The organism is Sphingosinicella sp. LHD-64 (assembly GCF_031157375.1).
Taxonomy (GTDB): Bacteria; Pseudomonadota; Alphaproteobacteria; order Sphingomonadales; family Sphingomonadaceae; genus Allosphingosinicella.
Genome location: NZ_JAVIFV010000001.1, coordinates 901,949 through 957,390, shown reverse-complemented (window position 1 = coordinate 957,390; position 55,442 = coordinate 901,949). Strand labels below are relative to the sequence as shown.

General features: G+C 67.3%; 56 protein-coding genes and 2 pseudogenes (2 of these 58 running past the window's edge). 28 read left to right on the top strand and 30 right to left on the bottom strand.

The window, feature by feature from the left end:
* Positions 1-82, top strand: partial view of a hypothetical protein gene (locus RCO27_RS04580; RefSeq protein ID WP_309001451.1) — the 3' end only. 341 nt of this gene lie to the left of the window's left edge; only the last 82 of its 423 coding nucleotides appear in the window; the start codon falls outside the window, past its left edge; it ends in the stop codon at positions 80-82.
* A 10-nt stretch (positions 83-92) separates the two neighbouring features.
* A complete protein-coding gene (locus tag RCO27_RS04575) occupies positions 93-914 on the top strand; it encodes a pyrroline-5-carboxylate reductase (RefSeq protein ID WP_309001450.1) in 822 nt (273 codons plus the stop codon).
* A gap of 17 nt (positions 915-931) precedes the next feature.
* Here the strand turns inward: RCO27_RS04575 and RCO27_RS04570 are convergent, their stop codons facing one another.
* Genes RCO27_RS04570 through RCO27_RS04560 form a run of 3 tightly spaced genes read right to left on the bottom strand, consistent with a single transcriptional unit; the run spans position 932 to position 3,455 of the window.
* Positions 932-1,327: a hypothetical protein gene (locus tag RCO27_RS04570; RefSeq protein WP_309001449.1), complete on the bottom strand. Its 396-nt coding sequence runs from the start codon at positions 1,325-1,327 to the stop codon at positions 932-934.
* Between the two features lie 55 nt (positions 1,328-1,382).
* Positions 1,383-2,414, bottom strand: coding sequence for a proline racemase family protein (locus RCO27_RS04565; RefSeq protein ID WP_309001448.1), 1,032 nt, complete (start codon positions 2,412-2,414; stop codon positions 1,383-1,385).
* A gap of 15 nt (positions 2,415-2,429) precedes the next feature.
* Positions 2,430-3,455, bottom strand: coding sequence for an Ldh family oxidoreductase (locus RCO27_RS04560; RefSeq protein ID WP_309001447.1), 1,026 nt, complete (start codon positions 3,453-3,455; stop codon positions 2,430-2,432).
* A gap of 198 nt (positions 3,456-3,653) precedes the next feature.
* On the opposite strand from RCO27_RS04560, the gene RCO27_RS04555 reads away from it, so the two are divergent.
* The 4 genes from RCO27_RS04555 to RCO27_RS04540 all read left to right on the top strand — a co-directional run bounded on the left by RCO27_RS04555 (position 3,654) and on the right by RCO27_RS04540 (position 10,971).
* Positions 3,654-6,611 (top strand): TonB-dependent receptor domain-containing protein, encoded by a 2,958-nt coding sequence (locus tag RCO27_RS04555; protein WP_309001446.1) that lies wholly within the window; start codon positions 3,654-3,656, stop codon positions 6,609-6,611.
* 62 nt (positions 6,612-6,673) lie between these two features.
* Complete coding sequence (locus RCO27_RS04550; RefSeq protein ID WP_309001445.1) at positions 6,674-8,323, top strand: amidohydrolase family protein; 1,650 nt, start codon at positions 6,674-6,676, stop codon at positions 8,321-8,323.
* Between the two features lie 90 nt (positions 8,324-8,413).
* Positions 8,414-9,088, top strand: a complete 675-nt coding sequence (locus RCO27_RS04545) for a GntR family transcriptional regulator (RefSeq protein WP_309001444.1) — start codon at positions 8,414-8,416, stop codon at positions 9,086-9,088.
* An 83-nt stretch (positions 9,089-9,171) separates the two neighbouring features.
* Positions 9,172-10,971, top strand: a complete 1,800-nt coding sequence (locus RCO27_RS04540; RefSeq protein WP_309001443.1) for a DUF885 family protein — start codon at positions 9,172-9,174, stop codon at positions 10,969-10,971.
* Positions 10,972-10,978: 7 nt separating this feature from the next.
* On the opposite strand, the gene RCO27_RS04535 is transcribed toward RCO27_RS04540, so the two are convergent.
* Positions 10,979-11,701 (bottom strand): GNAT family N-acetyltransferase, encoded by a 723-nt coding sequence (locus RCO27_RS04535; RefSeq protein WP_309001442.1) that lies wholly within the window; start codon positions 11,699-11,701, stop codon positions 10,979-10,981.
* A 161-nt stretch (positions 11,702-11,862) separates the two neighbouring features.
* Here RCO27_RS04535 and RCO27_RS04530 point away from each other — a divergent pair.
* A pseudogene (locus tag RCO27_RS04530) lies at positions 11,863-12,345 on the top strand (transcriptional regulator); the annotation flags it as partial.
* 1,156 nt (positions 12,346-13,501) lie between these two features.
* On the opposite strand, the gene RCO27_RS04525 reads toward RCO27_RS04530, so the two are convergent.
* The 4 genes from RCO27_RS04525 to RCO27_RS04510 all read right to left on the bottom strand — a co-directional run bounded on the left by RCO27_RS04525 (position 13,502) and on the right by RCO27_RS04510 (position 16,188).
* Positions 13,502-14,326, bottom strand: coding sequence for a TfuA-like protein (locus tag RCO27_RS04525; protein ID WP_309001441.1), 825 nt, complete (start codon positions 14,324-14,326; stop codon positions 13,502-13,504).
* Positions 14,326-15,489 carry a YcaO-like family protein gene (locus RCO27_RS04520; RefSeq protein ID WP_309001440.1) on the bottom strand — a complete coding sequence of 388 codons (1,164 nt, stop codon included), beginning with the start codon at positions 15,487-15,489 and terminating at the stop codon, positions 14,326-14,328. The genes RCO27_RS04525 and RCO27_RS04520 overlap by 1 nt, the downstream gene beginning before the upstream one ends.
* Positions 15,458-15,712: a hypothetical protein gene (locus tag RCO27_RS04515; RefSeq protein ID WP_309001439.1), complete on the bottom strand. Its 255-nt coding sequence runs from the start codon at positions 15,710-15,712 to the stop codon at positions 15,458-15,460. The genes RCO27_RS04520 and RCO27_RS04515 overlap by 32 nt, the downstream gene beginning before the upstream one ends.
* Before the next feature lie 116 nt (positions 15,713-15,828).
* The gene (locus tag RCO27_RS04510; protein WP_309001438.1) at positions 15,829-16,188 is read right to left on the bottom strand and encodes a hypothetical protein; all 360 of its coding nucleotides are present in this window, start codon (positions 16,186-16,188) and stop codon (positions 15,829-15,831) included.
* 513 nt (positions 16,189-16,701) lie between these two features.
* Between RCO27_RS04510 and RCO27_RS04505 the strand changes: the two genes are divergently transcribed.
* The 6 genes from RCO27_RS04505 to queE all read left to right on the top strand — a co-directional run bounded on the left by RCO27_RS04505 (position 16,702) and on the right by queE (position 21,313).
* The gene (locus RCO27_RS04505; RefSeq protein ID WP_309001437.1) at positions 16,702-17,061 is read left to right on the top strand and encodes a hypothetical protein; all 360 of its coding nucleotides are present in this window, start codon (positions 16,702-16,704) and stop codon (positions 17,059-17,061) included.
* Between the two features lie 123 nt (positions 17,062-17,184).
* Positions 17,185-18,372 (top strand): aspartate aminotransferase family protein, encoded by a 1,188-nt coding sequence (locus RCO27_RS04500; RefSeq protein WP_309001436.1) that lies wholly within the window; start codon positions 17,185-17,187, stop codon positions 18,370-18,372.
* 52 nt (positions 18,373-18,424) lie between these two features.
* A complete protein-coding gene (locus RCO27_RS04495) occupies positions 18,425-19,345 on the top strand; it encodes an Hsp33 family molecular chaperone HslO (RefSeq protein ID WP_309001435.1) in 921 nt (306 codons plus the stop codon).
* A gap of 82 nt (positions 19,346-19,427) precedes the next feature.
* The gene (locus RCO27_RS04490) at positions 19,428-19,838 is read left to right on the top strand and encodes a hypothetical protein (protein ID WP_309001434.1); all 411 of its coding nucleotides are present in this window, start codon (positions 19,428-19,430) and stop codon (positions 19,836-19,838) included.
* A 162-nt stretch (positions 19,839-20,000) separates the two neighbouring features.
* On the top strand, positions 20,001-20,690 hold the full coding sequence (queC, locus tag RCO27_RS04485) for a 7-cyano-7-deazaguanine synthase QueC (RefSeq protein WP_309001433.1): 690 nt from the start codon (positions 20,001-20,003) through the stop codon (positions 20,688-20,690).
* Entirely contained in the window at positions 20,687-21,313 is a 627-nt protein-coding gene (gene queE, locus RCO27_RS04480; RefSeq protein WP_309001432.1) for a 7-carboxy-7-deazaguanine synthase, read from the top strand. Before queC ends, queE begins: the two co-directional genes overlap by 4 nt.
* On the opposite strand, the gene RCO27_RS04475 is transcribed toward queE, so the two are convergent.
* From RCO27_RS04475 to lipB, 4 genes are all read right to left on the bottom strand, one after another.
* On the bottom strand, positions 21,310-22,011 hold the full coding sequence (locus RCO27_RS04475) for a hypothetical protein (protein ID WP_309001431.1): 702 nt from the start codon (positions 22,009-22,011) through the stop codon (positions 21,310-21,312). The two genes, queE and RCO27_RS04475, sit on opposite strands and share 4 nt — an antisense overlap.
* Positions 22,012-22,128: 117 nt before the next feature.
* The gene (locus RCO27_RS04470) at positions 22,129-22,395 is read right to left on the bottom strand and encodes a hypothetical protein (protein ID WP_309001430.1); all 267 of its coding nucleotides are present in this window, start codon (positions 22,393-22,395) and stop codon (positions 22,129-22,131) included.
* Positions 22,396-22,557: 162 nt separating this feature from the next.
* Positions 22,558-22,815: a hypothetical protein gene (locus RCO27_RS04465; protein WP_309001429.1), complete on the bottom strand. Its 258-nt coding sequence runs from the start codon at positions 22,813-22,815 to the stop codon at positions 22,558-22,560.
* Positions 22,816-22,905: 90 nt separating this feature from the next.
* Positions 22,906-23,622, bottom strand: a complete 717-nt coding sequence (gene lipB, locus RCO27_RS04460; protein ID WP_309001428.1) for a lipoyl(octanoyl) transferase LipB — start codon at positions 23,620-23,622, stop codon at positions 22,906-22,908.
* Positions 23,623-23,663: 41 nt separating this feature from the next.
* Between lipB and RCO27_RS04455 the strand changes: the two genes are divergently transcribed.
* Complete coding sequence (locus tag RCO27_RS04455) at positions 23,664-24,491, top strand: hypothetical protein (RefSeq protein WP_309001427.1); 828 nt, start codon at positions 23,664-23,666, stop codon at positions 24,489-24,491.
* Between the two features lie 94 nt (positions 24,492-24,585).
* Positions 24,586-25,527: a hypothetical protein gene (locus RCO27_RS04450; RefSeq protein ID WP_309001426.1), complete on the top strand. Its 942-nt coding sequence runs from the start codon at positions 24,586-24,588 to the stop codon at positions 25,525-25,527.
* Here the strand turns inward: RCO27_RS04450 and RCO27_RS04445 are convergent.
* The gene (locus RCO27_RS04445; RefSeq protein WP_309001425.1) at positions 25,524-26,105 is read right to left on the bottom strand and encodes a GNAT family N-acetyltransferase; all 582 of its coding nucleotides are present in this window, start codon (positions 26,103-26,105) and stop codon (positions 25,524-25,526) included. The two genes, RCO27_RS04450 and RCO27_RS04445, sit on opposite strands and share 4 nt — an antisense overlap.
* Before the next feature lie 152 nt (positions 26,106-26,257).
* On the opposite strand from RCO27_RS04445, the gene RCO27_RS04440 reads away from it, so the two are divergent.
* Positions 26,258-27,088, top strand: coding sequence for a hypothetical protein (locus tag RCO27_RS04440; RefSeq protein WP_309001424.1), 831 nt, complete (start codon positions 26,258-26,260; stop codon positions 27,086-27,088).
* Positions 27,089-27,130: 42 nt separating this feature from the next.
* Here RCO27_RS04440 and hemF read toward each other — a convergent pair whose 3' ends face one another.
* Both hemF and RCO27_RS04430 read right to left on the bottom strand, forming a co-directional pair.
* Entirely contained in the window at positions 27,131-27,994 is an 864-nt protein-coding gene (gene hemF, locus RCO27_RS04435) for an oxygen-dependent coproporphyrinogen oxidase (protein WP_309001423.1), read from the bottom strand.
* On the bottom strand, positions 27,991-28,449 hold the full coding sequence (locus RCO27_RS04430) for a tRNA (cytidine(34)-2'-O)-methyltransferase (protein WP_309001422.1): 459 nt from the start codon (positions 28,447-28,449) through the stop codon (positions 27,991-27,993). The genes hemF and RCO27_RS04430 overlap by 4 nt, the downstream gene beginning before the upstream one ends.
* A 229-nt stretch (positions 28,450-28,678) precedes the next feature.
* Here RCO27_RS04430 and petA point away from each other — a divergent pair, with 229 nt between their 5' ends.
* The 5 genes from petA (at position 28,679) to RCO27_RS04405 (ending at position 32,635) form a co-directional block, all read left to right on the top strand.
* Positions 28,679-29,248 carry a ubiquinol-cytochrome c reductase iron-sulfur subunit gene (petA, locus tag RCO27_RS04425; RefSeq protein ID WP_309001421.1) on the top strand — a complete coding sequence of 190 codons (570 nt, stop codon included), beginning with the start codon at positions 28,679-28,681 and terminating at the stop codon, positions 29,246-29,248.
* 12 nt (positions 29,249-29,260) lie between these two features.
* The gene (locus RCO27_RS04420) at positions 29,261-30,559 is read left to right on the top strand and encodes a cytochrome b/b6 (RefSeq protein ID WP_309001420.1); all 1,299 of its coding nucleotides are present in this window, start codon (positions 29,261-29,263) and stop codon (positions 30,557-30,559) included.
* Between the two features lie 16 nt (positions 30,560-30,575).
* The gene (locus tag RCO27_RS04415) at positions 30,576-31,436 is read left to right on the top strand and encodes a cytochrome c1 (protein ID WP_309001419.1); all 861 of its coding nucleotides are present in this window, start codon (positions 30,576-30,578) and stop codon (positions 31,434-31,436) included.
* Between the two features lie 26 nt (positions 31,437-31,462).
* Positions 31,463-32,002, top strand: coding sequence for an adenine phosphoribosyltransferase (locus RCO27_RS04410; protein ID WP_309001418.1), 540 nt, complete (start codon positions 31,463-31,465; stop codon positions 32,000-32,002).
* A gap of 75 nt (positions 32,003-32,077) precedes the next feature.
* Positions 32,078-32,635, top strand: coding sequence for a hypothetical protein (locus RCO27_RS04405; RefSeq protein WP_309001417.1), 558 nt, complete (start codon positions 32,078-32,080; stop codon positions 32,633-32,635).
* A gap of 10 nt (positions 32,636-32,645) precedes the next feature.
* Here the strand turns inward: RCO27_RS04405 and RCO27_RS04400 are convergent, their stop codons facing one another.
* A complete protein-coding gene (locus tag RCO27_RS04400; protein WP_309001416.1) occupies positions 32,646-33,095 on the bottom strand; it encodes a MaoC family dehydratase in 450 nt (149 codons plus the stop codon).
* A gap of 149 nt (positions 33,096-33,244) precedes the next feature.
* Here RCO27_RS04400 and RCO27_RS04395 point away from each other — a divergent pair, with 149 nt between their 5' ends.
* Complete coding sequence (locus tag RCO27_RS04395) at positions 33,245-34,996, top strand: bifunctional metallophosphatase/5'-nucleotidase (RefSeq protein WP_309001415.1); 1,752 nt, start codon at positions 33,245-33,247, stop codon at positions 34,994-34,996.
* 8 nt (positions 34,997-35,004) lie between these two features.
* Here RCO27_RS04395 and RCO27_RS04390 read toward each other — a convergent pair.
* A pseudogene (locus RCO27_RS04390) lies at positions 35,005-36,211 on the bottom strand (ectonucleotide pyrophosphatase/phosphodiesterase).
* Here RCO27_RS04390 and RCO27_RS04385 point away from each other — a divergent pair.
* Positions 36,162-36,299: a hypothetical protein gene (locus RCO27_RS04385; protein WP_309001927.1), complete on the top strand. Its 138-nt coding sequence runs from the start codon at positions 36,162-36,164 to the stop codon at positions 36,297-36,299. The pseudogene RCO27_RS04390 and the gene RCO27_RS04385 overlap by 50 nt on opposite strands.
* Positions 36,300-36,352: 53 nt before the next feature.
* Here RCO27_RS04385 and ychF read toward each other — a convergent pair whose 3' ends face one another.
* Positions 36,353-37,453 carry a redox-regulated ATPase YchF gene (gene ychF, locus RCO27_RS04380; RefSeq protein WP_309001414.1) on the bottom strand — a complete coding sequence of 367 codons (1,101 nt, stop codon included), beginning with the start codon at positions 37,451-37,453 and terminating at the stop codon, positions 36,353-36,355.
* Between the two features lie 118 nt (positions 37,454-37,571).
* On the opposite strand from ychF, the gene RCO27_RS04375 reads away from it, so the two are divergent.
* Positions 37,572-40,004: a zinc-dependent metalloprotease gene (locus RCO27_RS04375; RefSeq protein ID WP_309001413.1), complete on the top strand. Its 2,433-nt coding sequence runs from the start codon at positions 37,572-37,574 to the stop codon at positions 40,002-40,004.
* Here the strand turns inward: RCO27_RS04375 and RCO27_RS04370 are convergent, their stop codons facing one another.
* The 4 genes from RCO27_RS04370 to lptF are packed head-to-tail and all read right to left on the bottom strand — an operon-like array spanning position 40,005 to position 44,164.
* On the bottom strand, positions 40,005-41,522 hold the full coding sequence (locus RCO27_RS04370) for an oligosaccharide flippase family protein (protein WP_309001412.1): 1,518 nt from the start codon (positions 41,520-41,522) through the stop codon (positions 40,005-40,007).
* Between the two features lie 4 nt (positions 41,523-41,526).
* Entirely contained in the window at positions 41,527-41,859 is a 333-nt protein-coding gene (locus RCO27_RS04365; RefSeq protein ID WP_309001411.1) for a YnfA family protein, read from the bottom strand.
* A complete protein-coding gene (gene lptG / locus RCO27_RS04360) occupies positions 41,856-42,950 on the bottom strand; it encodes an LPS export ABC transporter permease LptG (protein ID WP_309001913.1) in 1,095 nt (364 codons plus the stop codon). Before lptG ends, RCO27_RS04365 begins: the two co-directional genes overlap by 4 nt.
* Positions 42,950-44,164: an LPS export ABC transporter permease LptF gene (gene lptF / locus RCO27_RS04355; protein WP_309001410.1), complete on the bottom strand. Its 1,215-nt coding sequence runs from the start codon at positions 44,162-44,164 to the stop codon at positions 42,950-42,952. Before lptF ends, lptG begins: the two co-directional genes overlap by 1 nt.
* A 113-nt stretch (positions 44,165-44,277) precedes the next feature.
* On the opposite strand from lptF, the gene RCO27_RS04350 reads away from it, so the two are divergent.
* From RCO27_RS04350 to RCO27_RS04340, 3 genes are all read left to right on the top strand, one after another.
* Complete coding sequence (locus RCO27_RS04350) at positions 44,278-44,760, top strand: DUF2141 domain-containing protein (protein WP_309001409.1); 483 nt, start codon at positions 44,278-44,280, stop codon at positions 44,758-44,760.
* Positions 44,760-45,734, top strand: a complete 975-nt coding sequence (locus RCO27_RS04345) for a diacylglycerol kinase family protein (protein WP_309001408.1) — start codon at positions 44,760-44,762, stop codon at positions 45,732-45,734. Before RCO27_RS04350 ends, RCO27_RS04345 begins: the two co-directional genes overlap by 1 nt.
* Positions 45,735-45,817: 83 nt before the next feature.
* Positions 45,818-46,246 (top strand): hypothetical protein, encoded by a 429-nt coding sequence (locus RCO27_RS04340; protein ID WP_309001407.1) that lies wholly within the window; start codon positions 45,818-45,820, stop codon positions 46,244-46,246.
* Between the two features lie 43 nt (positions 46,247-46,289).
* On the opposite strand, the gene RCO27_RS04335 is transcribed toward RCO27_RS04340, so the two are convergent.
* From RCO27_RS04335 to RCO27_RS04300, 8 genes are all read right to left on the bottom strand, one after another.
* Entirely contained in the window at positions 46,290-47,042 is a 753-nt protein-coding gene (locus tag RCO27_RS04335) for a MerR family transcriptional regulator (protein WP_309001406.1), read from the bottom strand.
* An 81-nt stretch (positions 47,043-47,123) separates the two neighbouring features.
* Positions 47,124-48,155 carry a hypothetical protein gene (locus RCO27_RS04330; RefSeq protein WP_309001405.1) on the bottom strand — a complete coding sequence of 344 codons (1,032 nt, stop codon included), beginning with the start codon at positions 48,153-48,155 and terminating at the stop codon, positions 47,124-47,126.
* A 1-nt stretch (position 48,156) separates the two neighbouring features.
* Entirely contained in the window at positions 48,157-49,461 is a 1,305-nt protein-coding gene (locus RCO27_RS04325) for an outer membrane beta-barrel protein (protein ID WP_309001404.1), read from the bottom strand.
* The gene (locus RCO27_RS04320) at positions 49,440-50,639 is read right to left on the bottom strand and encodes a glycosyltransferase (protein ID WP_309001403.1); all 1,200 of its coding nucleotides are present in this window, start codon (positions 50,637-50,639) and stop codon (positions 49,440-49,442) included. The genes RCO27_RS04325 and RCO27_RS04320 overlap by 22 nt, the downstream gene beginning before the upstream one ends.
* Positions 50,640-50,727: 88 nt before the next feature.
* Entirely contained in the window at positions 50,728-50,982 is a 255-nt protein-coding gene (locus RCO27_RS04315) for a hypothetical protein (protein WP_309001402.1), read from the bottom strand.
* A gap of 16 nt (positions 50,983-50,998) precedes the next feature.
* A complete protein-coding gene (locus RCO27_RS04310) occupies positions 50,999-52,387 on the bottom strand; it encodes a hypothetical protein (RefSeq protein ID WP_309001401.1) in 1,389 nt (462 codons plus the stop codon).
* Positions 52,388-52,410: 23 nt separating this feature from the next.
* Positions 52,411-53,790 (bottom strand): GumC family protein, encoded by a 1,380-nt coding sequence (locus tag RCO27_RS04305; protein ID WP_309001400.1) that lies wholly within the window; start codon positions 53,788-53,790, stop codon positions 52,411-52,413.
* 30 nt (positions 53,791-53,820) lie between these two features.
* Complete coding sequence (locus tag RCO27_RS04300) at positions 53,821-54,792, bottom strand: glycosyltransferase family A protein (protein WP_309001399.1); 972 nt, start codon at positions 54,790-54,792, stop codon at positions 53,821-53,823.
* 192 nt (positions 54,793-54,984) lie between these two features.
* Between RCO27_RS04300 and RCO27_RS04295 the strand changes: the two genes are divergently transcribed.
* Positions 54,985-55,442, top strand: partial view of a glycosyltransferase family 25 protein gene (locus tag RCO27_RS04295; RefSeq protein WP_309001398.1) — the 5' portion only. The gene runs 295 nt beyond the window's last position; 458 of the gene's 753 nt are visible here — the first part of the coding sequence; the start codon lies at positions 54,985-54,987; its stop codon lies off the right edge, out of view.

Genomic DNA, 55,442 nt, shown 5'->3' with positions numbered 1-55,442 from the left:
ACTTCCGCCTGTCCTGAGCGAAGTCGAAGGGCCCGCCCCGAGCCCCGCCGAAGGGCGTGACGCGGGCGGCCGATCGCAGTAACGGAGCCGCCATGGCTGATCCCCTCCTTCCCGGACCGCTCTGGCTCGCCGGCTGCGGCAACATGGCGGGTGCGATGCTGGCGCGCTGGATCGAGGAGGGTATCGATCCGGCCCATGTCAGCGTGATCCGGCCGAGCGGTCGCCCGATCGGAGAGGGCGTTCGCGTCACCACCGATTATCCCGAGGATGAAGTGCCGGCGATCGTGCTGCTCGGCATGAAGCCCTACCAGCTCGATGTCGTGGCGGACGCGCTGGCGCCAATCCTCGACGAGGAAACGATCCTCGTCTCGATCCTCGCCGGCGTCGAGCTGGCGTCGCTCAGGATGCGTTTTCCGGTGCCGCGGACGATCATTCGGGCGATGCCGAATTTGCCCGTTCGCCTCGGCAAGGGGGTTATCGGTCTCTTCAGCGACAGCGACGATCTGGCCGCGCGCAACCTCACAACCGGCCTGATGGCGCCGCTCGGCCATGCCGAATGGTTCGATGACGAGACCTTGTTCAACCTCGTCACCACCCTGGCGGGAAGCGGCCCGGCCCTTGTCTATCGTTTCATCGACGCGCTGGCCGAAGGTGGCGCGAAGCTGGGCTTCCCGAAAGACCGGGCGCTGCATCTCGCGCTCGCAACCGTGGAGGGAGCCGCCATTCTTGCCCGATCCGCCAATACCGACCCGTCCGAACTCGCACGGCAGGTGACGAGTCCTGGCGGGACGACCGAGGCCGGCCTCAAGGTCCTCGATTCCGACGGTGCGCTGAGCGATCTCGTCGTTCGCACGCTCGAGGCGTCACGCCGCCGCAGCCTCGAGATCGCGGCCGAGGCACGCCGGAAGGAATAGCGCCGCGATCGGAGTTGCTATTGCGGCTTGCGCGGCGGCTTGCCTCCGCCGGGGCGGCTGCCTCGCGGCGTATTCCGGTGCCCGCCCGGCTTGCGCGGACCATTGGGTCTCGGTCGCCGGCCATCCTCCCGTCCGCCGGTTTGCGGCCGTGTCGGCGCGGCGCCCGGTCCCGACCCGATCGAAACCGAATAACCTTCCTTCAGCAGCCGGTTGAAGCCGCTCCGGACGCTGGCGGTGATCGCCGCCTGCAGCGCCGGCGGCAGATCGGCGAAGGTCGTGTTGGCATGGATCGCGCCCAGATCGCGGAGCAAGATATTCGGCACGCCCTTCGACGCATCCTTGAGCGCGACGATCGCATCGGTGACGGCGGCGAGCAGGACTTCCTGCATCACCTCGGTGGCGGACTTCGGCATAGGGTCCTCTAACCTGCTCCTGGGCGCGAGGCGATAGCGAACAGGCGCAGGGTCATCAGGCGCATCCGTCACGGCCTGCGACATCCCGGAATGTCTTGGGCAGCGTGAATCCGCCACCAAGTTGGTCATCGGGCTCGATGTCGAACACCGCCGTGCCGCTGTGGTGGGACCTGCCCGATACGAGCACGCGCACGGTGCCGTCGATGGGTTCATCAGCCCGGGTGACGCATCCGGAAAATCCGATTCCCGTCGGGCCGAAGAAAAGGCGTTCCTGCCCCGGTCGGATCAGGCCGAGCGCGTGGTCGCGCGCCATGCGCGCCGTCACCCCGCTGCCCGTCGGGCTGCGATCGATCTGCCCATCGGCGAACACGCACAGATTGTAGGTCGGTGCGGGTGGCGCGGCGTCATCGGTGAGGATGGTGCCATAGAGGAAACCGAGATCCTCCGCGTCCGGGTGGACGATGTCGAGCGCGCTGCGGGCGGCGTCGGTCAGTGCCGTCGCGGCCGACACCAGCCGCTCGAACGGTGCGTCGCAGAAGGACAGGCCGAGGCGGCTGGCCGGCAGAACGGCGTAGAAGGCGCCGCCATAAGCGAGATCGAATCGCACCGGGCCGAGGCCCGGCACCGCGATCGCGACGTCGCGGCGGCTGAGGAAGGCGGGGACGCTTATGAACGCGGTGCGGTGGACGATACCGTTCTCCACGGCGCAGCGTATCTCGACCAGACCGCAGGGAAGCTCGATGCAGAAGCGGGTCTCGGGCTCTGCCACCGGGACCCGGCCCGATTCCACCAGCCATCTGCCGAGCGCGATCGTCGCATGGCCGCACATCGTGCTGTAGCCTTCGCCGTGGATGAACAAGGCCGCGAAGGCGGCGCGCGGGTCCGTCGGCGCGACCGGAATGACGCCATACATGCCCGCGTGCCCGCGCGGCTCCAGCACCAGCATGCGCCGCAGCGCGTCGTGCCGGTGCATCGCTTCCCGGCGTTTCTCGAGAATGGTCGCGCCCGGAAGGTCGGGATAGCCGTCGGTGACGATCCGCACCGGCTCTCCGGCAGTGTGCATGTCGGTCACGCAAAGGCGTTGCATCGTTGCCTGGTCCCCTCAATCCGCATCGGCATCGAACAGCGCCTCGATCTCTGCGATCAGGCGCGCGGGCACCTCGACGCCTTCGACGAGGCTGCGCGCCCGTGCCCGATAACGGCGCTCGGATGGGAGGCGCGCCCCCTGCCCGGCAATGCCATCGAAAAGCTGCTCGCCGCGGGCGAGGTGTTGCGCCGCCGCGCTACCGAGAAAACCGCTCGGATCGATGGCGATGATGAGTTCGCCGCCGATCGGTGAGGCGCCCGCACCGCCATCGGCCACAAGCGATTCCACGCTCGTCATGTCGCCGATGAGCGGTCCGGCGATCAGCTCCACCATGGCGGCCAGTGCCGATCCCTTGTGGCCGCCGAAGGTCAGCATCGCGCCGGCCAGCGCCTGCGCGGCATCGGTCGTCGGGTTGCCCTCGGGATCCAGCCCCCAGCCCAGCGGGATCGGCTGACCCTCCCGCCGGTGCAGCTCGATCTCACCCCGTGCCGTCACGCTGGTGGCGAGATCGAACACGAAGGGGTCGCCGCCGGGCCGTGGCCAACCGAAGGCGATGGGATTGGTTCCGAAAATCGGGGTCGTCCCGCCGGCCGGCGCGACCCAGGCATGGCTCGGCGTGAAGGCGAACGCGACCAGACCGTCGCGCGCCAGCGCCTCGACTTCCGGCCAGAGCGCCGAGAAATGAACACAGTTGTTGATGCCGAGGCCGGCCAGGCCATATTCCCGCGCCTTGGCGGCGAGCACCGGCGCGCCCGCTTCGAACCCGATCTGGGCAAAGCCGCCCCCGCAGTCGACGCGAACGAGTGCGCGGGCGACATCTCGAACGACGGGTTGGGCATCGCGCGTCACCTTGCCGGCGCGAACCGTGCGCGCGCAGACCAGCAATCGATAGAGTCCGTGGGCCGCGCAGCCGTCGCGTTCGCCGGCGACGATCGTGACGGCGACCGCAGCCACCTGCCGTTCGTCCAGGCCGAGCCGGACCAGGGCGGATTCCGTGAGGTTCCGCACCTCGTCGAGGCTCATTCGTATCTTGCCGTCCATCGTTCGCTGGTCTCCACAATCGTATACTAGAGGGTGCCGATCAGTCTTGTATTGGCCTTTCCCCCTCCATTCGAATCGAGAGGATTTTTCCCTGAGAACTCGGCCCCCGACATATCCCTAATTGACAGGCTCTCTCTTGTGTATATCGTATTTTGTATACGAATCTGCTGCCACGTAGCAGCTGCAAGGGAGGAACATATGCGACGGATCGTGCGCGATGGGGTTTCGCGTCTGCCTGCCATTCTGCTGTCTTCGGGCCTCTTCTGGGGCGCCGCGGCCGGAATATCCGCGCCGGCTGTCGCCCAGGAGGCGGCAACGCAGCCGCCCGACAGCATCGCGCCCAGCGGCAACGTGAATGCCGAAGGCGACACCGGCACCATCGTCATTACCGGTTCGCGCCTCGTCCGCACCGATCTCACCGCGCCCAGCCCGACCACGATCGTGGGCGAGGCTGATATCGAGCTCTCGGGCAACGTCACGATCGAGAACACGCTGAACGAGTTCCCGCAGCTCGCGTCGGGCAACACGTCCAGCGTCAACAATGGCGGCGGCTCGGGTGTGCTGACTGCGAACCTGCGCGGTCTCGGCGCCACCCGCACCCTTGTCCTCACCAACGGGCGGCGCTTCATTCCGGCCAATTCCGATGGCCTGGTCGACTTGTCGACGATCCCCGATGCGCTGGTCGAGCGGGTCGAGGTGATCACCGGCGGCGCCTCTGCGGTCTACGGTTCGGACGCGATCGCCGGCGCGGTCAATTTCATCCTCAAGAACGACTTCGAAGGGCTGGAGGTCAGCTATCTCTACGGCCAGACCTTCCGGGACGATGGTGCCTCGCACAAGATCGACGCGACCTTCGGCACCAACTTCTCCGACGATCGCGGAAACATCGTGCTGTCGGCCTCCTACACGAAGCGCGATCCGGTGTTCCAGGCGAACCGCGACTTCGCGCAGGTGCCGCTGGACACCATCAACGGCGAGCTCGTGCCGGGTGGCTCGGGCAACGTGCCCGGCACGCGCATCGGCCTCAGCTCGGCGCAGCTCGCGCAGCTCGTCGGCGTCAACCTCACGCCCGACGGGCCCTGCACCAATCTCAACAGCATCGTCTTCCGCGAAAATGGCGTCCCGGGCGCCTATTGCACGCCCGAGAACGCCTATAATTATGCCCCGTTCAACTACCTGTTGCGCCCGCTCGAGCGCATCCAGGTCTCCGGCCTCGCCCGCTACGAAGTGGCCGACAATGTCGAGCTGTTCACGGAGATTTTCTACGTCAACACCCGCAACAACACCGTGCTGGCGCCGGAATCCTTCGCGCCGCTGACGCCGGGAGCGCCCTCGCAGACGCTGCTCGTCCCCAACTACGCCACCAATCCGGGCCTGCAGGCGGCGGTCCGGAATTTCTTCGTCAACAATGCCGCGATCTTCGATCCGGACGGCGATGGCACTGCGGCGGTCGTTGGCGCGGCGCGCCGCGCCGATGAGCTCGGCACCCGCGATTCCTTCTACGAGCGCAACTCGATCAACATCACCGCCGGCGCGCGCGGCAATTTCGATCTGCTCGGGGGCCCGTGGCGGTGGGAGGTCTTCTACCAGTATCAGCGCAACCGTGCGGACACGCGGCTCGAGAATTTCATCTCGCTGACCCGGCTCAGCCAGGGCCTCGACGTCGTGGTCAACGGCGCCGGCCAGGTCGTCTGCCGCAATGCGAATCTCGGCTGCGTGCCGGTCAATATCTTCGGCTACGGCTCGATCACGCCGGAGGCCGGGCGGTTCATCACCCCGCCACGCGTCAGCGACGAGCTGTTCACCCGTCAGGTGGTCGGCGCGTCGTTGAGCGGTGCGCTGTTCAACCTGCCGGCGGGTCCGGTGGCGGTGGCCGCAGGCGTCGAGGCGCGCCGGGATCAATATGATTTCAACCCGAGCCCGCAGGACCTTGCCGGCGAATATGGTCCGGGATCCCAGGCTGCGACCGGCGGGCGTTTCAACCTCATGGAGTTTTTCGGCGAAATGCGTGTCCCGATCCTGTCGGGACAACCCTTTGCCGAAACGCTCGCGATCGAAGGCGCTGTCCGCTACTCGGACTATTCGACGATCGGCGGCGTCTTCACCTGGAAGGTCGGCGGCGAATATGCGCCGGTGAGCTGGCTGCGCTTCCGCTCCGCCTACAATCGCGCGATCCGGGCGCCCACGCTCAACGAGCTGTTCCAGCCGATCGCGACCGGCTTCTCCTCGGGCGAGGACCCCTGCATCGCCTCGCGCCAGCCGACGGCCGCGCAGCAGCAGCTCTGCATCGCCCAGGGCGTGCCGGCGGCGGACCTGCCGACCTTTACGCAGGCGGGACTCGGCTTCCTCGTCCGCTCGGGCGGCAATCCGAACCTGCAGGAGGAGCGGTCGAAGACGTTGACCGTCGGCGCGGTGATCCAGCCGCCGTTCCTCGACCGGCTCAACATCACCGTCGACTATTTCAAGGTCCAGGTCGACAATGCGATCGCGACGATCAATGCGAACCAGACGATCAACGACTGCTTCGCCAATCTCGACATCAACTCGACCACCTGCCAGGCGATCTTCCGCCTGTCGAACGGCCAGATCGACTTCGTCTCGACCCAGCTCAGCAATATCGGCTCGCTCAAGGTCGAGGGCATCGATGCGCAGGCGGACTACCGCATTCCCTTGGGCGCCTTCGCCTCGATCAACGGCCAGAGCGCGTCGCTCAACCTCCAGGCCGTTGCGAGCTGGCTGTTCGAACGTTCGACCCAGGTGCTCAGCAACCAGGCACCGCTCGACTGCGCCGGCTATTTCGGCGGCGGCTGCACCGGAACCGGGGTGTTTGCGACGCCTGACTTCAAGCTCAACCTGTCCGGCACCTACAACAGCGGACCGGTCACGGTCAGGCTGCAAGGCCGGATGATCGACGGGCTGGAGCTGCGTCCGAACGTCACCGCAGCGGTCGAGGAGGTCGGCGCGCAATGGTATTTCGATCTCGCCGGGCGGGTGCGGATCGGGGGAAATTTCGAATTGTTCGGCGGGATCGACAATCTTTTCGACAACAAGCCGCCGATCCTCGGTACCGCATTGTCCGGCGACGCCAATACCGACGTGTCGCTCTACGACGTGATCGGCCGGCGTTTCTTCATCGGGGGCACGGTCACCTTCTGATCCCTCCCTGGGCGCCGCTCTTCCCCGAGAGCGGCGCCGCTTTCTCGTAACAGGAGCCGGCCATGCTTTCCCTGCGCCCGACCATCCTTCGTCCGCTCTGCGCCCTCGCGCTGCTCGCCGCCGGCACCGCCATCCCCGCATCGGTCGGGGCGGAGGCGGGCCAGGCCGTTCCCGACCCGATCCCGGCCCGTACCCAGGGCGTCGGTCCGTTCGCGCGCACCGTTCTGCGCAACGTCACCATCGTCGACGGCACCGGCGCGCCCCCGCGTGGTCCGGTCGACCTCGTCCTGGAGAACGACCGGATCGCGGAGATCCGCTCGATCGGCACGCCGGGGGCGATCAACGAACAGCTGCGCGCCGCGCCCGGCGACCACGAGATGGACCTGACCGGCTATTATGTCCTGCCCGGCTTCGTCGACACCCACACCCATCTCCATACCCTGAGCGACGGCCAGCACGTCCCCTCCGACTATATCCTGAAGCTCTGGATGGGGCATGGCGTCACCTCCGTGCGCGACGTCGGCAGCGGCGGCCGGCCGATCGAGTGGCTGGCGGACGTCGCCCGCCGCAGCGACCGCAACGAGATCGTCGCGCCGCGCATCGACATCTATCCGATGTTCCACGACATCCTCGACCGGCCGGTCAACGACCCCGAGACCGCGCGCCATGCGGTACGCGAGGCGAAACGGCGCGGCGCGGCCGGCATCAAGTTCATCGGCGGCGCCGAGGATGTGCTCTTCGCCGCGCTCGACGAGGCGGAACGGATCGGCCTGCGCACCACCATGCACCATGCCCAGCCGGTCGTCGCCTATGCGAACGTGCTCGACACCTCCGCCCACGGGCTCGACTCCATGGAACATTGGTACGGGCTGCCGGAGGCGATGTTCGAGGACCGGCAGGTCCAGGCCTTCCCGGTCGATTATGTGAACGACGACGAGCAGATGCGCTTCGGCGAGGCCGGCCAGCTCTGGGCGCAGACCGCCGCCCCCGGCTCGCCCGCCTGGGAGCAGGTGATGGACACGCTGCTCGAACGCAATTTCGTGTTGAGCCCGACCTTCACCGCCTATTTGACCAGCCGCGACTTCATGCGGATGAGCCGGGCGACTTGGCATGACGACTATACGCTGCCGGCGCTCTGGGACTGGTACCGGCCGAGCCGGGTCAACCACGGCTCCTACTGGTTCGACTGGACCACCGAAAACGAAATGGCCTGGCGGCAGAACTACCGCCTGTGGATGCAGTTCGTGAACGAATATAAGAACAGGGGCGGCACTGTCACGGTGGGCAGCGACAGCGGCTACATCTACAATCTCTACGGCTTCGGCTACGTTCAGGAGATGGAGCTGCTGCGCGAGGCCGGCTTCAGCCCGCTGGAAGTGATCCACGCAGCAACGCAGGCCGGCGCCCGTGCGCTGGGGCACGAGGACCAGGTCGGCACGATCCGGGCCGGGCGCAAGGCGGACCTCGTCATCGTCCAGGGCAATCCGGTGGCGAATCTGCGCCTCTTGTTCGGCACCGGCTCGTTGCGCCTCAACGACGAGACCGGCCAAACCGAGCGCGTCGGCGGCGTCGCCTATACGGTCAAGGACGGCATCATCTACGACGCCCGCCAGCTCCGCGCGGAGGTCCGGGCGATGGTCGCCGCCCAGCGCGCCGAGCGGAACATCCCGCCCGGGCCGATGGTCATCGAGGCGGCAGATCATACGCGCTGATACCGAGTCCTTGTCTCCATGCCGGACAAATCTCGGTCGAAATCGTCACGATCTTCACGACAAGGGGGCAAAAGCCGCTATGATCGGCCCATGAATACTGCCCTGGGCACCGATGCAATTGTCGTCCGCAATCTTTCCGACCAGCTCGTCGAGCTGGTGCGCAACCGCATCCTGAGCGGCGAGGTACTGCCGGACAGGCCGATCCGGCAGGAGCTGCTCGCCGCGCAGCTCGGGGTCAGCAAGATTCCATTGCGCGAGGCGCTGACCCGCCTCGAGCAGGAGGGGCTGCTCCGCGCCGAGGCCAATCGCGGCTATTTCGTGAGGGCGCTAAGCGCCGAAGAGGCCGAGGAAGTCTTCGCCCTGCGGCTGCAGTTGGAGCCGGACGCGGCGGCGCGTGCCTCCCACAACGCTACGCCGAACGACCGCAAGGCCGCGTGGGAAACGCTGGAGACGCTCGACCGGGTGACGACCGAGCATGGCGAAGGCGTCGGCGCGTTCAACCGCGCCTTCCACCTTGCCCTGATCCGCCCGTGCCGCCAGCCGATCACGATCGGCATCCTCGAACGCCTGCACGTCCTGTCCGAACGCTATGTGCGCAAGCATCTCGAGCCGCTTGGCCGGGACGAACGCGCCAATGACGAGCACCGGCTGCTGCTCGAAGCCTGGCTCGCTGCCGACGACGCCAAGCTGGTGCAGCTGCTGCGCATCCATATCGGCCAGACGCTCGAGGATCTGCGCCGGCAGCTGTCCGGCCGCGGAAATTAGCGTGATACGCTCAAGACACCCTTGACAGCCGGTCTCTTTCGGGATCGTATTCAGTATACGATTCTAGAATGAGGAGCTGAGCTATGCGCGAGCGTGTCGCCGTCCATCTTCTGTTGGCTTCGGTGTGTCTGGGATTGCTGCCGGGGAACGGCGCACTTGCCCAAACGGCGGGCGCACAGGGCACTGCCACGGCGCCGAGCCGCGCCGACGAGCGGCTCCGCGCGCTCTACAACGCCGAATGGGCATGGCGGCAGAACGAGCTCGGCCAGCTGGAGGGCTCCGGCCCGGGCGCGCTCGCCGATCATCTCCCGAAGGTCGATGCGGCGTCGCAGGCGGCGCGGCTCGCCTATTGGGAGAATGTGCTGCGGCAGCTCGACGCCATTCCGGTCGACCAGCTGTCGCCCGAGGAGAAGATCAACGCCGCCGTGTTCCGCGCCTCGATCGAAGGTCTGGCGAACGACGTGCGCTTCAAGATCTACGAGGCGCCGTTCAACGCAGACACCTTCTTCTGGGCGGGGATCGGTCCACGCCAGGGCTTCGACAATGCCGAGGAATATCGCCGCTATATCGGGCGCCTGTGCGATATCCCCCGCTATTTCGACGAGAATATCGCCAACATGCGCACCGGCCTGGCGCGCGGCTTCAGCGTGCCCCGCGTTTCGGTGACCGGGCGCGACGCGACGATCGAACCCTATCTCGCCGCCGACGAGACCAGCCCGCTGTTCCGCGCGTTCACCCATATGCCGTCAAACATCCCGGCGGCCGAGCAGCAGCAGCTCCGCACCGAAGGCCTGGCCGCGATCCGCGAAGCGGCGGCGCCCGCCTATCGCGCGCTGCTCGATTTCATGCGCAACGACTATATGCGCCAGACGCGCACCGCGATCGGCGCCTCCGAGATGCCGGACGGCGAAGCCTATTACCAGGCGATGATCCGCAAGTTCACCACCCTTGAGATCACCCCGCAGGAAGTCCATCAGACCGGTCTTCGCGAAGTCGCGCGCATTCGCGCCGAGATGGAGCAGGTGATGCGCCGGGCGAACTTCACCGGCACCTTCCCGGAATTCCTCCAGTTCCTGCGCACCGATCCGCAATTCTATGCGAAGACGCCCAACGAGCTGCTCGGCTATGCCTCCTATGTCGTGATGCGGGCGCAAGGGCAGCTCAGGAACATCATCGGCACGCTGCCCCGTTACCGCCACGGCATCATTCCGGTGCCGGACGAGCTTGCCCCCATCTACACCGGCGGCCGCGGCGGCCTGCAGAACTGCATGTTTAACACCTACAATCTGCCGGCCCGCCCGCTCTACACGCTGCCGTCGCTGGCCCTGCACGAATGCACGCCGGGCCACAGCTTCCAGGCGGCGCTGGCGCTGGAGGGGCCGAATCGCCCCGCGTTCCGCCAGGAGACCTATTTCTCCGGCTATGGCGAAGGCTGGGGCCTCTACACGGAGTGGCTCGGCACCGTCATGGGCATCTACCAGACCCCCTACGAGGATTTCGGCCGCCTCACCTACGAGATGTGGCGCGCCTGCCGGCTGGTGGTCGATACCGGCATCCACCAGTTCGGCTGGAGCCGCGATCGCGCGCTCGCCTATCTTCGCGACAATACCGCGCTTTCCGAGCATGAGATCACGACCGAAGTCGATCGCTACATCGCCTGGCCCGGCCAGGCGGTCGCCTACAAGCTCGGCGAGATCACCATCCGCCGCCTACGCGCCGAGGCCGAGCAGCGGCTCGGCACGCGCTTCGACCAGCGCGGGTTCCATGACACCATCCTCGGCCTCGGCTCGGTGCCGCTGCCGGTGCTCGAGGAGCAGGTCCGCGCCTGGATCGCCAGCGTCGAGAACGCGCCGGCGACCCCGGCCGGCCGGACCACCGGCTGACCGGCGCTCAGCGGCAGAACAGCCCGGCGCCGTAGCCGCGATAGTCGCAGTACCGGAAGAAGCGGAAGCCGAGCTTCGCCGCGACGCGCAACGACGCCTGGTTGTCGACATGGATGAGGCACACGGTCGATTGCAGCGCAGGCTGCGCCTCGACGGCCTCCACGACGGCCGCCGCCGCCTCGGTCGCGAAGCCGCGCCCGCGGAATTCGGAGGCGATCGTCCAGGTCATTTCGGGAACGGCATCGAAGTCCGGGCCGAGATTGCGCTGGAAGGAGGAGCCGCCGACCAGGCCGGCAAAGCGGCCGCTCGCCTTGTCCCGGACGGTGAAGACGCCGTAGCCGGCCACCAGCCAGTGCCCGACATGGCGCAGCAGCAGGTTCCACGCCTCGTCGGCCGTCATCGCGCCGCGCTCGGAATAGCGGAACATCGATGCATCCGCCGCCATGCGTTGCAGTGCGTGGAAATCCTCCAGCGTCGGCATGTCGAGCGCGAGGCGCGGCGTTTCGATCCGGCGCGGGAAGCGCGGCGCGGTGAGGCTCGGCGCCAGCCGCGGCGGTATGGCGATCGGCGCGGCAAGCGCCGGACGCGCTTCATCCCCGTTTCGGGCGGGCGCCGAGTCGTTGTTCGCCGGGCCATCGGCGGGCAACGGGCCCCGGCCGAACAGACGCGTCCAGGGCGGACCCGCAATCGCCTGGCCAGCGGCGTCGTCATTGGCGGCCCACTCGTTCACGGCCGGGCCACCTGAACGCGCGAGAACTTGGCAGCGGCTGGCGGCGCCGGCGGCGACGGCGCAGCGGTAAGTACGGGCGAAGGGTGAATGCAAAACAGCCTCCCTGGGTGCAGAATCAGGATCACGCCCAGCAGCAGGGCGAGTGCGATCGGCTTGGCGACATGGTCGAAGCTACGGCGGTCCATGACGGCTGGATAGCCGTGGGAGAGGCGGCGATCCTGAGGGGGGGCTGGAAAACAACCTCCCAGATTCTTTCCAGATTCCCGCCAGGCCCCACCATTCTTGCACCTCCGTCGCACCCAAATATGATAGGAGCCGGTGTCGCGTCGTCGGAGGCCCGGTTCATGTCGGCAGAGTTCGATCGCGAATGCGACCTCAGTTTCGGCGATTTCACCATCGTCCGCACCGACGAACGGCTCGTCGGGCCGAACGGGCCGGTCAAGCTCGGCCGCAAGGCGTTTCGCCTGCTGCTGATGCTCGCCGAGCAGGACGGCCAGCTGCTCACCAAGGACGCGCTGTTCGCGTCGGTCTGGGATGGGACGATCGTGACCGAGTCCGCCCTGACCTCGGTCATCAAGGAGCTGCGCCGGGCGCTCGACGACCCGTCGAGCAAGCCGCATTATATCGAAAGCGTGTACGGCCGCGGTTACCGCCTGCTTCCGGAGGTGACGCGGCAGTCTGCCCAGGCGCCTCCGCGGATCGTCAGGACCGCCGAGGCCCAGCGTCTGGGGCGGGCCCCGTTGCTCTACGTGCCGGCCTTCGACGATACCGCCATCGCCGAGACGGATCCCCATCTCGGCGCGGTGCTGCAGGAGGAGGTGCTGATCGCGCTTTCGCGGTTCCGGGACATCCGCCTGGTCTCCGACATGGATATGGCGCCGGGCGTGGACGGCGGCTCCGGCGAGAGGGACTATCGGCTGTCCGTCCGGCTGCTCCGCCATGGCGAGGGCATCCAGGCCTTCACCCGCATATCGCGCCTGCCGACCGGGGCGATCATCTGGGCCGATCAGATACTGCTCGAACAGCAAAGCTTGTCGCGCGGCGCAGAGGAGCTGACCCGCAGCGTAGCCGGTGCCGCTCTGCCCCGCCTCTACGACGACGTACTGCGCAATCTGCCCCTTCAGCCCGACGACGCTTACGATCACTATTTCACTGCGCGGCTAAGAATGCTCCGCCTCAATACCCTCGAGGAGGCGCGCGACCTGGCGTCGGCGTGGGAGCGGCTGATAGCGATCCATCCCGATCTCGTTCAGGCCTATCCACCGCTGATCCGTTTGTACAATACCGACTTTTGCTTCACCGGTCTCGGCGCGACGGGGGAGAGCGAGCGTCGCCGAGCCTATGAACTGGCGCACAAGGCGATCGCAATAGACCCCACGGAATCGCACCTCCATACGGTGAAAGGCTGGTGCCATTTATGGGCAGGCGAAGCGGCGCCAGCGCTCCAGCATTTCGATGAAGCATTCCGCATCAATCCCTACAGCCAGATTCGGCTGGTCGAGGTGGCGACCGGCCTGATGTTTCTTGATGAGCTGGATCGCGCGGCCGAGCTGTTGAGCCGCTGCCGAAGCCTGACGCTGTTCGCCACCGAAGGGCCGCGTGAGGAAGAGGGTCTCCTTTATCTCCTGCACCAGGAGTTCGCTACGGCCGCGGCACGGCTGGCGCTGGTAGCGCAGCGAACCATCTCCAGCGATCTCTATGCGCTCCTCGCTGCGGCTGGTGTTGGCGCAGCCGATGCGCCCGAGCGCGCTCGGGCCTGGCGTAGTGCCGTGGCGGCGCGTTGGTGCGGCTCGGGAGAACTCAGTGAGGAACAGCTTCTCGACTGGGTGCTTCGCTTCCATCCCTTCCAGCAGGAGGCCCGCCGTGAGTGGGTGCTCGGGCTGTTGAAACGGGTTCTGAAGGAAGCCACGGCGGAGCAATCCCGCATTCTTGTGCCAGCGCCTCGAGAAAGGCCGTCCTCACCAGCGGCGGGCGGATCGGAGGGATAGCTGAGTTATCCAATGCCGCGGCGATGCAGGCTTGCGCGTCGAGCCGCTTTTGCGACATTTGCCCGTCGCGCAACCATGCCCGAAGGCGCGCCTGTACAACAGTTGGAATGCCGGACGCGGCAATGAGGCCCTCCCAGCAACGCTCGATATAATGGATCTCTCCAGCGGCGATCAGCAATGACCGGGCATCCTCCAGCAAAAGCATTCGGTCGCGAAGGGCTCGGCAAAGGGTCGCCCGAACGTCCACCAGCGGAATGGAAACCGGGCGCCATCCCGCGTCGGCGGGACCATGAATGAGAGCGACCTCATCATCGCCAACGATGCGACCGCTGGCATAAGCTCGATAGATCGAGCCGACGCCGATCATGCCCAACGCCGCCATTTCCGCTGCGCGCAGCGCGCCGATGCTGCTTGCCCCGAGAATCCGGACACCCTCCGATAAGAGCAAAAGAATCTCTTTGTGCCGCACCGCCGGGCGATGGTCGAAATAGCCGTCGATCAGGCAGACGGTCAGCTCCGGACCGGCATCGAGGCGCAGCAAGTCACCCGCTTCCGCCGGCGGACACCATTCGACGCCATAGACGCCGGCGCGGTCCTCCGGTGGCAGGGAAGGGCCAGCAAAGGCGACGACCGTCATCAGGCCGCTCGGCGGCTTCGGGTTAGCGAGCCGAGGCCGGGCACGAAAGCCTTGGTCACGACGATCCCCTCCAAACCCTCGCTGAGCATCTTCACGGCGATTTGCCTGTAGCCATGCATCGCCAGCTCCTCCACGATGGCCTCCCAGCTCGAATGCGAGACTGTAAATTCACGCCATGGCTGTAATCGGATGCGCCTTCCGGCCCCCGCCGGCTTCTCCTCTCGGGCTGAATAGTAGGACGGCAATATGTCATCCCGCACTCCGGCGATCAGGGTGAGGCGGGACTGAATTGCCTCGGCAAGTGCCTTGAAAAGCGCGACTTCCGCGTCCGGATGGGCCGACGTGCCATGGAACCGGCGATATTGCGGCCCGAATTCTTCCTGCGCTCCAATGGCGCAGCAAAAGACCGGCACGCTGGTAAAGGACGGCACGGGATAACAGTCCAAGGCGACGTTGAAGGACCGAAAACGGTCTCTCCACGCCTGAAACCAATCGAAGGGTACTGTCGACAAGTCTATAGCGTCGCAAACTGGCATTGCCGTCGCCGATCTTTGCCACGCTCCGACCGCGTCGCGCTCGATGAGCTCCAGGACAGAGGTTTGGAGAGCAGCGCTATGGGTCGGACCGGCCCCCAGTCCCGAGCTGGAGCGATCGAATGGGCTCGGCAGGCCCTTCGTGTAGTCCAAAGAGACCACCGCTTGAGGGATATAGAGAGCGTTGCCAGTTATCGCGTCGGTTGTTCTGCACCATTGGATCGCCGCTTCATCCGGAAGGACGACATCGCGACTGCTGCAGAAATCTCCGATTTCCGCAGCAGTTTGCGACGCGGGCAATTCGTCGAAGCGACTGACCGGGCCATCGGCTTGGGCATTTTCGGCGCAATGGCTTTCGATAGCTTCGCAAAGAGCGCCGATCTTCGCGGCTATTGGCGATGCGCCTTTGCCCTGATGCACGCTGAGCGCGCGTCCGGCTGGGCGCACCGCCTGCCAGACAGGCAAAGACAACCGGTCAAGGCCGGTGATATCGGCAAGTCGCGTCACACCGCATTTTTCGGATGCGGCCAGCACATGCTCGAAGAAGGCCGAGTCCGCGAAGGCCGCCGGCCCAAAATCAGAGTGCCGCGTGTCGCTATCAGCTGAAGAGCGGTGGTTCTGTATTGGCAAATGTCGCGGACGGCGATTCGGTGTTAGCAAACGTCATTGATGGCGGTTCAGTATTCGCGAACGCCGCTGATGGTGGCTCGGTATTCGCAAACGTCGCCGACGGCGGCTCAGTGTTAGCAAACGTTACTGAAGGAGGTTCCGTGTTGGCGAAGGATATGGATGCTGCGCCGCCATCTAATATCTCCGCTGCATCCATTAGTTCGTTTGGATCGGGTGCGCTCATCCTTCTCTCCTCACCGATACAAATCCACAGATGACATTTATCAATGAATAGTCTCTGTTGCCGCCCATGGAATTTCATCGGCTGTGGCAGCGACTCGCTTCATAGCACACTTTTACTCACAATGTGTTCGGCGGCGGATCCGTTTGGGCAAACTGCAGTCCAAGCGGCGGACCTCCCACCATCCGCAGCGCCATGCCGGCCTGCTGGGGTTGTTGCAGCGCCACGTCCTGCGTCGGGCTGGCGGAGAGGGGCTCCTCCAACAATGTGGCCCGCAGTCCGCCGCTGCCGAGCATGGTTTGCAGCTGCGTGACCGAGGCCTGCTGCTGCTGAGTGATGTCCGGGTGATTGGGATCGTATTCGAGCACGGCGAGCGTCAGATAAAGCTTCCCGTCCTTCTCGATCAGGAATTGCGGCTCCGCCAGCGCCGCCCTGGCCGCGGCTCCCGTCCCGACATTGACGACTCTTCCTGCCATCATCTTACCTCCCCGAAAAATTGAATGATAGAAGAACGGAAGAATGGAGTAGTAGCATGGACGTGTGCCGGCCGATAGCCTTTCGCTATCGACAGCATTTCGTGATCCGCCGGAAAGCTGGGCATACTGACGATCTCGACCGGACGGGCTCTCCACTGCCGAGCATCTCGCTCGGTGGCTGCGCCTCGGTGTCCTCGGGATCATATTCGAGAACAGCGAGTGTCAGATAGAGCTTGTCGCCGTGCTCAAGCACGAATTGTGGTTCGCCAAGCGCAGGCGTGACTGACGTGCTGACATGGACGGTCCGCGGATCAGTCGACATTCCAGCGTCCCCCTGGGTTCGGTCCGACTCTAGCACAGGCCCGCGGCCGGGTGCGACCGATTCGTCCCGAGGTGGAGCGGGACGGGTTCGTTCATACAAATTGCGACATTTATGAACGGACTCTGTCGGCGGCATTCAGCCGGCGGGCAGCGCCCGCGGGGTAGAAGCGCGTCAGTTTTGAAGGAGGAGTATCCATGCGTAAGGTTCTTGTTTCCATCGCGCTGGCCACCGCCACGATCGGCTCGACTGCCATCGTCGCGTCGCCGGCCGTCGCCCAGCCGGCATGGCGTCTGCACCCCGGCGCCAATCGCCAGATCCAGCAGGACATCAACCAGCTCGATCGCCGGATCACTCGCGCCGAGCAGCGCCGCACGATCTCGCGCCGCGAGGCGTTCGGCCTGCGCCGCGAGGCGAACGACATCCGCCGGCTCTATGCCCGCTATTCGCGCAACGGGCTCGACCGGCGCGAGGTGCGCGATCTGCAGAGCCGCGTGAATACCGTCCATGCGCGCCTGCGCTACGAACGCCGCGACTGGGACCGCTGGCGGGGCTAAACGCTGACAAGGGGCCCCGCGTTCGTTGACGCGGCGCCCTCAAAATCCCTATAGCGGGGAGCGAAAGGCGGCCTGTTTGCGCGGGCCGCCTTTTTCCCTTGGCCCGCTAGAGGATTTTCAGAAATGACCATCACCCCGCTCATGCCTGTCTATCCGCGCTCGCCGGTGCGGCCGGTGCGAGGCGAAGGGGTCTACCTCTATGGCGAGCAGGGCGAGAAGTATCTCGACTTCGCCAGCGGCATCGCGGTCAACCTCCTGGGCCACGGCCATCCGGTCCTCACCGGGGCGATCCAGGACCAGGCGGCGACGCTGATCCACGTCTCCAATCTCTACGGCAGCCCACAGGGCGAGGCCTATGCTCAGCGCCTCGTCGACCTCACCTTCGCCGACACGGTGTTCCTGACCAATTCGGGTGCCGAGGCGGTCGAGTGTGCGATCAAGACCGCGCGCCGCTACCACCATCATCACGGTCGTCCCGAGAAGCACGAGCTGGTCACCTTCGCCAACGCCTTTCACGGTCGTACGCTGGGCACGATCAGCGCGACCAACCAGGAGAAGCTGCGCGACGGCTTCGCGCCGCTGCTGCCGGGCTTCACGGTCGTCCCGTTCGACGATCTCGATGCGGTGAAGGCCGCGATGGGCCCGCACACCGCCGGCTTCCTGATCGAGCCGATTCAGGGCGAAGGCGGCATCCGCCCGGCCAGCCCGGAGTTCATGAAGGGTCTGCGCCAGCTCGCGGATGAGAACGACCTGATGCTCGTCCTCGACGAGGTCCAATGCGGGTTCGCGCGCACCGGCAAGATGTTCGCGCACGAGCATTACGGCATCACCCCGGACATCATGGCGGTGGCCAAGGGCATCGGCGGCGGCTTCCCGATGGGCGCCTGCCTCGCCACCGAGAAGGCGGCGGCCGGGATGGTCGTCGGCACCCACGGCTCGACCTATGGCGGCAACCCGCTTGCCTGCGCTGCCGGCCAGGCGGTGCTCGACGTCGTCGCCAATGACGACTTCCTCGCCCACGTCACCCGAATGGGCGAGCGCCTGCGCGGCGCGCTCGAGCAGATGATCCCCAATCACGACCATCTGTTCGAGGGCGTGCGGGGCATGGGCCTCATCCTCGGCATCAAGATGAAGAGCGACAGCCGCGCCTTCGTCACCCACCTGCGCGAGCACGGGCTGCTCACCGTCGCCGCGGGCGACAATGTCCTGCGCGTGCTGCCGCCGCTGGTGATCGAGGACGCGCATGTCGCCGAGTTCGTCGAGAAGCTTTCCGAGGCGGCGCGGCAATACGAGGTGCCGGCCGCCGCCTGACCTGCCTGGCCGCGCCTATTGAACCCGGCCGGTTCGTCGCCACATCGGCTTCATGGCTTCTGAACCCGTTTCCCACGCGGCGTCGGCTGCAAATGTCGATGTCGCGATCGGCTTCGCGCTGCCCGGCAGGCACGCGCGCGGCCGCCTCGTGCGTCTCGGGCCCGTGCTCGACGAGGTGCTGTCGGCGCATGCCTATCCGGCGCCGATCGCCCGCATCCTTTCGGAGGCGCTGACCCTGACCGCGCTCCTCGGCGCGATGCTGAAGGACGCGGGCGGGCAGCTCACGCTCCAGGCCCAGACGGAGGCGGGGATCATCGACCTGCTCGTCGCCGACTACAGGAATGGCGAGCTGCGCGGCTATGTCCGCTTCGACGCGGAGCGCCTTGCGGAGACCGCGGTGCTGCCCTCGCTCGTCGACCTGTTCGGCAAGGGCTATCTCGCCGTCACGTTCGACCAGGCAGTGTCGAACGAACGCTACCAGGGCATCGTGCCGCTGGAGGGCGAAAGCCTCGCCGAGGCAGCGCAGCATTTCTTCAGCCAGTCCGAGCAGATTCCGAGCCTCGTCCGGCTCGCGGTCGACGATACCGGCCATGTCGCGGGCGGTATCCTCCTCCAGCATCTCCCCGAGGGTGAGGAGGGACGCGAGCGGCTGCACACCCGGCTCGACCATCCGGAATGGGACCATGTCCGCATTCTCGCCGAGACGGTCCGCGAGGGCGAACTCACCGACAGGGCGCTGTCGCTCGAGACCCTGCTCTGGCGGCTGTTCCACGACGAGGAGGAGGTGCGCGTGCTCGCCGCCCAGCCGCTCGTCCGCGGCTGCCGGTGCAGCGCGGAGCATATCCGAAGCGTCATTTCCCGTTTCGCGCCCGAAGAGCGCGCCGAGATGATCGACACGGAAGGCGTCATCAGGGTCGATTGCGAATTCTGCTCGCGATCCTTTCCGATCCGGCTGAGCGATCTGGAGGTCTGAGGAATCGATTCGCTCAGGAATTTTTGCTAGGGCGCCGGGGCCGGGTGGTGGGGGCAGACCGGCCGCTTCATGGGAGTGGCTGATGATCGACATGTGTTCCTTCGTCCGGATGGCGTTCCTGCTGGGTCTCGGCGCATTGGGCGCCAGCTCAGCCGTCCCCCAGGGGCGCGGAGCCCTTCCGGTGCTCGATCGGCTGGAGGCCGGGCAGTGGGAGCTGCGCACACCCAGCAACAGCCGGATCGCGGCCATCTGCCTCGGCGATCCCGGCCAGCTGGTTCAGCCGCGGCACCAGGGCACGGACTGCCCCCGGACCCTGATCGGCAGTGACGACCGTTCGGTGACCGTCCGCTATTCCTGTCCCGGCACGGGTTCGGGGCGGACGGTCGTGCGCGTCGAAACGCCGCGGCTGGCACAGATCGACAGCCAGGGCCTCGACCGCGGCATCCCCTTCGCAGTCCGGGCGGAGGCTCGCCGGATCGGCGCCTGCAACTAGGAAATCTGCGTTAACGCCCTGTTTACCAAGGATTTGCTAGGGAGGCTGCGTGCCGTGTGGGCACGCTTTCCTCCCTAGACAGGCGAAAGCCTGAACTGGGCCGCTCCCTCACCAGGGGAGCGGCCCGTTCTTTTCCGGCGCTACATCGCTATATGGCCGCGCATGAGCGACAAACCCCTTGCGGTGGTCCTGCTCTCGGGCGGACTCGATTCGATGGTGGCGGCCGGCCTCGCGCGCGAGGCCGGCTTCCGACTGCTCGCGCTCACCGTCGACTACAATCAACGGCATCGGGTCGAGCTCGAAGCAGCGGCGCGGATCGCGGCGGCGCTGGGTGCGGAGCGGCACATCGTGCTGCCGCTCGATCTCAGCCGCTTCGGCGGATCGGCGCTGACCGACGACATCGCCGTACCGAAGGCCGGGGTAGAGGCGGACGTGATCCCCGTCACCTACGTACCAGCCCGCAACACCATCTTCCTCTCGCTCTGTCTCGGCTGGGCCGAAGCCGCAGGCGCACGCGACCTGTTCATCGGCGTCAACGCGCTCGATTATTCCGGCTATCCAGACTGCCGACCCGATTTCATCGCCGCGTTCGAAACGATGGCGAACGTCGCGACCAAGGCTGGGGTGGAGGGCGACCGCTTCACCGTTCACACGCCGCTGATCGCGCTCTCCAAGGCCGATATCGCGCAGGAGGCGGAGCGGCTCGGGCTCGACGCCGGCATGAGCTGGTCCTGCTACGATCCGACGCCCGACGGCGCGCATTGCGGCCTGTGCGATTCCTGCCGGCTGCGCGCCAAGGGTTTCGCCGCGGCCGGCCTTCCCGATCCCATCCGCTATGCGGCGACGCCATGAGCTACGCCGTCAAGGAGATTTTCCTCACCCTCCAGGGCGAAGGGATGCAGGTGGGGCGACGCGCCGTCTTCCTGCGCCTCGCCGGCTGCAATCTGTGGAGCGGCAGGGAGCAGGATCGAGCCACGGCGCAGTGCAGGTTCTGCGACACCGATTTCGTCGGCATGGATGGCGAGAATGGCGGTCGTTATGCGGCGGACGCGTTGTCCGGAAAGGTTGCCCAGCTGTGGGCTGAAGGTGAGCATCCGCTTGTCGTCGTGACGGGCGGCGAGCCCTCCCTGCAACTCGATGCCCGACTGATCGAGGCGCTTCACGCGCGCGGTTTCGAGGTCGCGATCGAGACCAACGGCACCTTGCCGGCGCCGGACGGGCTCGACTGGATCTGCGTCAGCCCCAAGGCGGGCACCGAGGTGGTCCAGCGCTCGGGCAACGAACTCAAGCTGGTCTGGCCACAGCCTGGAATCGATCCGGCGGCGCTGGCCGGCTGGGATTTCGACCATTTCCTGATCCAGCCGATGGACGGCGCCGACCGCGATGCCGCGCTTCGCGCCTCGATCGACTTGGTGATGGCCAATCCGGCCTGGCGGCTCAGCCTTCAGACCCACAAGCTTCTCGGCCTACCCTAACGCCGTCGCTCCGCGCGCTGGGCCTCGCGCTGGTCGCGTTCGCACTGGCGGCGTTCGCGGCGATCCTGGATCGACGAGCAGTTCCAGGCGAGGTTCACCGGCGCCAGCGCGATCGGCATGCGGGTGAAGGTGTAGGCGTCCTGCACCGGCGTCAGGCTGCTGCGAAGCGCACGGACCCGGTTGACGCCGACAGTGTAGAACTCGCCCTGGCGCGCGGCGAGCAACTCGCGGCCGATCTTTGCCGCCGTCTGGCAGAAGCCGAGCTGCGCCTGGAGCGTCGAGAAATTGTTGTAGGTCTGGGTCGAATAGTCGTCGAAGCGGCGCGGGCCGGTACGACCGTGGACGCGGCGGAAATAGCCTTCCAGCGCGGTATAGGCGGCGGCGAGCTCGCGGGCGTGGTGGCCCAGGATGCCGTTATAATTGTCGACGGTGCGCAGATAGGGCGAAAACTGGCACTGCAGCGCCGCCACGTTGAGGCCGGAGCGCAGGTTCCAGACCAGATGGGCACGATATTCGGCCGGAGTCGCGCCGGGCAAAGGAATGCCCACCATCGGATCGCTCGGCTCGATCGGGGCGGTCGGGAAGTTGGGATCGTAGAGCAGGACCTGGGCCGCGGCCGGCGCCACACCGGCCAAACCGAGCGCAGCAATCAGCGCCAGTGATGCGGCCTTGAGGCGCGATTTCAAAGACTTGCCCATGGCTCCCTCCCACCTTGGCCACACCCTAGCAAGGCGCGTGCCCCGGCCCTATCGGCTGCGGACGCGTTCGCCGCGTCCGTACCACGTTTCGTCGGCGCCTGTCCCGGCGCCGCGCCGTCACATGCCCGCGACGTTGCTGTCGACCGTCTCGCCGCCGGTGTCGCCGCCGCTCGTCTCGCCGAGCACGTTGCCGTCGGCCTCGCCGACATTGGCCGTCGGAAGGGGCTCGACGACGTTGGTCACCGATTCCATCGCGCTGGCATCGTTGCCCGGCGTGTCGAGCATCAGGTTGCTCTCGAGGTCGTTGGCGGCGCCGGCATTGACCGTGGTCTCGCTGCCGCCACACGCGGCGACGAACAGGGCCGAACCGGCGATGATGGACATGCGGGTTGTGGAAAGAAGGTTGCGCATGAAGGCCTCCCTGCTGCCTTTTGACTGTTGTGAAGGGCGTCTTATCCCCCCGGCGCGCGGTTGCGCAAGCAGGGCAAAAAAGAAGGCCGCCGGAAATCCGGCGGCCTTCTCGTTTCTTCGGAAAGTCCGAGCGACTTACATGCCGTTGCCGGCCGCCATCGTGTTGTCCTCGGTGGTCATCGCGTTCATGTCGTTCGTCATGTTCATGTCGACCAGGTTCGAATCCATGGTCATGTTGGTGTCCATGCCCATGTCGTTGTAGGTGGTGTCCATGCCGAGATCGTTGGTCGTGGTGTTGTTCACCGCGGCAGTCTCGCCACCGCAGGCAGCAACGATCAGGGCCGCGCCGGCAATCATCGCACCGGTGGTCGCTTTCTTGAAGATGTCACGCATCAAATGGTCTCCCTAGATTGATGATTTGGTCGGGTAGGCCCCCTTTTTTGCCCAAATCGCCGCGCACATTATACGCAAAGACTGGCGCCCTCAAGCCTTCGCCGACTCGCCTTCCACGGCTGCAAGAAAGGCGGAAAACCGCGCCTTCAGCGCCGCGTCGAGACGCGGACCGGGATTTTCGGCGCCGAGTTCGGCAAGGCTCGTGACCGGAAACTCGGCGATTCCGCAGGGTACGATGCCCGTGAAATGCGAGAGATCGGGCACGACGTTGACGGCGAGGCCGTGGAAGGTGACCCAGCGCTTCACGCGCACCCCGATCGCGCCGACCTTCGCTTCCGTCCCGTTTCGGTCCACCCAGATGCCGATCCGCCCCGGCGCGCGATGGGCCGTGATGCCCAGGTCGCCGAGCGCGTCGATCACCCAGCCCTCCAGCGCATGAACATAGCGGCGGATGTCGCGGCCGCGCCGGTTGAGATCGAGCAGCACATAGGCGACACGCTGCCCCGGCCCGTGATAGGTGTATCGCCCGCCCCGTCCGGCGGCATAGACGGGGAAGCCCCGCGGATTGGTGAGCTCGGCCGGATCGGCGCTGGTACCGGCGGTGTAGAGCGGCGGATGCTCAAGCAGCCAGACAAGCTCGCGCGCTTCGCCTTCGCGGATCGCGGCTGCGCGCGCCTCCATTTCGGCCAGCGTCCCAGGATAGGGCGTCAGGCCTGCCGATTCCCGCCACTCGATGGCGTCGAGCGCTGTCTTCCGAACGGGATCGCGGGCTGCAGACTCCTGCTCCGGGTGCGTTGCGCCGTCCATCGCGCTCGCGCATAAACCCCCGACAGCAGAAGGGAAAGCATATGGCGAACTTGTCGGTGACGACGGCGTGGAACGAGACGACGGCTTTCGTCGGACGCGAGAGCCGGCTGCTGTTCCCGCTCGCCTTCATGCTGGCGTCGCTGCCGATGGCGGTGGTGGGCGCGATCATGCCCCAGTCCGGGCCCAATCAGGCGCCGGAGGGCGGCCTCTGGCTGATCCTGCTGCCGATCGCCCTGCTCGTCGGCCTGATCGGCAATCTTGCGATCAGCTACCTTGCGCTCCGCCCCGCGACCTCTGTCGGGGAAGCGATCGGACGCGGCCTGCAGCGCTTCCTGCCGCTCGTCGGGGCGGTGCTGCTGCTCATGATCGCGGGCGCGGTGCTGCTGCTCATCGTCGCGATCGTCACCGTGATGCTCGTTCCCGGCGCGGCCACGCAGGGCGCAAGCGGCACGCCCGGGCCCGCGATGCTCGCGGCGATCGGCCTCACCATGATCATATTGGTGCCGTTCCTGCTCTTCTTCGGCGCGCGGCTGATGCCCATGACTCCCGTCGCCGCCGCGGAGAACGGCAATCCGTTCGCGATCCTGGCGCGCAGCTGGGCGCTGACGTCCGGCCACACGCTGAAGCTGATCGGCCTGCTGCTGCTGGTCGGCATCACCGTCTCGATCCTCTCCTTCGCGGTCGAGAGCATTGCCGGGCTCGCGGTGATGGCGACGGTCGGATCGATTCAGCCGGGCTCGACCGGCGCCTTCCTCGTCCAGCTTGTGCTGGCGGCGATGAACATGGTGGTGACGGCCTTCGTCACCGTCCTCATCGCCCGCATCTACGCCCAACTGGCCGGCACCGATCAGGCTGGCGTCTTCGTCTGACGCCCGCCACGGCCGAGCTCTGGACAGGGCGCGCCTGCCGTATCACCATCGCCTGGCGACCGCATGGGAGCGGGTCGCGTGATCGGGGGTGGGCATGAACGGATTTGGCTGGGCCGAGGCCTGGGCACGGGGCTATCGGTTTGTGACGGTGAGGCCGTTCGAGAATGCCGTTCTGCTGATCGGGCTCGCCCTGCTCTTGCCGCTGGCGGTTCAATATGCCGTGATCGGTGGGATGGCGGAGCCGCAGGGGACGGGCGCTCTCATTGGCCTCGCCGTCAACTATGTCCTGCAGAGCTGCGCATTGTTCGCGGTCCTGCGGCTCGGCCTCGACGAGCGCGAGACGTTCGGCGGCGCGCTTGGCTACGGACTTGTCGCCAGTCTCGTTGCGGCAGGCACGGTGGCGGTGCTCGTGTCGGTGGCGCTCATGATCGGAAGTCTGGGCGGACCGCCGGGCGCGATGCCGTTCGTGATCCTTGCTGTCCTCGTCCCGTTCGCGGTCGCCCTCGCGACCTATTCCACCCTGATCGCAGCGACCATCGGAACCGGCCTCGTGCTGGCACTGGCGACGACGATGATCCTGGGCGCGACCACCGGCAATGTCGGTCTCGCCGCAACCCTGGCCGGCGGCGGGAGCGGCCTCATGGTCGTGCTGCTGCTTCTGCTCAGCGCGGCTTTGGTGTGGGCAGCGGCGCGCTTGACCTGCACCGCAGCCCATATGGCGGACCACAGGAGTCTGAACGTGATCGCCGCGCTCCGCGCATCCTGGGCGCTGACCTCGGAGGAGCAGGGGCGCATCACCCTCTACCTTGCGATCGTCAGCCTCGGCTTCGTCTTGGTGCTGGCGGCTCTGTTGGCCGCGGCCGGCGGCAGTATTTTCGCACTGCAGGATGTCATGACACCGACCGCGGCCGGCGCCAGCGCCATGGTTCTGGGATTTGTCGCGGCCATCCCGCTGTCCTACTTGACGGTGCTCGTGCCCGTGGGGATCTACCTGCGGCTCGCCGGCGAGCGAGCGCCGGTCGAGGTGTTCGCCTAGCCGTCGAGAATCGGCACCTGCGGCGCCGCGTCGCGCGGCAACAGGCCGGCGAGGCGGGGATCGGGGAAGCTCTCGAAGGCGCGGGCATAGGCCTTGAACCCGGCGCGGAGATAGGAGGGGAGCGCGGCCGGATGATCGAGCGTGCAGGTGTGGACGCGCACCCGTCGCACGTCCGCCCGCCAGCTGCGCGCCAATGTCTCGGCGAACAGCCATTTGCCGTGGCCTTGCCCGGCATATTCGGGCGCAAGGCCGAGGAAGCGGATCAGGGATTCGCTTGCCGTTCGGAAATCGAGCTCCAGCAGGCCGACCGCCTCACCGTCCGGCGCGATCACCGCGTTGACCTCCGCTGTCTTCGCGAGCAGCGTCGCATCATCCATGGCGAGGCGCGAGAACCACAGCCATTTGCCACCCACCCGCCTGAACAGCGCCCGGAACCGCGCCGGATCGACCGGATCCCACCGCTCCAGCCGCAGCGACGATTCGGGGACGGGCGGCAGCGGCGGGCGCACCCTCATCTCGAGGTAGGTGACGACAGCGCCGACCATGCCCGGATCGATCGAGATGAGGGATCCGCTCATTGCAGGCGGGCGGAGATCGGGATGGCAATCATTACCCGAAGTGATATCAGCCGGAGCCGCGGCCCGCCATGCCTTGTCCGAACGACCGATAAGGGGTTAGACCAGCGTGCCGCGCTGTCGGCGGCGCCACGCAATGGCACGGGGGATCGGCCATGAAAGCAACAATTGGGGGAATTCTTTCCGGTACGCTCAATTTCATGAAGGCCAACTGGCTGATCATGCTGGGCATGGTCGTGGCCGTATTCGTGGTGCTCGGGCTGCTCGGATTCCTGATGGTCGGATCGTTGTTCGGCCAGGCGATGACCGGCGCGCCACCCGATCCGGCGATGGTCTTCGGGATGATGGGGCGCTTCTTCCTGTTCTACCTGATCGCGATGGTCGTGCTGTACGGCACGAGCCTGTCGGTCTGGCGTCACGGCATGACGGGCGGCCAGGATTCGGTCGCCCAGAATCTGGGTTGGGCGATCGGGGGCGGCGCGATGCTCGCGCTCCTCTATATCGGCCTCGTCATCGTCCTCTATATTGTGCTCGCGATCATAGGGCTGATTTTGATCGCTGTCGTGGGCGTCAGCTTCGCCTCGATGGGACCAGGCGGCTTTCCGTCGCAGGGCCTGGGCGCCGGGGCGGTTCTCCTGATCGTCCTCTTCTACGTCGCCTTCCTGGTTGGTATGCTGTGGATCGCCGCCCGGCTCAGCCTGATCGGCCCGGTCATGGCGGCGGAGCGGACGATCAACCCGATCACCGGCCTGATGCGGTCATGGAGCCTCACCGGACCGTCGCAATGGACGATCGTCGGCTTCTTCGTGCTGACCGCCATCGCCGCGACGCTGGCGCTCCTCGTCGCGGGCGCCATTCTGGCGACGGCCAACGCGCAGCTTCTGGTCCTCCTCCTCTATGTCCCGCTACTCCTGTTCTGGTGGTCGATGCCGCCGGGCATCTATGGTGAGGTGACCACCACGGATCGGAGCGCGGTATTCCAGTGACGGGCGTCCGGCGCGCGGGCGATTTTGCCCGCGCGCCGGCGTTCATGACCAGGTCGCCAGTGGCGGAAGGCTCATCAGGATCGCGTCGACATTGCCGCCGGTCTTGAGCCCGAACAGGGTGCCGCGATCGTAGATCAGGTTGAACTCGGCATAGCGGCCGCGCCATTCGAGCTGCCGCTGCCGATCCGCCTCGGTAAACGGCGTCGCCATCCGCCGCCGCACCAGTTTCGGGAAGATATCGAGGAACGCCTCCCCGACATCGCGGGTGAACGCGAAATTCTGCTCGAAGGTCGGCCCCTCGCCCGGCGCATGGCAGTCGAGATGGTCGTAGAAGATGCCGCCGACGCCGCGATGGACGCCGCGATGGGGGATGTAGAAATAGTCCTCCGCCCATTTCGAGAAGCGGCCGTAACAGGTCTGGTCGTGAGCGGCGCAGGCAGCGCGCAGGCGCGCGTGGAAATCCGCCGTGTCCTCCTCATAGGGAATCGGCGGGTTGAGATCGGCGCCGCCACCGAACCAGCGCTTGGTTGTGGCGAGGAACCGTGTGTTCATGTGCACTGCGGGCGCGTGCGGATTGGCCATGTGGGCGACCAGGCTGATGCCGGTGGCAAAGAATCGCGGATCCTCGCCAGCCCCGTGGATGGTCTTGGCGAACTCCTCCGAAAAGCGGCCACCGACGGTCGAGACGTTGACCCCGACCTTCTCGAACACCTTCCCCTTCATCAGCCCCCGCACGCCGCCGCCACCTGGCGCGTCGTCCGGGGCCTCGCGGTTCCAGGGACTGTATTCGAAGCGGGCGCCGCTATCGGCTTCCGATTCGATCGCCTCGAATTCGGCGCAGATGCGATCCCGCAGCGCTTCGAACCAGTGGCGCGCGGCCTGCTGCTGATCATCGAGCTCGATCATTCCGGCCACCTTCCCGTCTGCCTGAGCGCTTCCGCCAGCGCGATGCCCGCGGCAACCGCGATGTTCAAGGATCGCGTGCCGGGAATCTGCGGGATTCGGACGCGCTGATCCGCGCAGGCATGGACGTCTGCCGGTACGCCGGCGCTTTCCGAGCCGATCAGCAGAATATCGTCCGCCTCGAATCTCGCCTGGTCGAGTCGGATCGCGCCGGACGTGGTGAGCAGGACGATTCGCCGCCGGGCACCCGACGCGAACCGCGCCCAACGCGCCCAATCCGCATGGCGCGTCACGTTGGCGATCTCCGCATAGTCCATGCCGGCCCGCTTCAGCGCCCTGTCGCCCCACGGGAATCCGCAGGGCTCGATCACGTCGACCGGCACGCCGAGGCAGGCGGCGAGCCTGAGGATCGTGCCGACGTTGCCGGCCTGATCGGGCTGGTAAAGGGCGAGGCGCATCGCCTTTCCGTATCCGCCTCCGGCAAAAAGGGTAGGCACGCCATGCTCGAGACAGGCCGACCTATACATGAGGACGATTTCCCCTGTCACGGCTGCGTAAAATGGAGGTTGGCAAACCGCTTCCCACGCGTCTATCAGGCCGGCGAGCCGCTAGGCCATATGGCCGATTGGGGGCGGTTTCCGTGTATTCGGGTTCTGAGTATTCGGGTTCTGGCACGCGAAGGACGTTATGGCTGCGGTTGAACATAGTGAGGGGCTGGCCCCGGCGGCTGAGGCCGAGGGCGTTCGGCGTCGCGACTTCATCAATGTCGCTGCGGTGAGCTTCGCGGGCGTCGGCGGGGCGGCTCTGCTCTACCCGCTGATCAATCAGATGAATCCGTCGGCGGACGTGCTGGCGCTGGCCCAGATCGACGTCGATCTGTCGCAGATCCAGCCGGGTCAGGCGATCAAGACGATCTTCCGCAAGCAGCCCTTGTTCGTGCGCAACCTGACGCCGCAGGAAATGCAGGCTGCGAACGCGGTGCCGATCAGCGAGCTGCGCGATCCGCAGACGCTCGCCGAGCGGACCAAGGAAGGCCACAGCAACTGGCTGATCACGATGGGCGTGTGCACCCATCTCGGCTGCGTGCCGCTGGGCGCCGGCCCCGGCGAGAATCGCGGCGAGTTCGGAGGCTATTTCTGCCCCTGCCACGGCTCCCACTACGACACCGCCGCGCGCATCCGCAAAGGCCCGGCGCCCACCAATCTCGCAGTGCCGGAATATGAATTCACTACCGACACTGCTGTCCGCGTCGGCTGAGGTCTATTCGATATGAGCTTTCCCTGGGCCAAGCATTACGAACCCAAGCATCCGCTGATGCGCTGGATGGACGAACGGCTGCCGCTGCCGCGCCTCGCCTACAACGCGGTCGGCCCCGGCTATCCGGTGCCGCGCAACCTCAACAGCTTCTGGAATTTCGGCGTCCTCGCCGGCCTCGCGCTGGTGATCCAGATCGTGACCGGCATCGTGCTGGCGATGCACTACAACGCCAATGCCGACACCGCCTTCGCGTCGACCGAGCACATCATGCGCAACGTCAATTCGGGCTGGTTCCTCAGGTACCTGCACGCCAACGGCGCGAGCTTCTTCTTCGTCGTCGTCTACATCCACATCTTCCGCGGCATCTATTACGGCTCCTACAAGGCGCCGCGCGAGATGGTCTGGATGCTCGGCCTCGTCATCTTCCTCCTGATGATGGCCACCGCCTTCATGGGCTACGTGCTCCCCTGGGGGCAGATGAGCTTCTGGGGCGCGCAGGTGATCACCGGTCTGTTCGGCGCGATTCCCCTGGTCGGCGAGCCGATCCAGACCTGGCTGGTGGGCGGCTTCGCCCCGGACCAGGCGACGCTGACCCGCTTCTTCTCGCTCCACTATCTGCTGCCCTTCGTGATCGCGGGCGTCGTGATCCTGCACATCTGGGCGCTGCACATTCCGGGCTCGGGCAACCCGACCGGCGTGGACGTGAAGAGCCCGCAGGACACGGTGCCGTTCCACCCTTACTACACCGCCAAGGACGGCTGGTTCGCCGGGGCGGCGCTGACGGTTCTGGCGCTCTTCGTCTTCTTCATGCCGAACGCGCTCGGCCATGCGGACAACTATATTCCGGCCAATCCGCTGGCGACGCCGGCACACATCGTGCCCGAATGGTATTTCTGGCCGTTCTACGCGATCCTTCGCGCCTTCACCTTCGATTTCATCCTGCCGGCGAAGCTGTGGGGCGTGTTGGCGATGTTCGGCTCGATCCTGCTGCTCTTCTTCCTGCCCTGGCTCGACAAGTCGCCAGTGCGCTCGGGCAGCTACCGGCCGACCTTCCGCATCTTCTTCTGGGTCTGGCTGCTCATGCTCGCCGTGCTGTTCTACTGCGGCGGCATGCCGGCGGAGGAGCCCTATGTGATGATGAGCCAGGTGGCGACGATGTACTATTTCGCCTTCTTCCTGATCATCCTGCCGATCCTCTCGATGGTCGAGCGGACGCTGCCTTTGCCCACTTCAATCTCGGAAAGCGTGCTGCACGGGAAAACGACGGACGCCGCTCCGACGGGCGCACTGCAGCCGGCCGCGGCCGAATAAGGGGGACGAGACTAACATGGTTCGCATTCTCGGCTTTCTGGTCGGCCTCGGCTTCGTCGGCGTCGCCGCCTGGTCGCTGCTCTGGGGCGCCATCGCCTATATCAGCGAGCCGCCGGCGGAGACGGTGGAGCACCGCTTCCACGAGCATCCGCGCGACATCTCCTTCTCGTTCGACGGCCCGTTCGGCCGCTACAACGCGCAGCAGCTCCAGCGCGGCTTCCAGGTCTACAAGGAGGTCTGCGCGGCCTGCCACGGCCTGCACTATGTCGCGTTCCGTGACCTGCATGACCTCGGCTACAGCGAGGCGGAGGTCCGCGCGATCGCCGACCAGTGGCAGATCCAGGTGCCGTCGATCAATCCGGACACCGGCGAGCCGGCGGCCCGCAACGCGATTCCGGCCGACCGCTTCCCGAACCCCTACGCCAACGAGACCGCCGCGCGCGCCGCGAACAACAACGCGCTGCCGCCCGATCTCTCGCTGATCGTCAAGGCGCGCGAGGGCGGGGCGCCCTATATGGCCTCGCTGCTGACCGGCTATCAGGACCCGCCGGGCAACCTGCCGGCGGAGAACCGTCCGGGCACCGGGCTGCACTACAATCCCTATTTCGCGAACCTCAACATCGCGATGCCGCCGCCGATCACGGCCGACGGCCAGGTCACCTATGCCGACGGCACCCAGGCGACCCGCGAGCAGATGGCGGAGGACGTGTCCGCCTTCCTCGCCTGGGCCGCGGAGCCGAAGGCGGATCAGCGGAAGAATATGGGCATCGTCGTCGTGCTCTTCCTGCTGATCGCCACGATCCTCGGGCGGATGGCCTACAAGAACGTCTGGTACGGCCCGAAGCGCGAGGACGAGGCCGTTCAGGCCGCCGAATAGCCGGCCGAAACAGGGATCGGCGCCGGATGATCGCGGACAATGACGATCTGAAGGCGCTGATCCGCACCATTCCGGACTTCCCCAAGCCCGGCATCCAGTTCCGCGACATCACCACGCTGCTGCTCGACGGCGCCGGCTTCGCGGCGGCGATCGGGCGGCTGGCGCTGCGGATCGGGGAGAAGCCGGACCTCGTCGCCGGCATCGAGGCGCGCGGCTTCATCGTCGCCTCCGCGCTCGCCCAGCGGCTCGGCTGCGGCCTGCTGCTCATCCGCAAGGACGGCAAGCTGCCGGGCGAGACAATCGCCGAGGATTATGCGCTCGAATATGGCTCGGACCGGCTCGCCATGCATGTCGATGCGGCCGCGCCCGGCGCGCGCGTCTGGCTCGCCGACGATCTCATCGCGACCGGCGGGAGCGCCCGCGCCGCCGCCCGCCTGATCCGCCGTGCCGGGGCCCATGTGGCAGGCGCGAGCTTCATCATCGATCTGCCCGATCTCGGCGGTTCCTCGCGACTCTCCGAAGAGGGCTTCCCGGTCCACGCGCTGGTCGCCTTCGAAGGCCACTGAGCCCGCCGTTACGTCGCTGGAACCGCCGCAACCTCCTGTTCGTTAACCATATTCTTGGTCTCGGGAGTATCGGTTATGCGTATCTCCTTCATCCGCTGGCGCACCGTCGCCCTAGCGATCGGCGCCGGCCTGTCGCTCGCCGCCTGCGTGCATGACGATCATGGCTACGGCTATGGCGGCGTATCGGTCGGCTTCGGCACCGGCGGCTATTACGATCCCTATTATGGCGGCTGGGGCCATTATGCCTCAAATCCCTATTGGGGCTGGTACGGCGACTATTATTATCCGGGCACCGGCTATTACGTGTACGATCGCTACCGGCGTCCGCATCGCTGGAACGACCGGCAGCGTCGCTATTGGGAGGCGCGCCGCGGCACCTTCCGCGGCGCCGATTCGCGCGCCGAACGCCGGGAGCTGCGCGAGAACTGGCGTGATTTCCGCAGCGACCGCCGCGTCGACGACCGGGCCTTCCGGCAGGAACGCCGGACGGATCGGCAGGCCTTCCGCCAGGGGCAGGTGACGCGCGACCAGTTCCGCGCCGACCGCCGGATCGACCGGCGCGAATATCGCCGCGATTTCCGTCGTGACGTACGCGACCTGCGCCGCGCGAACCGCCGTGACCGGCGCGACTAGGGTCTGGATGCTAGGCTGGGCGCCGCCGGATCAGCACGATCGAGGTGAAGCGCATGACCGACTCGTCGTTCTGGTTGGTGACGGTCATCTCGCTGCGATAGGCGCCGATGTCGGGCTTGCTGCGTGACGGCGTCTTCTCGACGACCTTGCCATGCACATGCAGCATGTCGCCCGGGAAGACCGGTTTCAGCCACCGGAGCTCGTCGACGCCGGGCGAGCCGAGGCCGGCCTGGCCTTCGCCCTTCGAGAGATGCTGGACGATGACCGCCATGGTCATCGCGCAGGTATGCCAGCCGCTGGCGGCGAGCCGGCCGAAATGGGTCTTGGCGGCGGCCTCGTCGGAGAGGTGGAAGGCCTGCGGATCATATTTGCCCGCGAATTCGAGCACCTCCTCGCGCGTCACCTCGTAGCTGCCGAAATAGGCATCCCTGCCGACCTCGAGATCCTCGAAATAGATCACGCGCGATGCTCCTCCTCGATGCCGGCGCCGCGCCGAGCCCGTTTCCTATTGCAACGAAACTGGCATGTTGGAAAGGCATGGGCTGCTGGTGACAAGAGGGCGCCGGCCGTGCCAAAGCTGCGCCGGAGTCGGGACGGGGGGGACGGGCAATGCGGGCAAGGCTGGCGATCGCGCTTCTTCTGGCGCTGGCGGGATGCGCCGGGCCGCGTGCGATCGAGGACCGCGCGGGTGCAGCGCCCGTTCGCGTCAAGATCATCGCCTTCAACGACTTCCACGGCGCGCTGGAGCCGCCGCGCCAGGCCGTACCGGCGACCGCGGCGGATGGCGCCGAGGTCCGCGTGCCGGCAGGCGGGGCGGCCTATCTCGCCTCGGCGATCGCCGAGCGCCGCGCGGCCAATCCGAACAATGTCGTGGTCTCTGCCGGCGACCTGATCAGCGCCTCGCCGCTCGTCTCCGCCGCCTTCCTCGACGAGCCGACGATCCTCGCGATGAACCTCATCGGCCTCGACATCAACGCGGTCGGCAACCACGAATTCGACCGCGGATCGGCGGAATTGCTGCGCATGCAGAATGGCGGTTGCGAGCGTCACACGTCGCGTCAGCCCTGCCAGGTCGATCGGGACTTCCCCGGCGCGCGCTTCCGCTTCCTTGCCGCCAATGTCCGCCGCGAGAATGGCGAGACGCTGTTCCCGGCCTATGTGATCCGCACTTTCGGCGAGGGTGCGGGCGAGGTGAAGGTCGGCTTCATCGGCCTGACGCTGGAAGGGACCGCGGCGCTCGTGACGCCCGCGGGCGTCGCCGGGCTCACCTTCGGCGACGAGGCCGACACGATCAACGCCCTGATCCCGCGCTTGCGGGCCGAGCGCGCCGACGCGATCGTCGTCGTCATCCATCAGGGGCTGTCGACGGATGTCGGCTACAACGATCACAGCTGCGGCGGCATCGACGGCCCGCTCCTGCCGATCCTCGCCAGACTGGATCCCGAGGTCGACCTCGTCGTCTCCGGCCACACGCACAACGCCTATGTCTGCGATTATGCCCGCATCGATCCGGGCCGGCCGTTCCTCGTCACCAGTGCGGGGCGCAGCGGCACCTTGCTGACCGACATCGACCTTTCGATCGATCCCGCCGCCAGCCGCGTGCTGGAGCGGCGCGCAGACAATCTCATCGTGCAGAGCGTCGCCCATAACGACTTCGCGCTGCGGGACGATTTCCCGCGCTATGCGCCCGAACCGCGGGTGGCGTCGCTGGTCGGCCGCTATGTCGCGGCCGTGCAACGGGTGACATCGCGTGTCGTCGGCCGACTGCAAGGACCCGCGCCGCGCGAGGCCTCGCTGACCGGCGAATCGGTGCTCGGCAATCTCGTCGCCGACGCCCAGCTCGCCGCGACCCGCGCGCCGGACGCGGGCGGGGCGCAGATCGCCTTCATGAACGTGACCGGCGTGCGCGCCGACCTCGTCCCGGCGGCCGACGGCAGCCTCACCTATGGGCAGCTCTTCGCCGCCCAGCCTTTCGCCAACGACCTCGTCACCAAGTCGATGACCGGCCGCCAGATACGCGCCCTGCTCGAGCAGCAGTTCGACAGCGGCAGCAACACCGTGGCACGCCCCGGCATGCTCGCGCCGTCGCGTGGACTGACCTACCGCTACGATCTCACCCGTCCGGCCGGCGAACGCATCATCGATCTTCGCCTCGACGGCGTGCCGCTTCGGGACGAGGCGAGCTACCGTGTCACGATGAACAGTTTCCTGGCCAGCGGGGGCGACAATTTCACGGTCTTCCGCGAGGGCACCGATCCGCGCGTGGGCCCGTCGGACCTGGAGGCGCTGGAGCGCTACATCGCCGCCGCGAGCCCGCTTGCGCCGCCGCCCGCCGATCGCATCACGCGACAGTCGCCCTAGGCAGGCGCCTAGCGCGCCGTGGAAGGCAAACGGAGCGCGGACGCGAACGTCTCCGGATTCCCGTCGCCGGCGCGCGGCGTCACGCCGATCAGCCGGGCGAGCAAGGGATAGACATCGACGTTGTCGAAGGCTGGCAAGGCGAGACCCGAACGGAAGGCGGGACCGCTGGCGATAAACAGCGCCGCCATTTCGGGCGCCGCATTGTCATAGCCATGGCTGCCGGCAGGGACGTGCTCGGCCGGAAGATCCTGGATGATCGACCAGCCGATCTCGGCCAGGCAGAGCAAGGAGGGCGTGCGCGGATTGGCGCCGTAGTGAAAGCGCGCAGGAATGTCGGCCCTTCGCCAGCATTGCATGTGCGCGTGCGGCCGCAGCAATCGTTCGGCGAGCGCGTCCTCCCGGCCGGGCTGCGGCTCCAGCGCGGCATAGGGGCCTTTCTCGACGATCCGGTAGTCGGCCGGATTTGCGATCCGATCGAGGGCGATCACCCGTTCGGGGCTGGTTGCCGCCATGCCGTGATCGGACACGATCACGAGATTGGCGGGTTGCCGCAGCACCGCCAGCTCGTCGACCAGCCGGCCGATCGCCTCGTCGGTCCCGGCGACCGCTTCCGCTGTGCGAGGGTCGCCCGGTCCGAACTCGTGACCGGCCGAATCGACCGCGTCGAAATAGAGTGTCAGGAAGGCCGGGCGGGTCGCGGCGGGCCGACGCAGCCAGTCGATCACCGCGTCCACGCGCTGGCGTGCCGAGACCTCCATGCTGAATTGATGCCAGTCGCTCGGCCGTGTGCCGCCGCTGATCCTCGCCGCCCGTTCGACCGTCTGCGCGCCGCCCCACGCGACGTTGGCGCCGGGCCAGAACATCGTCGCGGTACGGATGCCCGCCCGTTCGGCGTCGACCCAGATCGGCGGCGTTCCACCAGAACGGGTCGACGCTCTGCATGTCGAAGGTCTCGCCCGGCCTGGAAGGATCCTCCATCCGGTTGGCGACGATGCCATGCCGGTCGGGCCGATCGCCCGTCACGATCGTCCAGTGATTGGGAAAGGTCTTGGACGGGAATGACGGGCGCATCGGCGCGCTGACTCCGCCCGCGGCGAGCGCGTCGAGGCGCGGCGAATGGCCGCGGCGCAGATAATCGGGCCGGAAGCCATCAATGGAGATCAGGATGGTGACCGGCGGCCTGGCCTCCCTCGCAGGGGAGATTCGGGGCGGCACCGACGCGCAAGCCGCAAGGAACGGCAAGCAGATGGCCAGGAGCGCGCTCGCCAGCCTGGGAAGGAAATGGGTCATTGCGGCCGGTTAGGCAGGGAATATGTCGGCTCGGTGTCGTCGCTCCGGACGAACACGTGCGCTACGTCAGACGTTGAAGCGGAAGAGCAGGACGTCGCCGTCCTGCACCACATAGTCCTTGCCTTCCGAACGCAGCTTGCCCTTCTCGCGCGCGCCGGCCTCGCCGCCGCAGGCGATATAGTCCGCATAGGCGATCGTCTCGGCGCGAATGAAGCCGCGCTCGAAATCCGAATGGATGACGCCGGCGGCCTGGGGCGCCTTCGATCCCTTCTCGACCGTCCAGGCGCGCGCCTCCTTGGGGCCGGCGGTGAAGAAGGTGATGAGGTGGAGGAGATCATAGCCCGCGCGGATGATGCGAGCGAGGCCGGTCTCGGCGAGGCCGAGGTCCGAGAGAAACTCGGTGCGGTCTTCCGCCGGCATGGTCGCGATCTCGGCCTCGATCGCGGCGGAGATGATCACCGCCCCGGCCCCCTCCGCCTCGGCCCGGGCGAAGACGGCGGTGCTGTGGGCATTGCCGCTCGCTGCATCGCCCTCGTCGACGTTGCAGACGTAGAGGACCGGCTTGGCGGTGAGCAACTGGGCGCGTTCGAGCGCGAGCTTCTCCTCCCCGTCCTTCGGCCGGGTGAGGCGGGCGGGCTTCGACTGGCGCAGCAGCTCCAGCGCCTGGCCGAGGACGCTCGCCTGGATCTTCGCCTCCTTGTCGCCCTGCGCGGCCTTCTTGGCGAGGTTGGGGACGCGCTTCTCGAGGCTTTCGAGATCGGCGAGCATCAGTTCCGTCTCGACCGTCTCGGCATCTGCCACCGGATCGACCCGCCCTTCGACATGGGTAACGTCGCCGCCCTCGAAGCAGCGCAGCACGTGGACGATCGCGTCGACCTCGCGGATGTTGCCGAGGAACTGGTTGCCGAGGCCCTCACCGGTCGAGGCGCCGCGCACCAGCCCGGCGATGTCGACGAATTCGAGCTGGGTCTCGATGACCTGCGCCGAGCTCGCGATCTTCGCGATCTCCTGCAGGCGCGGGTCGGGCACCGCGACGCGACCGACATTGGGCTCGATCGTGCAGAACGGGTAATTGGCCGCCTGCGCCGCCGCCGTCTCGGTCAGCGCGTTGAACAGGGTGGACTTGCCGACATTCGGCAGCCCGACGATTCCGCAACGAAAGCCCATCTGGTGTCCTGAAAATCCGGGTGACGCGCGGCGATCGCCCGCGCGAGGCGTCCGTTAGACGTTGCGCTCGGCAAATGCCAGCTTAGTGTCCGCGCGAAACCACAAGGGGGTGCTTTCCATGACGCTGCGTTTCGCCTGCCTGCTCCTCGTCACGGCTGTGCCCATTCCGGCACTGGCCATCGATCCGCCGGCCGAGGTGCTGAGAGGTACCAGCGCGCAGGAAGGGCTGCTGCCGGTCCATGTCGACCGGCGCGACGGACGCATCCTCCTCTCGCTGCCGGCGCCGGACGCGGGCGGCATTTCGGGGCGCTTCCTCTACGTGACCGGGCTGGAAACCGGCCTGGGCTCGGCGCCGATCGGCCTCGACCGCGCCTTGTCCGGCGGGTCCAAGATCCTCGTGTTCCGGCGGATGGGCCGCAAGATCGTCGCCGAAATCGAAAATCCGCGCTTCCGGGCTTCGACCGGCACACCGACCGAGCAGGCGGGCGTGCGCGGGAGCTTCGCCTATTCGACGGTGTGGATGGGCGATGTCGCGGCCGAGACGGCGGGCGGTGGCATGTTGGTCGACGTCTCCGGCTTCCTGACCCGCGACGACATGGGGATTGCGCAGGCGCTGCGCCGCTCCGAAGCGGGCGAGTTCCGGCTGGTCGGCGATCTTAGTGTCGCCGATCCCGCTTCGGTCCGCGTGTTTCCGGACAATATCGAGATGGAGGGGCGGCTCACCTTTGTTGCCGAGCGGCCGTCGAGCGAGGTGAACAACATTTCGCCGGTGAGCGGCAATCTCTCCTTCATCGTCCGCCACTCGCTCATCCGCCTGCCCGAGCCCGGCTACCGGCCGCGTCGCTTCGATCCGCGCGCGGGCAGCTTCGGCACGCAGGTGATCGACTATTCCCAGCCGCTTGGCCAGCCGATCGTCTACGAGCTCGCCAACCGCTTCCGACTGGAGAAGCTCGATCCCGCTGCGCCGCGTTCGCGTGTGCGCCGGCCGATCACCTTCTACATCGACACCGCCGCGCCGGAGCCGATCCGTACCGCGCTTTACGAAGGCGTCGGCTGGTGGCGTGAGGCGTTCGAGGCGGCCGGCTATATCGACGCCTTCCGGGTCGAATATCTGCCCGAAGGCGTCGACCCGCTCGATGTGCGCTACAACGTCGTCCACTGGGTCAACCGGGCGACGCGCGGCTGGTCCTACGGCCAGGTGATCGAGGACCCGCGCACCGGCGAGATCGTCCGCGGCCAGGTGCTGCTCGGCTCGCTCAGGGTGCGGCAGGACATGCTCATTTTCGAAGGGCTGGTCGGCGCCGCGCAGAACGGCAACGGCGGACCGAACGATCCGGTGCGCGCTGCGCTGGCCCGCATCCGGCAGCTCGGCGCGCACGAGGTCGGCCACGCGCTCGGCCTCGCCCACAATTTCGCGGCCAGCACGCAGGGGCGCTATTCGGTGATGGACTATCCGGCACCGCGCATCGGCCTGGTCGACGGCGCCCCGGACCTTTCCGACGCCTATGGCGTCGGCGTCGGGCGTTGGGACAATTTCGCGATCGACTGGCTCTATGGTGCGGACACCGACGCGGAGGGCGACGCGCGGATGACGGCGGGCCTGGCCGAGGGGCTGCGTTTCGTCGCCGACGGCGAAGCGCGGCCACCTTACTCGGCGCAGCCCAATGGCAGCCTGTGGGACGATGCGGCCGATCCGTCCGGCGAGCTCACGCGGATGATGGCGGTGCGGCAGGCGGCCGTGGCCCGCTTCGGGCCCACGGCGCTTTATCCGGGCGAGCCGGTCTCGCACCTCCGGCGCAAGTTCGTGCCGATCTGGCTGCTGCACCGCTATCAGGTCGAGGCGGCGGCCAAGCTCGTCGGTGGCGTCGATTTTTCCTATTCGCGCAACGGCGACGGGCAGGAGGCGGCGCGCGTGGTCGGCCCGGAGGCGCAGCGCCAGGCGCTCGATGCCCTGCTCGCCACGCTGTCGCCGGAGGCGCTCACCGTGCCGGCGGGGCTGCTGCCCTATCTGTCGGCGGGGTGGTCCGGAAACGAGGATCGTCAGGAGGCGATCGAGATCTTCCGCACCGCCGGCGGCAACATCTTCGATCCGCTGGTCGCGTCCGAGACCGCAGCGGCGGTGACGCTCTCCAACCTGCTCGTCCCCGAGCGGCTCAACCGGCTGGAGCTCCAGCATCAGGGCGATCCCCAGCAGATGACGCCGCAGGATCTGATCGAGCGTCTGCTGGACCGTGTGCTCGGCGCCGATCGGCCCGACGAGGTGCAGCGCCGCGTCGCGACGACGACGATGCTGCAACTCGCCCGCGTGCAGCGCGACTCCGCCTTGTCGCCGACCATCGCGCTGGCGCTGTCGGAGCGGCTGGCGCGGCTCGCCCGTCAGCTCGCCGATTCGTCTGGCCGCGGGACGGACGGGGACTGGCGCCGGGGCCTCGGCCGCCTGCTCGGCGACCGCGAGGCGCTGACCGCCGCACTCGCGGACACCCGTCGCGCGCCGCAGATTCCGCCGGGGATGCCGATCGGCGGGGCGGAGGATGGTTGGCTCGGGGAATAGTCAGACCAGCCGCAGCCTGCGGGAGAGGCCGCCAAGCGCGAGCCGCTCGTCGCGGGTGAGGCCGTGGCGCAGCGCCAGCCAGCTCGTCGCTGCCCAGGTGGCGAGAACCCACACGAAGCGCACCGGGCCGTTGGCGAAATATTCGGCGGCGCCCATGATCGCGACGCCGGCGATCGCGATGCCGAACCCCTGGAGGAGGCGGCCGCCGAACGGCGTGAGGCCGTCGCTGATGCGAAGCTCGATCGTCGCTGCATAGGTCGAGGTCACCGTCGCCGCGCCGACCGCGATGGCCATGCCCACCGCGCCATAGGCGGGCACCAGCCACCAGCCGAGCCCGATCCACACGGCGACCGCGATCAGGCTGTTCACCGCCGGCAGGATGCGGTGGACGGTCATCTCGACCACCACCGAGGCCGGGCCGACGATCGCCTCGACGCCGCGCGCGGCGACGAGGATGTAGAGGATCGGCAGCGCCGCCTGCGCCTCCGGGCGGTAGACGCTGAGAATGTCGACGCCGGCGAAGATGAGGAGGCCGGCGAGCGGCACCACGAGGGCGGTCGAGACCCGGCTGGCGAAATGGTAGAGCGGCGCGATCTGGCTACGGTCGGAACGGGCCTGGGCGGAGGAGAGCGGGGCAAGGACGTACTGGAACGCCTGGCGGACGATGAGCGGGATGGTCGAGAGCTTGCGCGCGATCTCGAACAGGCCGGCAGCGGTGGCGCCGGCGGCGCCCGGAAACATCTGGTTGAGCACGATGCCGGGCGCGTCGATCAGCGCGCGGCGCGAGAGGTCGGCGGGAAACAGACCGAGGCCGGTGCCCATCAGCTCGCGCACGACACGGGCCGGGATCGGCGCCCGGACGAGCTGGCCGAGATCATAGTAGCGGCGGAGCAGGGGCACGCAGAGCGCGGCGGTCAGTGCCAGCGAGCTAAGATGCGCGAGCATCAGCCCATGGCTCTCGAAGCCGATCAGGAAGAAGCCGAGCGCGAACAGGATGCGCGCGATCTGCTCCCAGAAGATGCGCAGGCGGATTTCCGGCCCGAAGGCGCGACGCGCGCGGGCCGCGGCGGTCGCGACCTCGATGAATGTCCAGAGCGGCAGGGCCCAGGCGAAGAGGGCGATGGCAGCCGGCAGCCGCTCTGCGTCCTCCGGCGCGGCGGAGACGAGCGCCGCCATGTCACGGGCCTCGATGGTGACGAGGAGGGCGACGAGGAGGGCAAGGCCGACCGGCACAACCAGCGCAAGCTTCACCGCGCCATGGATCTCCGTCTCGCTTTCCTTCGACGGGACGATGCGCTGGAGCGCGCTGTTCATCGACAGCGTCAGAATGTTGGTGGCAAGGCTGACCGCCGCCCAGAGCACGACGTAGAGGCCGTAGGTCGCGATGCCGAACAGCCATGTATAGACCGGCTGGGCGACGGCCTCGATCAACGCCCCCAGGCGACTGAGCCCGGCGAGAGCCGCGCCGCGCGCCACTTCGCCGCGGGTGACGGCAGGTGTTTCGGCCCCCTCGCTCATCGCTTCAGACCGCGACCGGCGGTCGCGGGCCGAGAATGATGATTGCCGCGCCGGCCAGGCAGACCGCGGCGCCGATCAGATCCCATCGATCCGGCCGTGCGCCTTCCACCGCCCAGAGCCAGAGCAGCGAGGCACAGATGTAGATCGCGCCATAGCCGGCATAGGCGCGCCCCGCGACGCTCGTCTCCACCAAAGTCAGCAGCCAGGCGAACAGCGCCAGCGAGGCAATCCCGGGCACCAGCCACCAGGGCGACTTGTCGAGCCTCAGCCAGGCCCAGAAAGCGAAGCAGCCGGCGATCTCGGCCAGCGCGGCAGTGGCGTAGACGAGGAAGGTCATTCCTCGGTCCGGATCAGCACCGTCTCGCCGACCAGGAAGAAGAGCAGGAACGGACCCCAGGCGGCCAGGAAGGGCGGGTAAGCGCCGAAATTGCCCATCGCGAGCGCGAAATTGTCGGCGACGAAATAGGCGAAGCCGAGGGCCATGCCGATCACCGCGCGCACGAGCACCTGGCCGGAGCGGGCAAGGCCGAAGGCGGCGACCGCGCCAAGCAGCGGCATCAGGATCGACGACATCGGGCTCGCGATCTTGCGCCAGAGGTTCGCCTCCAGCGATTCGACCGGCCGATTGACCGCGCGCAGCTCCGAGATCGACTGGCGCAGCGTGCCGAAGCTCTGCTCGTCGGGGTCGACTCGGGCGAGGGTGAACTGGTCCGGGCGGATATCGGGACCGAAGGTCAGCGCCGCCATCCGTCCCTGCTGGCCGGTGTCGACGTTGAACAGGGTGACGGGGCTGAGCCGCCAGCCGCCGGGCACGCGCTGCCCCTGTTCGGCGGTGACGATCCGGCGCATCGTGCCGCCTTCGCGCTCGTACACGGTGACGCCGGTCAGGCGGACGCTGTCGCCGTGGCCGCTCACCTGACGCACGAAGATGAGGTCGTCGCCACGGACCACTGCGACATTGCTTTGGACATTGCTGCCCTCCGGGACCGGCCCCCAGTCGGCCGCCTCCCACACGTCGAAGGCCGCGTTGGCGCGGGTGACGATGCGCTCGTTGAACGCGAAATGGGCGGCGGCGAAGAGCGCAGCGGTGAGGATCAGCGGGGCAATGATCTGGTGGGCCGAGATGCCCGCCGCCTTCATCGAGACGATCTCGCTGTTCTGGTTGAGGCCGACCAGGGTGATCAGCGCACCGAGCAGCACCGAGAAGGGCAGGAAGCGGTTGATCAGCTGCGGGACCCTGAGGCCGACATAGCGCCACAGCTCCGCATCGCCATTGCCCGGGACGGCGAGGATGTCGCCGGAATTGCCGAGCAGGTCGAGTGTCATCAGCACGACGACGAGCGCCGCCAGCATGGCAAGGCTGCGCGTGATGAACAGGCGCGCCATGTAAAGCGCGATCGGGCGCGACGGGAAGAAGCTGAGATTGATCATTCGGCGGCCTGGAGCGTCCTGTGGTGGCGGCGCTTGAACAGCTTGCCGAGGCGCTTGCCAAGGGCGGCGAAGACCCGCTCCAGCGCCCCGATCGGCTGTCCGCCCGGCTTGTAGGCCAGGGTCCAGAACATCCACAGGATCAGCGCGCCGAACAGCAGGAAGGGCACCCAGAGCGATATGACCGGATCGATCCGGCCCTGGGCGCCCATCTGCTCGCCGTACTGGTTCACCTTGTGATAGGTGACGACCATCACCACGGCGAGGAAGATGCCGAGGCCGGAGGTGCTGCGCTTCGGCGGCACGGCAAGCGCGACCGCAAGCAGCGGCAGCATCAGGATCATCATGATCTCGACCATGCGGAAGTGGAAATTGGCGCGCGCGGCGTCGCGGCGCGCCTGATCGGCCTCGGCCGATTTGCCGACCTTGGCCAGCTCAGGCAGGGTCAGCTCGTCGAGCGGGCTGCCGCGGCCGCGAAAGGCCTCGATCGCGGGCAGGTCGATCGGCAGATCGTGGCGCTGGAAGCTCAGCACCCGCGGTGCCGGAAAGCCCGGCTGGTTGTGGACGAGGCGGCCGTTGGTGAGCCTCAGCACGACCGCATTGGGATCGTCGGTGGCGAGGAAGGTGCCGCGGTCGGCGGTGACCGCCAGCGTCCGCCCGCCCCGGTCATCGGCGCGGACGAACACGCCGTAGAGATCGGTGCCGTTGTTCTCGCTGCGCTCGATCCGCAGCGTCATGCGACGGCCGAAATTGGTGAACTCGCCGACCTTGATCGAAGCGCCGAGCGCGCCCGACTGCAGGTCGAAGCGCAGCTCCTGATAGGCATATTGCGAATAGGGCTGGACGAAGCCGACGATGGCGACGTTCACCAGCATCAGCGCGATCGCGTAGAAATAGGGAATGCGCAGCAGCCGCGTGTAGCTGAGCCCCGCGGCGCGCAGCGAATCCAGCTCCGACGAGGTGGCGAGCTTGCGAAAGGCGAGCAGCACGCCGAGCATCAGGCCGAGCGGGATGCCGAGACCGAGATATTCGGGGATGAGATTGGCCATCATCCGCCAGACGACGTTGACCGGCCCGCCCTCGCTCACCACGAAGTCGAACAGGCGCAGCATTTTCTCGAGCAGCAGCAGCATCGCCGCCAGCACCAGCGTGCCCAGCAGCGGAACGAAGATCAGCCGCGCCAGATAGCGGTCGATTTGTGTCGCGACACCCAAGTTTGACGTTCCATGACCACATTTTGGCCGCAAGCGTCCCCGATGTGGCACGCGAGGGGCGCGAAACAAGCGTACCGGAGTTGAGCAGGATGTTGAAGAGGATTGCAGCTAAGGTGGCCATCGGTCTTGCGCTCGGCGTCATCGCCGCGACGCCGGCGGCCGCCCAGCCGGTCCTCGGTCCCTACGCGGCCGCCTGCCGCGGCAATGACGGTGCGGTGCTCGTCACTGTCGACGGCTTCAAGCAGCGCACCGGCAACCTGCGCGTCCAGCTCTATCGCGCCGACAACTCGTTCCTGGAGCGTGGCCGCTGGCTGCAACGCATCGATCTGCCCGTGACGCGCGCCGGCGCGATGCGCATCTGCGTCCCGGTGCCGCAGCCCGGCAGCTATGCGATCGCCGTCCGCCACGACATGGACAGCAGCGGCAGCTCGGGCTGGAACGATGGCGGCGGCTTTTCGCGCAACCCGCGCCTGTCGCTCACCAACCTGCGTCCGAGCGCCCGCTCGGTGGCGATCAATGTCGGCAACACCACATTGCCGGTCAATGTCGTGCTCAACTACCGCTTCGGCCTCTCGATCCGGCCGGTGAGGGGCTAATGGCTCTCGTCGCGCTCCTCTCCAATCCACGCTCGACGGGAAACCAGTCGCTGCTGCCGCGCGTGCGTGCCTTCTGCGCGCAGGAGAAGGACGTCTTCCACTATGAGGTGGAGGAGGTCGGCCAGATCAGCGCGGCTTTGCGCACCATCGCGCGCGTGAAACCGAAGGTGCTGGTCGTCAACGGCGGCGACGGCACTGTCCAGACGGCGCTGACCGAACTCTATCATGGCGGCCATTTCGGCGAGAATCCGCCGCCGGTCGCCGTGCTGCCCAACGGCAAGACCAACCTCATCGCCCACGATCTCGGCGCCGATGGCGATCCGATCGCGGCGCTCGAGCGGGTGCTCACGCTCGCACGCACCGACATGTCGCCCAACATCGTGAGCCGCGAGCTGATCGCGCTCAGCGACGGCGAAGCAGGCGGCCGCCCGGTGCTCGGCATGTTCCTCGGCGGGGCGGGCCTCGCCGACACGATGCTCTACTGCCGGCACAAAATCTATCCGCTGGGCCTGCCGAACTGGCTCGCGCATGCGCTGACGCTGATGCTCGGCCTGCTCGCGGTGCTGATCGGCCGTCCCGCGCGTTTCCTGCCGATGCCGCCGCGCCCGGTCACCGTCTCGGTGACGAAACGCGGCGAGTATCAGGGCCGCTTCGCCTTCCTGATGGTGACGACGCTGCAGCGGCTGCTGTTCAACAGCAACATGGCGGTGACCGGCCAGCCGGTCGGATCGATGCAGCTGCTGGTCATCGACCGCAGCCTGCCGGCGCTGCTGCGCGCCTTCGTCGCGGCGCTGCGCGGCAGCCTCGGCCGCGGCCGGCTCGACGGCGTCCATATCGAGCGCGGCGACGAGATCCGCATCCAGGGCAGCCAGTCGAGCGTCATCCTCGACGGCGAGCTGTTCGAGGCGAACGAAGGCCGCCCGATCATCCTGACGCCCACCGCCCCGGTCCCGTTCCTGCGGCTGGCGGCATAACCGAGCGAACGCAGCCGAACGACACCTGAACCGATTGACGGGCGACAGTCGAAGCGTCAGCGCTGTTGGCAGGAGGTCAAGCCATGGACGCGGATGAGGTCGAGATCGGCAAGGTTCTGGACGAGCTTTACGACATGATCTCCGGGCCGGCGGGGCCGCGCGACTGGTCGCGGCAGCGGGCGATCTTCCATGAGGACAGCCGGCAGATGCGGACCTGGGTCGACGCTGCCGGCGCGCCCGCGATCAGGATCATGGCGCGCGAGGCCTATGCGGCGGATACGACGCCGTTCTTCGCCGAGAACGATTTCTACGAAATCGAGACGGCGCGGCGCATCAACATCTTCGGCAACATCGCCCATGTCTGGAGCCTCTACGAGGCGCGCCGTTCGCCCGACGCCGATCTCGACCGGCGCGGGATCAATTCGATCCAGCTCTACAAAAGCGAGGACGGCTGGAAGGTGATCAGCATGATTTGGGACAACGAGCGGCCGGGCGTCGTCGCCAGCCTGTGATTGGAGCGGCCGGCCCGGCATCCAGCCGGCCGCTCCCACCGGCTCAGAGCGACCGGTCCGCGTAGATCGACATCGCCTCCGCGATGAACTCCGGACAGCCCGGCAGCTCGTCCTCATAGGTGCCGCGGAACTCGGGATGCTCGACATAATATCGTCCGAGGCCCCGGAAGCTCCCGGCGTCGGGCGTCCAGCTGTTCGAGACCCAGGCATGGTGGCGAGCGGTCACCGCCTGCACCGCGTCCGATCCGGGATCGGCCCGTTCGCGGAACAGCCGGGTGAAATCGGCGCGGATCTCCTCCATCTCGCGCTTGATCCCGGCGACCCTCTCCTTCGAGAAGGATCGTGCCTTCTCCTGCGCCGCGCGGACCGCTTCGGCGCCCCAGAACCTTTCGGCCTCGCTTTCCCACCGGGCGCGCGTCTCCGGCGAAATGCCGGCATAGAGGTCGCAGTCTTCCATCTCTTCATCCTTTTCCAATGATTCGATCGTGCGATCGATGGTGCGGATGAGGTCCCGGCCGCGGGCGATCCGTCCTTCCAGCGCGGCGCGATGGGCGCGCAGCGCGTTCAGCCGGTCGAAGCCCGGATCGTCGAGGATTGGCCCGATCTCGGCGAGGGCCAGGCCAAGCTCCCGGTAGAAGAGAATCTGCTGCAGCCGCAGCAGCTCCTCCCGCCCGTAATAGCGGTAGCCGTTCTCGCCGATCTCGGCGGGCTTCAGGAGCCCGATCGCGTCATAATGGTGCAGCGTCCGCACGCTGACGCCCGCCGCATCCGCCACTTCGCTCACCGTCCGTCGCATCGCCTGCCTCATCCGTGGACAGCGCCTATGCGGGATCACGCAACGTGAGGGTCAAGCGGGAAATTGAAGGGGTCTTGCCGGTCAGCTCGCCGTGCGGATGCGCTGGCTGGCGCGCGGCGGGTAGAACTGGACGTTCGGCCCCGGCCCGCCCTCGACCTTGATCAGCGGCGCCGAGGGCGCGTCGATGTCGGCGTCGATGAGGATGACGGTCGCCGGCTGGTTGGTGCCGGCGAAGAGCAGGACGGGGGCATCGTTGCCCTGGGCCGCGCGGACCCTCGGGCGCCGCAGCACGTAAGTGCCGACCTCGCCGTGGAAGGAGAAATGCGCCTTGCCGCCGATGCCGCCGCGCCACAGCGGCTCGTGGCTCTGGCAGTTCTGCAGGGTGCCGCTGTTCCACAGGCGGAAGTTGCGCTTGTTGGACCGCGCGACGCAACCGGCCATCAGCACGTTCGCCGATTTGAGGTCGAAGCCGCCGTCGGTGCAGTTGGTGGCGGTGCAGTTCTCGTAGCGGATCGCGCTGTTGCCGCGCTCGTCGGTGAAGCCGTCGCCGTTCCAGTAGGCGGTGGCCTCGCGCGTGACCTCGCGGAAGCCGTGCGCCTGGACCCGGCGGTAGGTGATGTCGCTCGCCTGGTCGTCGAGCGCGAAGCCGACGCAGTTGCGCGAGCCGCCCGTCTCCTTGCAATTGGCGACGACGTCCTCGATCAGGCCGTGCGAGGCCTGGTAGCGCAGGCGCAGGAAGCCGCGCTCGAGATGGCCCGCCGTCATCCGCCGGATCACGAAGTCGCGCAGCGAGGCGTCCGGTACGCCTTCGGCCGTGGCGTCGAGGAAGCGGTACATGTTCCAGACGTGGCAGCCTTCCAGGATGAAGTCGCGCACCGGCGTCGCGACCCGCACCGCGCCGTTGCCGAGATCGAAGAAGCGGCAGTTGCGCACATACATGTTGTCGACCGCGCGGAAGGCCTCGCCGCCGATCAGCCCGACATTGTTGCCGCGGTCGCCGCGGAAGGTGCGGCCCTGAATGACGGTCCGGCGGGTCTGGGCAAGCGCCGGGGCGGCGAGGCTGGCGAGCCCTCCGGCGATCATGGCGCGGCGTGTCAGTGCAATGTCGAGCATGTCAGATTCCTTGCAGGGTGATGCCCAAAGTGACCTGGTGGCGCACGAAATCGCGGCCCGGCGACGCGCCGAAACTGTCGTGGTCGCGCGCCTCATATTCGGCGTCGAAGCGCAGCCGCGGCGACAGCCGATAGCCGGCACCGAGCGTGGCACGGCGGATGCGGTAGCGGCGGTCGATGTCCTCGAAGCGGTCGCGCTCGTAGCTGAGCCCGGCACTGAGGATCAGGTTGCGCAGCAGCTCGTAATCGGCCTGCAGCCCGACGCGGCTGGCGACGAAGGCGCCGGTGCCGATCGTCGAGGCCTCCTCGACGCCGCGCGAGGCGGTGAGGCTGAGGGTCAGCAGCTGGGTCACAGCATAGTCGAGCCGTCCCCGGATCGCGAGGCCGGAAATGGTGGAGAAGAACGGGCTTTCGAAATCCTGGGCGAAATAGCCGGCGCTGATCCGGCTGCGGATCAGGGGGGTCAGCATGAAGCTGGCGCCGGCTTCGATCCGGTAGCCGCGCGAATCCCGCTCCGGCTGGAGCGGCGGGCGGTTGCGATAATCGCGGCGGTTGACCGAGGCGATGGCGAAGACCGAGCGTTCCGGCCCGAGCTCATATTCGGCCGCGAGCTCGGCCGTGTAGAGGGTGCGGTTGCGGAAGCTCTGGTCGATCGGATTTCCGAGGGCGTCGACACCTTCGCTGTAGCTGCGGTCCTCGGCGCTCACCCGCCCGGCGACGCGCAGCCGGTTGAACTGACGTGCCGCGCCGACGAAGCCGTAGCGGATGTCGTACTGGCTGGGCTGGACGCTGTTGAGCGGCGCGGCGGGATCGACCAGCGCCTCGGTCTCGCGTCCGAGCCGGGCGCCGGCGAAGAAGCCGGTGCCGCGCCGCGGCGTGTAGCGGATCGCGGTGCCGAGCGCATAGTCGGTCGTGCTCTGGCCGCCGAAATCGAGATACTGACGCCGGTCGACCTCGGCATCGGCCTCGACGGCGAGGCCGCCCGAGGACCAGTTCGCCTCGACGTCGGCGATGCCGCGCAACGCCACGTCGCCGGAGGCATTGCCGACGGCGAAGACGTTGCTGTCGTAGATCGCCTGGGTGCGCAGGCGCGGCAGCACCTCGACCGGGCCGAGCCGCGCCGGCACCGGATCGTAAAGCGGCTGCGGCCGCTCGCGCACGGTGACGAATTGTCCGCGGCGGAACTCGAGGTCGTCGAGCCGGAAATCGTTCAGGATGTCCGCATCCTGCGCAAAAGCGGCGGACGAGGCGCCCGCATAGACCAGGACGGCGGTGCAGCGCAGGGTCAGCGCGACGCGCGAAGCCACTGCGCAGGTCCGTTCGTACGGGGGGCAGCAAGGGGCGCATCCGCCAAAGCTTCCTCGATCACCTCCCAGTAACGGCCAACCGAGGCCGCGACCGAGAATGCGTCGGCCCGGGCCCGGGCGGCCGCGGCGTAGCGCTGACGGAAATCGGGATCCTGATACCGGCGCAGGCCCTCGGCCAGGGCGGCGTGATCGTCGCACGGCACCAGTAGGCCATGCGCTGCGCAGTCGAGGCCGGTGAGGCCGCCACGGGGGCGCTCGGCCAGGATTTCCGATGGCCCCGACGGGCAGTCGGTGGAGATCACCGGCAGCCCCAGCGCCATCGCCTCGACCAGCCCGTTGGGGAAGCCCTCGGCATTGGAGGGCAGGACGTAGCAATCGGCGCCGGCGATCAGCGGGAAGGGATTGTCGAGGAAGCCGGGGAGCAGGACGCGACCGCCAAGGTTCCGGGCGGCGATCCGGCGCTCCAGGGCGTCACGTTCCGGACCCTCGCCGAGGATCACCAGCTTTCCCGGAACGGCTGCATCGGCGAAGGCGTCGATCAGCAGCGCGAAATTCTTGTTGGGAACGAGCCGCCCCATCGCCACGACATAGGGGCCATCTACCGGCAGCGAATCCGGTTCTTGCGCGCGGGCGCGGATGAGGTCGCCGTCGACCGGATTGGCGAGCACGCGAACACGGGCACGCGCCACTCCGAAATTCGCACTGAGGTCCTCGGCCACGCCCTCGGAAACGGCGATGACGCGGCGCGCGCGGGGATAGGCACGTCGAACAAGCGTCCGGCTGACACGTCCCGAGATGTTTCGCGGCAAATGCGCGCTGGTGTTCACCCGTTCGCTGATTGCGAACGGAACATCGCGCCCCGCCGTTGCCAGACAGGCGGCGACGTTGGAGCGGGTGAGGAAGCTCAGCACCAGATCGGGTCGGGTTTCGCCCACGAGAGCGCGCAAGCGGCGTGCGCTCCGCACGAGACCGCCGCCTGAATCGAGGCGATGGACCGGCAGCCATTCCGGCGGGGCGTAGGCTGAAGCTTCTTCGTCCAGCAATGCCAGCGACATGGCGTAGCGATCCCGCCGGTCTCCCGAATGGCGCAACAATGTGGCCATGACTCGCTCGGCACCGCCGCCGGCAAGAGAATTGATCACGAACAGGATACGTTTCGGCACGGGAGTGTGTTCCATGGCGCCCCGGAACGCCCATGTCGCGCCGCAGCAAGGACGGAAAGCGCGATGCGGCGGCCCGTGGGACCCTGCCGTCCGGTGGAGAGTATCAGGAGATCAGAGCGAGAACGACGGCGATGATCACCCAGAGCAGCGCCGCCGCGCCCACGGCGATCCAGGCCCGGGCAGGGACGCTCAGGCCGCGGCTCTTGCCGGACACGGGCTTTCCCGGCCCATCGCGTACGTTGCGGATTTGCGCTTCGAGGGCAGTGTCGCTGTCGAGCGGGCCGGTATGTTTCGATTGCGCAAGGCCTGCGAGCGCGACCGGGCGGCGTGCAGGGAGAAGGCGGGCGAGCAGCGGCAAGAAACTACGGGCGGACTCAGCCCGCTCGAGACGGCCCTCCAACCTGCTTCCTCCCCGCAACATCGCCCCGGCTTTCGAACCTCTGCCGTCCTTCCCGTCGGACGGCACCTTCATGCACTGCGCTGAACAAAGCGTAACCGCAGATCAGCGCGAACAGGATCAGCCCCTCAATCTGCCATAGCGCCATCGTCGCCAGATTCAAAAGGATGAATGAACATTGCGCGACGACGAGATCGGTGCGGACCGGCCGCCGGGCACGGCTCGCCAGCCGGAACATCGCCGCCCACCACCAGAGAAGAACGGCGAGTCCGGCAAGGCCCAGTTCGAACAGGAAGGCGATTACGGTGTTGTGCGGATAGACCCGGAACCAGTCCGACCAGCTGTCCGGGCCGAAGCCGAACAGATGCTGCCACTGGGTCGAGTCGCTCCACGCATAGATATAGCCCGACCAGATATAGGCACGGCCGGAAAGCAGGCGCCGCTCCTCCAGCGTGAACTGCTCCTGCGGCTTTATGTAGGCGCCCGGGTCGGTGAGAAATATGGCGAGATCGCCGAATCGCTCCCCCGTGACCGCGGTGGTGATGGCGAGGGTGACAAAGGCGAGCAGAATTCCGGCGCCGAGCAGGACCCAGCGCTGCCGGGGTCGGAACAGGCCGGCGGTGCGACTGATGAAGACATGGGCGACGAACGGCAGCAGCGCGATGATCGACGTCCGGTAGTTGGCGAGGGCGACGCCCGCGAAGATCGACGCGAGCAGCGTGAATTTCAGCCAGCGCGCCAGCCCGGTCGCGAACGACACGACGATGAAGAAGGTAACGAGCGCGACCGAGAAAGCCGCCTCGTGATTGTAGCCGCCGATATAGGAGCGCGAGCCGTCCAGCTCCGACGCCTTCACGAGGCCGGTCGCAACCGACAGGATCTGGAAGGCCAGCAGGGGCGCGAAGGCCAGGATGAGCCGGCGGAACAGATCGCCCGGCAGGTTGTCCTTCAGCGCCTCGTAGGTCGCGATCAGCAGCGTGCAGAAATAGACATATTTCACCACCGTATCGAGTGCGGTGAACAAGCCCGCGTTGAGCTCGGCGCTGATCAGCGCGATGCCGATCAGCGCATAGACCGGGACCAGCGCCTTCAGCAGCAGATAGCGCTTGTCGACGAGCAACAGGCCGAGGCCGGTCACCAGGATCGATCCGATCGCGGTGAGGCTGAGTCCTGCGGCGAAGTCGCGGAAGGTGATGACGTGGAAGACGCTGAGGATATAGCGCAGCCAGATCGCCCCGATCAGGAAACGCGCCGCATCTCCCCGCAGCCCACGCGCGGCGAAATAGAGCGGCACGGCGAGCAGCGCCGTGACCGCGATCAGGATCGGGAGCGGAAAGGACGGCGCGCCGCCGCCGACCGAGTCCATCGCTCAGCCGATCCGAACCGCGCTCACGCCGCCCGCCTCAGCTCGTTCACCACCACGGCGATGCCGGAGAGGGCGGCCGCCGCGACCAGGCCGAGCAGCAGGTACATGTACGGGCTCGGCGCGACCGGGAGGACCGGCACCTGCGCCTCGGAAATGGCCCGCGCACCGCTCGATTCCGTGCCCTGCCGCGCAACCGCCTGCCGGTAATTGTCGAGGAACGCCTGGTAGATCGAGCGGGCCGATTCCGCATTGCGCTCGAGCTCGGCGAGACGGACCGCGGCGGCATTGTCGGCGGCGAGGCGGCCCTGCAGCGTGCCGATCGAACCGCCGATCGAGGACGTCCGCTGGCGGGCGACGTTTGCCTCGGTCGACAGGCTGGCGGCGATCCGGCCGAGCTCGGCCTGGATCTGCCGGTCGATGTCGGCGACCTGCTGGTTGACGCGGAGGAGATCGGGATGGCGCGGGCCGTAGCGCGCCGAGAGGTCCGCCGCCTGGGCGCCGAGCTGGGCGCGTTGCTGGCGAAGGCCGCTGACCACGCTGGATTCCAGCGAGGCGCTGAACGTCTCCGAGGCGCTGCGGCGAGCGGCGGAGATGCGCGCGTCCGCCTCCGCCTGCTTGGCGCGGGCTTCCGCGAGCTGGGTGTCGAGCGTCGAGAGCTGCTGCTGGGTGATCGAGCTGGTGTCGGACGCGGCGAACAGCCGGTGCTGGGCGCGATAATTGGCGACGGCGCTTTCGGCGGCGACCACCTCGCCGCGCAACTCCTCGAGGCGGGTGCCGAGGAGCCGGGCGGCCCGCTCGGTGGTTCCGGCGCGGCCCTCGCGTTGCCCGTCGATATAGGAGGCCATCACCGCATTGGCGACGCGCGCCGCCGTGTCGGGCTCGTGCGAGGCATAGTTGACGTCGATCGCATAGGAGACGCCCTGCCGCTCGACATCGAGCTGGCTGGCGAGAATGCGGATCGCCCGGTCGCGCGCGGCGGCGGGGGCCGCCGGGCCGCTGCGCACAGCGGTTTCAGCGAGGTCGGGATTGAACTCCGGATTCTCGATCAGGCGCAGCTGATCGACGACGCGGCCGAGCAGGGCGGGGGACTGGATCACCGCCACGGCCGTGTCCACGGTCGGCGAGTCGGCCGGAATGACCGGCTGGTCCTTGTTGGCCGGGGCGAACGGGTCGTCGGGCACGCGTTCGACCATCAGCTGCGCGGTCGCGAGATAGGTCGGGTTGGTCGACATGTAGAGAAGCGCGGTCGCGACCAGCACGACGATGGTGATGACTGCGATCAGCAACCAGTTGCGGGCGGCCGCTTGCCAGATCCTCCTCAGGTCCAGCATCTCGTCCCGTTCCGCCTGGCGCGCGGCAGGGTGAGCGCCGTCGCGGTCGATGGCGAGCTGGTCGTTGGGCATTCGTAATTCCTCCTGGCCCCCGGCTTGTGGTTAGGGATTGGCGGCCAGCGCTCCGGTGTCGCGGTGCTTGATGGCGCCATAGATCCGGCGTCGTAACCCATTGGGGACGACTTCGATCCCGCGGACCATCAGCCAGGTGGCCAGGCCCTCGGGCAGATAGATGTTGGCGCGGAGGTCCGGCGAGATGCCGCCGCTCCTGAAGGCGAAGCGGGCGTAGAGGCCGATCTGCTGGTTGACGAGACGGCGGAGGAGGCCGCGGACCGCGGGTGAGGCGCCGGCCATCAGCGCCTGGGCGCTGCGGACCAGGATCGGGAGGCCGGTCGTCCGGGTCGTCTTGCTGACCTTGTTGTCGGCATCGCGGTGGAACTCCACGGTGGGCCTGGGGACGTGGACGAATCGAGCCTGTGCCGCCGCGCGCAGCCAAAGGTCCTTGTCGCCTCCACGCGTCGCAAGACCCGCCGGAAAGAGGCCGGCGTCGAGAAGCACCTGTCGCCGGAAGGCGCCGGCGCCGGTCCAGACCGGGCATTCGCCAAGCTCAAGCCAGATCCTGAGAAAGGCCTCCAAATCCGCCGGTGTTTCCGCGGCTGCAGCCAATAGCGGCGAACTCTTCGACGTCTGCTGCCGATCCGCAAACACATGGGTGAAGCGGGTCGCGGCGCAGCCCGCCTCGGGATGGCGCGCGATCGCCTCGGCAAGGCTCGCGAGATGGTCCGGCTCCCACAGATCGTCGGCGTCGAGGAACGCGATCCAGTCGCCGCTCGCCTGCTCGATCCCGAGGTTGCGCGCGGCATAGCCTCCCGGGCCGGGCACTTCCCTGCGCAGCCTGACGATTCGCGGATTGTCGAGCCGGGCGAGGATGGCGCTGCTGCCGTCGGTCGAGGCATCGTCGATGACGATCACCTCATGCGCTGCGTAGCTCTGGGCGAGGGCGCTTTCGACCGTCGCGGCGACGTGCCGGACCTTGTTGTGGACCGGGATGATGACCGAAAATCGCGGCGACATGGGCCTGTCGCTCCTCATCCGACGACGCGTGACTAAGCGGTGCCGAACCGAGCCTCATGGCATTTTCGGCGGCCGGCGGGAGCCGTATAGGGCCCTCGTCAGTTATTGTGCAATGCGGCAAGATGGCGTCCATCCCTTTGAGGTAACGGCCGAACGCGGACCGGGACGGCGCTTGCGGTGACGGGAGCAGGCATGGCGTACGCCGAACCCAGGACGCGAATCCTCGTGATCAGCCTCAGGAACGCCGAAGACCGGCGTCAGGCCTTCAGCGCGTCGGCGCGGGAGGCGAGTCTGCCGTGGGAATTCTTCGACGCGTTTGAGAGCCTCCACCCCGACCTCGCCTATCCCGAGGACGAGGCGATCGTCGCCAAGGGCCGGCCGCTCACCAAGGGCGAGATCGGCTGCTATTCCAGTCACTATGAGGCATGGCGGCAGCTCGTCGCCGGCCCCCATGATCAATATGTCGTGCTCGAGGACGACGTGATCGTCGACTGGGCCTATCTCGCTGCCTTCCTCGCGATGAACCATGCGGCCGCGGGCCACGATTATATCCGCCTCTATTACAAGAAGCCGGCGCCGATGCGGATGCTGGAGCGCGATTTCGGCGCCCGCACCCGCTGGCTGACCGAGGTCTCCGGCTATTGCTTCGG

Bases quoted from the DNA above. Each gene is read 5' to 3' on its own strand.
- RCO27_RS04575 (WP_309001450.1), top strand. From the start codon at position 93: ATGGCTGATCCCCTCCTTCCCGGACCGCTCTGGCTCGCCGGCTGCGGC.
- RCO27_RS04570 (WP_309001449.1), bottom strand. From the start codon at position 1,327: ATGCCGAAGTCCGCCACCGAGGTGATGCAGGAAGTCCTGCTCGCCGCC.
- RCO27_RS04565 (WP_309001448.1), bottom strand. From the start codon at position 2,414: ATGCAACGCCTTTGCGTGACCGACATGCACACTGCCGGAGAGCCGGTG.
- RCO27_RS04560 (WP_309001447.1), bottom strand. From the start codon at position 3,455: ATGGACGGCAAGATACGAATGAGCCTCGACGAGGTGCGGAACCTCACG.
- RCO27_RS04555 (WP_309001446.1), top strand. From the start codon at position 3,654: ATGCGACGGATCGTGCGCGATGGGGTTTCGCGTCTGCCTGCCATTCTG.
- RCO27_RS04550 (WP_309001445.1), top strand. From the start codon at position 6,674: ATGCTTTCCCTGCGCCCGACCATCCTTCGTCCGCTCTGCGCCCTCGCG.
- RCO27_RS04545 (WP_309001444.1), top strand. From the start codon at position 8,414: ATGAATACTGCCCTGGGCACCGATGCAATTGTCGTCCGCAATCTTTCC.
- RCO27_RS04540 (WP_309001443.1), top strand. From the start codon at position 9,172: ATGCGCGAGCGTGTCGCCGTCCATCTTCTGTTGGCTTCGGTGTGTCTG.
- RCO27_RS04525 (WP_309001441.1), bottom strand. From the start codon at position 14,326: ATGACGGTCGTCGCCTTTGCTGGCCCTTCCCTGCCACCGGAGGACCGC.
- RCO27_RS04515 (WP_309001439.1), bottom strand. From the start codon at position 15,712: ATGAGCGCACCCGATCCAAACGAACTAATGGATGCAGCGGAGATATTA.
- RCO27_RS04510 (WP_309001438.1), bottom strand. From the start codon at position 16,188: ATGATGGCAGGAAGAGTCGTCAATGTCGGGACGGGAGCCGCGGCCAGG.
- RCO27_RS04505 (WP_309001437.1), top strand. From the start codon at position 16,702: ATGCGTAAGGTTCTTGTTTCCATCGCGCTGGCCACCGCCACGATCGGC.
- RCO27_RS04500 (WP_309001436.1), top strand. From the start codon at position 17,185: ATGACCATCACCCCGCTCATGCCTGTCTATCCGCGCTCGCCGGTGCGG.
- RCO27_RS04495 (WP_309001435.1), top strand. From the start codon at position 18,425: ATGGCTTCTGAACCCGTTTCCCACGCGGCGTCGGCTGCAAATGTCGAT.
- RCO27_RS04490 (WP_309001434.1), top strand. From the start codon at position 19,428: ATGATCGACATGTGTTCCTTCGTCCGGATGGCGTTCCTGCTGGGTCTC.
- queC (WP_309001433.1), top strand. From the start codon at position 20,001: ATGAGCGACAAACCCCTTGCGGTGGTCCTGCTCTCGGGCGGACTCGAT.
- queE (WP_309001432.1), top strand. From the start codon at position 20,687: ATGAGCTACGCCGTCAAGGAGATTTTCCTCACCCTCCAGGGCGAAGGG.
- RCO27_RS04475 (WP_309001431.1), bottom strand. From the start codon at position 22,011: ATGGGCAAGTCTTTGAAATCGCGCCTCAAGGCCGCATCACTGGCGCTG.
- RCO27_RS04470 (WP_309001430.1), bottom strand. From the start codon at position 22,395: ATGTCCATCATCGCCGGTTCGGCCCTGTTCGTCGCCGCGTGTGGCGGC.
- RCO27_RS04465 (WP_309001429.1), bottom strand. From the start codon at position 22,815: ATGCGTGACATCTTCAAGAAAGCGACCACCGGTGCGATGATTGCCGGC.
- lipB (WP_309001428.1), bottom strand. From the start codon at position 23,622: ATGGACGGCGCAACGCACCCGGAGCAGGAGTCTGCAGCCCGCGATCCC.
- RCO27_RS04455 (WP_309001427.1), top strand. From the start codon at position 23,664: ATGGCGAACTTGTCGGTGACGACGGCGTGGAACGAGACGACGGCTTTC.
- RCO27_RS04450 (WP_309001426.1), top strand. From the start codon at position 24,586: ATGAACGGATTTGGCTGGGCCGAGGCCTGGGCACGGGGCTATCGGTTT.
- RCO27_RS04445 (WP_309001425.1), bottom strand. From the start codon at position 26,105: ATGAGCGGATCCCTCATCTCGATCGATCCGGGCATGGTCGGCGCTGTC.
- RCO27_RS04440 (WP_309001424.1), top strand. From the start codon at position 26,258: ATGAAAGCAACAATTGGGGGAATTCTTTCCGGTACGCTCAATTTCATG.
- hemF (WP_309001423.1), bottom strand. From the start codon at position 27,994: ATGATCGAGCTCGATGATCAGCAGCAGGCCGCGCGCCACTGGTTCGAA.
- RCO27_RS04430 (WP_309001422.1), bottom strand. From the start codon at position 28,449: ATGCGCCTCGCCCTTTACCAGCCCGATCAGGCCGGCAACGTCGGCACG.
- petA (WP_309001421.1), top strand. From the start codon at position 28,679: ATGGCTGCGGTTGAACATAGTGAGGGGCTGGCCCCGGCGGCTGAGGCC.
- RCO27_RS04420 (WP_309001420.1), top strand. From the start codon at position 29,261: ATGAGCTTTCCCTGGGCCAAGCATTACGAACCCAAGCATCCGCTGATG.
- RCO27_RS04415 (WP_309001419.1), top strand. From the start codon at position 30,576: ATGGTTCGCATTCTCGGCTTTCTGGTCGGCCTCGGCTTCGTCGGCGTC.
- RCO27_RS04410 (WP_309001418.1), top strand. From the start codon at position 31,463: ATGATCGCGGACAATGACGATCTGAAGGCGCTGATCCGCACCATTCCG.
- RCO27_RS04405 (WP_309001417.1), top strand. From the start codon at position 32,078: ATGCGTATCTCCTTCATCCGCTGGCGCACCGTCGCCCTAGCGATCGGC.
- RCO27_RS04395 (WP_309001415.1), top strand. From the start codon at position 33,245: ATGCGGGCAAGGCTGGCGATCGCGCTTCTTCTGGCGCTGGCGGGATGC.
- RCO27_RS04385 (WP_309001927.1), top strand. From the start codon at position 36,162: ATGGTGACCGGCGGCCTGGCCTCCCTCGCAGGGGAGATTCGGGGCGGC.
- ychF (WP_309001414.1), bottom strand. From the start codon at position 37,453: ATGGGCTTTCGTTGCGGAATCGTCGGGCTGCCGAATGTCGGCAAGTCC.
- RCO27_RS04375 (WP_309001413.1), top strand. From the start codon at position 37,572: ATGACGCTGCGTTTCGCCTGCCTGCTCCTCGTCACGGCTGTGCCCATT.
- RCO27_RS04370 (WP_309001412.1), bottom strand. From the start codon at position 41,522: ATGAGCGAGGGGGCCGAAACACCTGCCGTCACCCGCGGCGAAGTGGCG.
- RCO27_RS04365 (WP_309001411.1), bottom strand. From the start codon at position 41,859: ATGACCTTCCTCGTCTACGCCACTGCCGCGCTGGCCGAGATCGCCGGC.
- RCO27_RS04345 (WP_309001408.1), top strand. From the start codon at position 44,760: ATGGCTCTCGTCGCGCTCCTCTCCAATCCACGCTCGACGGGAAACCAG.
- RCO27_RS04340 (WP_309001407.1), top strand. From the start codon at position 45,818: ATGGACGCGGATGAGGTCGAGATCGGCAAGGTTCTGGACGAGCTTTAC.
- RCO27_RS04335 (WP_309001406.1), bottom strand. From the start codon at position 47,042: ATGCGACGGACGGTGAGCGAAGTGGCGGATGCGGCGGGCGTCAGCGTG.
- RCO27_RS04330 (WP_309001405.1), bottom strand. From the start codon at position 48,155: ATGCTCGACATTGCACTGACACGCCGCGCCATGATCGCCGGAGGGCTC.
- RCO27_RS04320 (WP_309001403.1), bottom strand. From the start codon at position 50,639: ATGGAACACACTCCCGTGCCGAAACGTATCCTGTTCGTGATCAATTCT.
- RCO27_RS04310 (WP_309001401.1), bottom strand. From the start codon at position 52,387: ATGGACTCGGTCGGCGGCGGCGCGCCGTCCTTTCCGCTCCCGATCCTG.
- RCO27_RS04305 (WP_309001400.1), bottom strand. From the start codon at position 53,790: ATGCCCAACGACCAGCTCGCCATCGACCGCGACGGCGCTCACCCTGCC.
- RCO27_RS04300 (WP_309001399.1), bottom strand. From the start codon at position 54,792: ATGTCGCCGCGATTTTCGGTCATCATCCCGGTCCACAACAAGGTCCGG.